Below are 57,671 nucleotides of genomic sequence, written 5' to 3'. Positions count from 1 at the left end.
TGGGTAATGAGCTATTAACCTCAAGGTATAGTGTTTGGAATCATTCTGTGTTAAAGTTGCAGTTAGCCGAGTTGGTTAAAGAGCTATAACCGGCAGTCTCAATGGTGCGGTATAAATAGCCCGTTGACAAGCATGGTTTTGGAGCTATTGGTAATATCATTGATGGCATTATGTGTTTATAATACATAAGAGACCTCGTTTAGGAGATTAATTTTTTCATTTAATACTCCAACTTAAAATTAGCTCGGTCTAACTATAGGAGGAGATTTATATGACAAATAAAGATAATAAACAAAAATTATCTGTAATTAATCCTGATACAGCAGGTATCGATATTGGGTCGAAAGAGCATTACGTTTGCGTACCAGTTGATAGGGATGCAAAGAATGTGCAAAAATTTGCTGCTTTTACCAGTGATTTAAGAGAAATGGTCGTTTGGTTAAAAAAATGTGGGGTAAAGACGATAGCTATGGAATCAACGGGGGTATATTGGTTACCGGTATTTCAGATTTTAGAGACTAGTGGCTTCGAAGTTATATTAGTGAATGCTAGGCATGTAAAAAATGTACCTGGACGTAAAACAGATGTAGCTGACTGTCAGTGGTTACAACAACTTCATAGCTATGGGTTGTTAAGAGGTTCATTCCGTCCAAAAGATCAAATATGTGAATTAAGAGCTCTTACTAGACAAAGAGACAGGTTAACAAAAAGTGCTACAACCCATGTAAATCGTATGCAGAAAGCACTTAATGAAATGAATATCCAGCTACATCATGTAATTAGTGATATAACAGGGGTAACAGGAATGAATATAATAAAAGCAATTATAGAGGGCGAGAGGGATGCAAACACATTAGCAGCATTTAGAGACTATCGTATAAAAAGTGATGTTAAAACCATTATCAAAGCACTCGAGGGAGATTATCGCAAAGAGCATCTTGTAGTATTAAAGCAAGAATTAGAGATTTATGAATTTTACCTAAAACAAATCAGAGAATGTGACGAAGCTATAGAATCATGCTACAAAGAATTTGATAAACGTGGTGATGGTGATGTAACAAATAAGCAACGCAAGAACAAAAATTCCCCCAAGTTCGATTTACAACAATCATTATATAATGTCGCAGGAGTAGATTTTACCCAAATCCCAGGTCTTAGTGAATTAAGCGTGCAAACGATAGTATCGGAAGTGGGATTAGATATGGACAAATGGAGTACAGAGAAACATTTTACATCTTGGCTTGGTTTAAGTCCTGCTAATAAAATTACTGGTGGTAAAGTATTTGATACTAGAACAAAGAAGGTAAAAAATAAAGCCAGTATGGCATTTAGGATGGCTGCTCTTAACCTAGGTAGAGGTAAATCAGCACTAGCAGGATTTTTATAGACGAATCAAAGGTAGAGCTGGTATACTCAATTAACCTGAAGAGTTGGCAAAATGATTAAAAGTTATAGTCTGAAATTGGTCAGTTATAAGAGTAAGCAAATTACCTTTGTATTTATCAATATTAGCAAAAAATCTATCTATAGCTTCTGAGAATTGAGCAAAATTATGGTAAAATTTATTATTTGTTACAATTCTATGCATAAATTTCCATAATCGTTCAATCGGATTAAGATTAGGGCTATAGGGAGGTGAAAATACTAATTCTATTTTGCTATTTACTAGATACTCCTTTACTTTCTTTGACTTATGATACCCAGCATTATCACAAATCAAATATATCTTCTCTTTATTAGGATTTTCTGCTTCTAATTTTTGTAGAAAATTGATTATATAATCACCGTTTACTTTAGGATTATCTGTGCTAACTAATTGCAAATCAGATAAATTAATTGCTCCTATTAAATGCTTCCTTTTCCAGCCACTAAATGTTGGTAAAGTTTTATTTTGATTCTTTCTGATCCAACCATAACGGGCTTTTGTTTGATACTGAGGATGAACGCTATCCATAAAATATATAGCTTCTTTAGCCTTGAGAGTACCTTTTAACAAACTATATTCTAGCTTAAATAGTTCTTGCTTATCTATATCAAGCTTGCCGGGTACGATCTTTGGCTTCTTATATACAAAGCCTAATCTGATTAATAGTTTTGTTACTCCTGCTATTGTATAGGTAACACCGTATTTTTCTTCTATGTAATTGCTGATATCTTTGGCATAAACATAATTACATATTTCTAAATGCTCTATTAACTCTTTCTCTTCTAGCTCACTTAGCTTACTTGCACTAACACCGGTAGCTGTCTCTAATTTATTAAATTTTTGATAATCTCTTACATGCTTTCTTATAGCTTCTTCACTTAACAGCAATGCTTCTGCTATTTCTCCATAGCTCCAACCTTTATCATACAGCAAAACTGCCTTAATTCGGTCACATACTCTCCTATCTCGTTCATTACCATGACTTGACTTCAGTACCGTTCTTTGTTCAGATGTTAAAATATTTCCCATTATCATATTCTAGCTTCTTTCTTCTCTTCCTTCAACTCTTCATTTACGAGCAGTATACATCTATACAAATGTATGATATGGATTGGTTTATAACAATTCTTATGTCACTTTTGGTTCTAAAATCATCCACTAGGGTGAGCCATTCAAGACTAGTAGTAGTTTTTTCAAATATATCAAACGGGAGTATTCTAGTAAGCTGCTTTATCTCTTGAAATCATAGCAGTATACTCAGGTAGAACTTCAAGAATTGGCGTTCCCGCGACCAAAGATCGAAGCTGCTCCGTTACTCATGTACGCTACGCCGCTCGACTTTGGCTACTGCCTAGCTCTTCTTGAAGTTATACTATCGTCTACCAACTCTTCATTTACGAGCAGTGTATTACTCAAACTTAGTTCTTTTTGTAAATTTTTCCATAAAAACTGATCTGATTGAACTAATTTAATCAATTTATCTAGGGATACTCTATCTTCATTACCATTTCCATGGATTAGTACTATATCACCATCTTTAACTGTCTCATGTTCAGGAAGCTTATGTATCCACGCACTTGCACCTAATTGTATTAGCCCATAAGAAGTTAATATATCTAATATTTCTTGACTGGCTACTAACCCAGGAAATCTAAAAAATGGAGATGGTAATTCGCCCATTTCAATTAGCAAGTGTTCGGTTTGTAATATTTCATTTCCTATATCAGTATTTGGCAGTAATAAAAAATTGTCTGTAAAATCTTTATCAGGGTAGAAAATATGACTAAAACTATGATTAACCCACGTGATTTTTATATTTTGGGTTGGAAGAGTTTGTAACCACATAAAGTCTTCTAGATGTGTTGCTATCCATAAACCACTTACAGCTATTAATAGGTTTATTTCTTGACTTCTTTTAGCAGTTTTTAAAATTGCATCAAATAAATTATGTTCTAACCTTTTTATTGATGGACACATATCTATGGATAAAAAACATCCTTTGACTCCTGGAATATTCTTGAGCCCTTGATTCTCTCTACTATCTTTTATATTATTAAAATAATACAATGATCTATAATATACAGAAGATTCAAGTTCCTTTAATGAGAAATATCTGCCATCTTGATCACTCTTACGGTAAGCACATAAGTTCTGAGCGACTATCTTAACTTCTAGAGTATTAATATTAACTATTACAAAATAGTCCTCATTACTCCTGTTAAATGACCGAATTACAATAAATGACTGATTATTAAATATGCATGGTATATGAGATGTTTTTTTGTAATTAAAGATTAATTTATTTGTTTGTTGCATAAACCTCTTTTTCTTATTACATATTGGAAATTAGGTACAAACTTATAACACTAAAACCTCACTGTTTCATGACTTAGTATAATCCCATGATAGACCATTAGTACCCTACATTTTTTATATAACCACTATTAAAATGGCTACTGATCGTCTATTAGCGAGGAGTCGCGAAAAAGCGGCAACGCGGCAATCTAGGATACGCGAAGCGTTACTCTAAAAAAACAGCTTAGCTGTTTACCTAGATCGCCACGGCATCTAAAGAGCCTTGCTATGACGATTATAGAAAAATGTAGGGTACTATGAGACGCCCCTACACCACATGGAATGTTGAACTAGGATATAATACTTCTATACTCAGCAAAGCATGTGAACTTAGGGTTTACTTGGTTTTTGTTGGAGTATTTTGATCAGTCTGTTGATCTAACTGTTGATTTGACTGCTCTTGTTTCAAAAGCTTACTTTTTTCCTCTATTGAATTAAGAAAGAAATAAGTAAACGTTAGAAACCCAACCAAAAGTGGGATAACAACAAATATAATTGCCTTTAATTTTCTAGCCGATTCTTCACGATCTAAGCGGTTTTCTCTTTCTTCTTCTGTTTCTTCAATCTTTTCTGTTTCAACATTTAATTCGTTAGTAATAATTTCTGAATTTAAATTATCTTTTAACATTTGTATAACCTATTAATTCTATAGTTAAGAAAGATTTTAATAAACCCTAGCATAGTTATTTGAGTCTTACAAGTAATAATATAAAATTAATTTATAAATATCTAAAAAAATTGTTAAATCATTAAAATAATAATAATTAAGTTAATTTAAGTAATTATTTTACAACACAAGGTATTTGTGATAAGATTTTATGAGTTGATAAATCCAGTATGTTCATAATTGTATTTGGTAACAAACCTAAATAAATTATTGCTACACAAAGCGGCATAATTGCAAGTATCTCATAAAGATATAGATCTTTAAAGCTTGCAACCTGATCGTTAGTAATTTGTCCTAACATTACTTCTTTGTAAAGTTTTAGCATGTAAACAGCCCCAAGAATAATACCAACAGCACTTATCATAGCTATCACTACATTAGCTTGATAAATACCTACCAAACTTAAAAATTCTCCTATAAAACCGCTAGTGCCTGGTAAACCTATAGAGCCAAGCATGGCAATCATGAAAAAGGTGGCAAGTATTGGCATTTTATTTGCCACTCCACCATATTTGTCTATTTCCTTAGTATGCAATCTATCGTACAAAGTACCAATTATCAAAAACAAAGCAGATGCCACAGTACCATGACTAATCATTTGATATACGGCTCCCTTAATCCCAGCTTCTGTTAAGCTAAAAATCCCTCCAGTCACATAGCCCATATGAGCTATCGATGAATAAGCTATCATCTTTTTCATGTCTCTTTGAGCCAGTGCTACTAGTGAACCATATATTACAGCAAAAATACTCAGCACTAATACATAAAATGCAAATTCTTTTGATATATTTGGAAACATTGGTAATGATACACGTAAAAAACCATATGTTCCAAGTTTTAACAAGATACCTGCCAAAATGACAGACCCAGCCGTTGGGGCTTGTACGTGTGCATCAGGAAGCCATGTGTGGAATGGTAGCATAGGCACCTTTACTGCAAAGGCTATAAAAATTGCCAACCACAAAACTTTCTGCACCGATAACGCTAATGAAGGTAATAATTCGTTCAGTTCAAGCATATTAAAGCTATGAACTTGACTGTAAATATATATGAGTGACAATAAGAAAAATACCGAACCAAAGAAAGTATACAAGAAGAACTTTACAGCCGCATAAATTCTATTCTCACCTCCCCAAACTCCTATAATTATGTACATAGGGATTAATATTACTTCAAAAAACAAGTAAAATAATAGTAAATTCATTGAGCAGAAAGCCCCAATGCAAAAAGACTCAATTAATAAAAAACAAAATAAGAATTCTTTGATATATTTTTTGACGGTAAATAAGCTAGCTATAATACAGATAAGGGTTAAAAAGCTTGTCAGAACAACAAAGAATATTGAAATTCCGTCAACTCCAATGTGGAATTCAAGACCTATAGATTGAATCCAACTATAGCATTCTACAAATTGATAAAGTTTTGATGTATTATCAAATTGAACTAATAAATAAATAGTAGATATTAGGGTTAGGATAGAGCTTAAAACTGCGACATACATCGCATAAACTTGTTTATTTTGGGCTTGCTTATTTACTGACCTACTTTGGTTGATAAATAGCAGAATATATAATGCACTTACTAAAGGCAAAAAAATACTTATTGATAAGATCGGTAACCCGGACATTTTAAGCTCTAATAATCAAATTAACTCCGATAACTTTAGCGTTTATTAGAATATACAAAACTAATATCTCTTGAACCACGCTCAATTGCTGCTGCTACCTTTAGAGTATTATATTCATCAAGGGCTTTTCCTATTACTTGCATGCCAAGAGGCAAACCTCTAGAAGATAATGCAGCAGGTACAGAGCAACAAGGAAGACCGGCAAGACTAGCTGGAATAGTAAATAAATCGTTTAAATACATTGTCACAGGATTATCTTGTTTCTCACCTAAGTTAAAAGCTTCGGATGGTGTAGATGGCAAAATTATTGCTTCAACTTGTGAAAAAGCTTTCTTGAAATCATCTGAAATCAAGCGTCTTATTTTTTGGGCTTTTAAGTAATAAGCATCCATAAAAGCAGATGAAAGTAAATAAGTACCAATCATAATACGTCTTTTAACTTCAGCACCAAAGCCAGCAGTTCTTGTTTTTTCATACATTTCCTCAATGGATATTCCCTCATTTCCTACCCTGATTCCATATCTTATACCATCATATCTAGATAAATTAGATGAGGTTTCAGCAGGTGCTATAACGTAATATGCAGCTAGAGCATATTTAGAATAGGGTAATGAAATATCAATAATTTCTGCCCCATCGTTTTTTAGAATATCAATAGTATGCTGCCACATCTTAATAATATCCGGTTGTATACCATCTTGTTTCATAATATCAAATGGTACACCTATTTTCATGTTTTTTGCACTACTATTACATGCCGATCTTAGCTCTAGTATTTCAGAGTTTATAGAAGTAGAATCCTTTTCATCAAAACCAATCATGGCTTGTAGCATTAAAGCAGTGTCTTCAACAGTTCTTGTAAGTACTCCAGCTTGGTCAAGCGAACTGGCGAAAGCAATCATACCATATCTAGAACAACGACCATATGTTGGTTTGAATCCGACAATCCCAGTATAACTGGCAGGTTGGCGAACAGAACCTCCTGTATCACTTCCAAGAGCTGCCATAGCTAAAAAGCTACTGACAGCAGCTGACGAGCCTCCAGAAGACCCACCAGGGACTACCGGGGTTGTAGGTGCATCTATCGCTTTCCAAGGACTAATAACGTTACCAAAATAGCTAGTAATATTAGCCGATCCCATGGCAAATTCATCCATATTAGCCTTACCAAGCATTATTGTACCGTGATCTTGAACATTTTTACTTACAGTAGATTCATATGTTGGTACAAAGTTGCTGAGTATTTTTGAGGCGGCAGTAGTTAGTACTCCTTTTGTACAAAAAAGATCTTTTACAGCAATAGGAATTCCTTCTAAGGATCTTGCTATTCCATTATGATAATTTTGATCAGCAATTTTAGATTGCTCTAAAGCAATATCTGTAGTTTCAGTAATATAAGCATTTAACTCTTTATGTTTGTCCATTTCTTTAATATGTGCTTTAGTCAGCTCAACACACGAAAATTCTTTATTCTTTAAGGCTTTAAGGGCTTGTGTGATGGTTAATTTTATAATTTCCGACATATTTTACTCTACTACTTTTGGGACAACAAAACATTTTACTTCTTTGGCAAGTTCTGCCTTATCATTAGGCACATTAGCAAATAATTCATCAGAAATGTCACCATACAATACTTGGTCTTTTCGCATTCTTTGGTGCATATCACAAACAGAAGTAAGTGGTTCAACGTTACTACAGTCTACATCGTTTAAAATGTTGATCATATTCATCATCTCAGTTAATTGATGGGCAAAACTGCTTATCTCTTTTTGGGTAAAATTAAACCTAGCAAGTTTTGCTATTTTTTGTACTTCTTCATTTGTAATCATTATATACCTTAAATATTATAGTCATTATAGCATGAAATATGTTTGCACTAATAGTTTATGGCTATTTTATGAAAAAATATACCTAAGTCATTTAGGTGGCATCTCTTTGAGGAATGACACCTATTTTAGACTTAAATAGTCAGTATTTCTTGTTCTTTTTGTTTAACATGTAAGTCTACTTTATTACTATATTCATCAGTTAATTTTTGGATTTCTTCTGATAGGTTATGTTGTTCATCTTCAGTTATGATACTGTTTTTTTCTAACTTTTTTAAATCTTCATTACCATCCCTTCTTATATTACGCAAGGCAATTTTAGTATTTTCTCCATATTTGTGAGCAAATTTAACAAGTTCTTTGCGGCGTTCTTCAGTAAGTAACGGTATTGTGATTCTTATTAGCTGTCCATCTGATGATGGGTTTAGACCCAAATTTGTATCTATAATAGCTTTTTCTACAAATTTTACTATAGATTTATCCCACACTTGTACAGTAATAGTTCGTGCATCTGGAGTTGAGAGACTTGCTACTTGCGACAATGGTACTTTATCGCCATATGCTTCAACCAATACAGGGTCAAGTAAGTTAACTGAAGCTCGACTAGTTCTGAGTCCCTTGAGTTCGTGATCTAATACTCTTATCGAACTATCCATTTTTGATTGTAATTCTTTACGTATAGTTGCTTTATCCATACTTTATTCACCTTCTTGAATTTTTGTATATTCACCTTTTCCTTGCAGTACTTTTGCAAAATTACCTTTCTCTTTAATAGAAAATACCTTAATTGGCAAGTTGTTTTCTCTAGCCACAGCAATAGCAGCAATATCCATAACTTGTAAATTATCTTTTAAAAGATTAGTATAACTTATAGTAGAATATTTCACTGCATTAAGGTTCTTTGTCGGATCTGCATTATATACACCATTAACCTTAGTACCTTTTAGTAATAAATCACAGCTCATTTCAATTGCTCTTAAAACAGCTGCACTATCAGTAGTGCAAAATGGATTACCAGTACCGCCGGCAAAAATTACTACTCTACCTTTTTCTATATGTTTTTTTGCTTTACGACGTATATAAGGCTCACAAACGCTCATCATAGGGATTGCAGAAAGGACTCTAGTATGAACACCCAAACTTTCCATAATATTTTGTAGAGTAAGTGCGTTTATTACCGTGCCAAGCATGCCAATATAATCACCAGCAGCTCTTTCCATGCCAAATAAGACATCAGTGCCACGATAAATATTGCCACCGCCAACGACCACACATACTTCTATTCCAAGATCAATTGCTTCCTTTATATCTTCAGCAATTCCTAAGATTATAGAGTACTCATGACCAAATTGTTTGTTGCCCATTAAGGCTTCGCCAGAAACTTTTAATAGGACTCGTTTATATTGCAAAGAGGACATAAATTAAACTCTTGGTTTTATAAATTTTCTATGTAAACCCTAAATACACTCTCGATGTACCCCAATTCGGGATAAGAATTAGTTAATTCTTATCCCGAATTCGCATGATGTCATTCCCACGAAGGCAGAAATCTATAGTATCTAATAGCCTTTTAGACCATTTTGATCCCTATTTCAAGAGTAGTTTGCTAAGTTTATTTTAGTTAACATAGTATCTGCCCTTTTTTCAAATGCATCAACCATTTTTTCAGTAGCATCAGTAAAAAATATATTAACTAACTTGTCAACTATTGCAAATTTCATCTTAAAATCAATAAAGAACTCTATTTTACTACCAGTATCTTCTTGAGAAAATTGCCATAAATTTTTTAAATATTTAAATGGTCCGGAGATTGCCTCTACTTCAATGGAATATCTTTGCTTATTCAAATCATTTGAGTATATAATTCTTGATTGATAATTGTCTGAAAAACCTTTTAACTGAATTACTAATTCAGCTATAATTTGATTCTCACTCTCTGAGATGATTCTAGCCGCCCTACACCATGGTAAGAATTCGGGATATGACTTTACATCAAGAACTAAGTGAAATAATTCTTGTACATTATATGGTAGGATTTTGGCTTGATGAAAACTTGGCATAAATTCTTTAAAAATCAGTTACTCTACCTTTATGCTGCCAATCTCCGTGGGTAGTGGGTTCTTGACCTTTAAAACCACCTATTTCCTTTGGCTTTTCTTTTTCATCTTTTATGGTAGTGTCTTTTTTGTTATCCATAATATATACTAGTCCTCTCCTATTACGTCTTTTTATTTGTATCTATATATGTTAACACTTCAGTTGCAGATTTATCCAATTCTTGCATCACTGCAATATATGGGAAAGGACCGTAACTAATTCTAGATACACCTAAATCAACAAGGTTTTTTACTGTCGTTATATCTTGCACCATTATATTGACAGGAATAGGTGAAAATTCACATAATTGTTTTATAAAATTATAATTTGCTAAGCCTGGTGCAAAAAACCCATCAGCTCCAACTTCTGCATAAGCTTTGCTTCGTTCTATAGCTTCTTTTAAGTCTTGTTCATTATGCTCAGATGTATCTTTTTGAAGAAAGATATCCGTTCTAGCATTAATAAACATATTAGGCAATAACTCCTTTATAGCTTCTTTAATTGCTTTAATTCGTTTACATTGTTCTTCTATAGAGTATCTTGCCTTTTCTTTCCCAATAATTTGATCTTCAAAATTTATACCAATTGCCCCTGTTTTAATTACGTGTTCAACATTCTCTATTAAATCACTTAACTTCGATGCAAATCCTGATTCAAAATCAAAACTCACAGGTACTTTGACTTTTTCAATAATATTCTTTAAATTTTGCAAGGCTAATTTAAGTGGGAATTTCTCACCATCTTCATAACCATAAGATTTTGCTACTGCCCAGCTACTTGTAGCTAATGCTTTTGCCCCGGACTTCTCTACAATCTGTGCTGAACCAACATCCCAAATATTATACAATACTAAAGGATTACCCTTTTTATGAAGTGTTTTAAACAAGTTATCTTCTATTTCTGTGAATTTTCTTTTCATACTACATATATCTCCTTCTGTTTGAGTTAGTTTTTTTTCATTGTTGTTTTTTCCTTAATAATATATTGTTACTCAAAACATAATTTTAATTATTAAAATAATATTTTGAAGTACATGAAAAAGTCAAAATGTCTAGGTGTTAACCATTAGAGTTAAAATTATGAAAACTGCTCGTCTTCACAGAATATATACCAATATCAGACTAATTGAAAATTATTCGTTAAATCTTGCAAAAGAGCATAGTCACTACCTTAAAACAGTATTAAGACTAAAGGTTGGCGATCATTTTAGAATTTTTAACGGCACAGATGGTGAGTTTATAGCGCAAATTACTGGTATTACAAAAAACAATTTACATGTTGGACTTACTAATATTTTAAGAAAAGCAACAGTTGAACCTGAACTTACTTTAGGAATATCTATTATTAAAAGTGATAGAATGTTGGATGCCATAGATATGGCTGTACAGCTTGGGGTAACAAAAATTATTCCACTAATCGCTGAAAGATCTCAATTTCGCACTGTTAATACTCAAAGATTGATGAAATGTATTATCGAATCTACAGAGCAGTCTGAGCGTTTAATACCCTGCATTCTTATGCCAGTAGTATCACTTAGTCTTTTCCTAGAACAAACTTTAGATAATTCTATAATATATGCCAATGAAAATGAAGATGAAAATAATACTTTATTAAAAATCATGCCTATATACTCATCAGATATTTCGGCAAATCTTTCAGTTGTTGTTGGTCCAGAAGGTGGTTTTTCACAAAATGAACTCCAAATGCTTTCATTAAGACCTAATACTTTATCAATAAGTCTAGGGTCAAATATCCTCCGAACTGAAACTGCTGTAGCAACATGTCTAGCACAAATTAAATTATTCACAGCTAGTTGCGTTGCAACTAAACCAATCCTCCTAAATTGACTAATAGTAATGGTGATAGCCTGATGTCTTTATCAAACTCAGGTTATTTCAGTTGATATTTAATAGTAACATTTAAAGTTCCTCCACCAACTATTCCCACACAAGTATTAATATTATTTTTACCATTTTGTAAATGTGGCATAAGATTAAGTAGTTCTAGGTTATTAGCTCTACCTCTGTCGGATGCTTTTACAAATTTGCCATTTCTAGAAATGTAAACATCACAGTGAGTACGGTCAGCATTGTAATTTCTACATTCCATAGAGTTAAAGTTATCAGGACCAGTATGAATAAGCTGATTATTAACTTTAATCATTATGTAATCATCATAATATGAGCCAGTACCACCTATGGTGAAAGAGTTTAGCATGTTAGTATTTGGTATATCAAACTCATAATTTACGCAATACAATGTATCGTAAGTATGGGCTGCAGAATGGTATGGTCCACCAAGTATAAAGGTTCCAACCTTAGTTAAAGTATCGTAGTTATTGTTAACAGGAAAATCTTTTTTATCACTTGTATATTTGAAATTAAGACCAGTATTCTCTTTACATCCAACACCATCCGGTAAGGCTTCAAAGGCCACTGTTTTAGTATAGATATTTGATAGACAATAACGTTGTAGTGGTTTATTCGGATCAATTAATACCCAACCAGACCTACAAGTACCTAGTGCCAAATCACCTATTTTTGTGTTAGGATCATCTGTTTCTGTGCTAGACCATGTTGCGTTACCACTGGCATTAGTCGGGGTGGTAATTGCTTGACATTTAGGGGCAAGAACTGAAGTGCAAAAACCTAATTCTTGTGGGGTTTTATCTCGGATTGCAGCAGTTTTGTCAAGAGAAATACCATCCTTATCGACAAGAATACCTTGCTCATTAAACTTAGCAGTATAATACTGCCCATCAATGTTTATTGTAGGACCTAGTGACGGGGAAGGATCGATTCTATTATTACTATCTACAGACACTTTACATACTTCAACATTTGGCTTACGATTATTTTTATAACAATACATAGAGTTATCACATTTATAAATCGTAATACCCTTTGTCTTAAGATCGTCTATAGTCTCCGTAGAGTTACAACCAGTATGAGTATCCTGACAGATTTGCAGACCTAGGTATTGCATACTTTTTGTCTTAAATTTTGAGCAATCAACTGTATCTGATTCAAGTAGTCTTGCTAGTATACAGTTAGTATTATTTACTCCAGGAATACATTTGTCTATATCTTTTAATTGTAAACAACCATGCGTTGCACCTTGAATATATTTACCATTTATATATTCAAGACCCTTTAAATATACAGCATCTGTAGTAGGAATTCCTGTCTTAGCATCATAGGGGATCTTGTCGTCTTTATAATTACCATATATTGTTAAAGGATTCATAGATTTTTTGCCAGAAAATGGCATAGCAGTATATATAGTGGGGGGTGTATTAGAAATATATGCCATGAAGGAAGTAAAATTAAATCCTGCTAAATTTATTATTGCTTCTGTCTCGCCTGCTATTGACTGAGTAACCGATAATGGTGTAATAACAGTACTAGTTGAATCAACAGTATCCCCTTTATCGTCTAACACTCGTATTGACGCAATAAATTGAGGGGTATAATAGCTATTATTATTGCAAGTAACTCCAGGAAGTCCTCCACACGGATAGGTTAGAATTTGGTAACCATCTGTTACTCTGTCTTCACAACCAACCAAGTTATCTCCTTCCGATACACAAATAGATTTTGGATCACGACGAAGATTAGGATTTAAGGTAGTATCCAATATAGTATTCCTAGTAATTGAAGCAACAAAAGTCCTGTCACTGACATTATCTCTGAGCTTAAAGGTTTTTTTGAGCGGTAGTAAACTTGTAGTATCTTGACCTTGTATAGGAGGAAATGCAAGACTAACATCAATAAACTCACCAATATTTATGCCCCATATTTCTTGACAAGTAATCTTACCATTTGCTTCTTTGCTATTACAATCAGGTAAATCATCAACATAGTAACTACTTGGTGCAGAATGATCACCTACTTTTTGTGCGTAAACTATCCTAAAGCCATCTTTGCAACCATCCTCAATAGTACATTCAAAGGGAATTTTTGTGTTAACACAACGTTCTTTATCACTAGCTGAACATTTTTTTATTGCATCGAGTTGAGCGGTAGCAATATGAATTCCTTTGGCTGAAGAAAATGGACCAAGATTATCTATTACTACACATTTATCGGTTTCTTGTGGATTTTCTTTATTTCTACAAAGAGGGACAAGATTGTCTAAACTAACACGTACGACATTATGAATAAAATTATTTCTTAATTTAGACACCACACATGGTGCATTTGAAGATTGAACAAATAAATTACCTTTCTTTTTACTGCATACAAGCTTTGTCGTAGGAGTAATAATGAACTGTTTTAATTTAGGGCAATATGGTGGTGGAAAAGGACCTAATGGTAATTCAACGCAACCAAATTGGTAGTCATCAACAGAACGATTTAGTGCACCAAGTGCTTCTACTATTTGTTTTGCCACCTCATACATCCATTGTTGTTCAAAAATATATCCTATCCATTTAACTATTTCTTTTATAACATCAAGACCTGGTGTATTGTCAGAAGCAATCATGTCTAATAACTTACCTAATAGTACTGATATACTCATACTAGACTTAATGTCTATTAAAAACTTTAGAATTTTTGCAAAAGGGTGTAACTCATCTGTTTTATGAAGAGGTTGTCTTATTGGATTCCAGTCCATCGGATCTAAGTGAACTCCGGTAGCTGAGACGAGGTTTACCAAGCCAGGATCACTATATGCACATAGCTTTGGTCTATTAAACGGTTTTCCATCATCTCCAACGATCGGTTTTCCATCACTCCCAATAATCGGTTTATCATCTTCTGTAAAGCCAACATCATTCAAATGTTTTCCAGGTGTATAACCAGGGTCTGCTGGCGTTCCTTTACTATTCAAGGCTGTTGGTGCAACTGCAGGAACAGCAACCCTAGCACAAATTCTGAGTAAGGGTAGGGCATAAGCCCCAGGCCATATTATGCATTCACCATCCCAATTCAAAGTAGTGGATTGATTCCAGCATGCAACTGCATTACAACTTTGAGTTCTTATACGAATCTTTGGTGAAAAATAAGAGCTTTCTGGTGTACGTTCCGCACAGTGCTGAAGATAAAATCCAATAAATTTCTCAGGAGGGTCAAATTGAACCAAGCAATTATCTGTATCACGTCCATCCCGCCTATTCCATGGTGGGCATATAGGGTTTGGCTTTATTGTTCGTTTTATACTTCCATTCCATGTTTCATTTATCTCACTATACCCGCAATTGCAAGGATCACTTAGACATTGTGCAACTCCATCCCAAAATGAAGAATAACTCTTGCTAGAGTAAATCAACAAAAAAAATGCTAGATAATATTTTTTTAGCACCAAACTCCTCTTACAACTAAATATGATTTAATGCTATATACAAAGGATTAATCCAATTATCAGGATGTCCTGGATATTGTTGTAATATTTCTTGATATATTTTTAATTCCTCGGTTCTACAGGATAGAATCTTGATAATACCAATTAAACTTCCTATACTTAACTCCAAAGCAATAGATTGATTATTTTGATTTATTAAGAACATTCTAGAAGCAATTGTAAATTTCGATAATTTATTTATTTCTGATTCATTTAATCCTAAAATTTGTTCTAAATACTGTGATTTTATTTCTGATGGTAAAATTATTTTAGTGTCTATTAAATCCAACCAATTCTGTAGTACCTTTGTTTTTGTTGACTGTAGATAACTAAAATTAAAATTACTAACCATTATTCCATTATTACTCAGCAATCTATCAGAAATCATTTGTGATATGTTATCAAAATTTTCCGGTCTATACAAGGAATCTAGATTATCTATGGCTAATATTTTTGGACTCTTCCCTATAATAGTTAAGTGATAATTAAAAGCATATATTAATCCTGCACATAAACTATTATGCTTAGTCAAATTCATTGAAAAATCTTCTAGAAGTTTTCTATCTGTTGGATAAAAACGTTCAGTAAAAGACTTCCCAGAAAAAGGATACAAATTAAATCCGATTATGCCGCCTTCAGATAAAGGGAATTTATCACTATCAAATATACCATCATATAATCCTCCTTTTGTATAATCAGTCAACCTTAGTTTAATTAAGTCTCCACCTTCTATAGAAAAGTCCATTGTTTTTAAAATGGAGGAAAAATTACGTTCTTTATTATCTAAAGTCCAAATTTTATCAGCGAAGTTTTCTAGAAAAGCTAATTCTGCTTTGGTTAGAGGGTAAAAAGAATGATTGCAAATTATCTTAAGAAATTCGATAACGAAATTCCTTGACTCTAGAGTATCATCTAGTAGAAATGGATTTATTAGGTTCTTCTCCTTTTCAAACCACTGCCCTTCAATTGATTCAACAAAAATCTTTGAATTATTATTATTGGAAAGATATAATATTGTTGGCTTGTATTTAGTTGCTTCAGAAATTAAAAAATTTGTTAGTACAGTCTTACCAGTATTAGCTGTGCCAAAAATACAAGTATTTCCTCTATTATTACTTTTAGCATGAAAATTCATAAAGTAAGGAGTTCCTTTTTCTGTTCTAAGCAAAGTCACCGCTTTACCCCATATGTTATTTTGGTTTCCGGTCGGGAAATTATGTAATGAGGCCAAAGCGGCGGTATTTTCTATAATTGTGGGAGCAAGCCTCCTAACATAGGAAAAGTTCCCTGGGAGCTGTGCCCAAAATGTTTGCTCTAAGTTTATATCTTCCCGCACATGGACAATACCAATTTTAGCAAGTTCCTTAGATGCTTGGGCAATTGATTGATCCAATTTCTCCAAATCTGACCCTATAATAGCAATAGAAATTTGTTGTTTACAAAATTGGTTCGGGATTGAAGCATCAAGGTTCATTATCTTATCTATTCCTGTAATTTCAGCAAGTTTAGTATCCTTACTAACTTGTAAAATATATGCCTGTTGTTCAAATGTTTTAGATACTTCTTTTTTATCAACGAAGTAAAATATTTCTGTTGCTATTAATTCCACAGGTAATTGTAGGAATCCATCAAGTGCAGCTGATGATACTTCTTGATATTCCTTTATTGAAATAATGGATGCAAACTTTTTATCATGCCTACTTATTACTTCAATCTTATCGTTACCAACTGCATATTGATTAGAGGCTAAAGCATTAGATAGATTTGCAATCGGTACTAAGCAATATTCTTCGTTGAGATGAATTATTCTACGATATAAAAACATCAAATCAGAGTAAGATTCTTCTCCTTCAAATCTTATTCCTAACTTTACTGCACCAAAATCTTGTAAATCCAAAAGTATTTTGTCAACAGTACTATTTAGCATTTTAAAAACACTATCTAAATAGTTATTTTGGTAATTGACAAGTTTATCGAAAGACAAAGAAGTTATTAAAGAGTTGATATCTTTAACTTTAATTTTAGCAGAATCATAAATTATTGAGATATATAAGGTATTAACAAATTTATCATCCCAGTAATTTTTTTGTTGCCATAAATTGTGAATATTAGCTGGTAACAATTTATTGTAAGGAGTTGGGTCATCTAAGTTTGTCTTACGTCGTACAGTATGTATCCAAAATGCAAAATTTTTATTATGAACATTTTTCTTAATCGCATTACGCACTACTTCTCGTAAATTGAATAACTTAGTGCTAATATTTTCTGCATTGATACCATTTATTTGGATAGTTTGGAGTAGTTCGCCATTCTTAGTTAACAAAGTATTCTCATTATAATGACAAGCAATTGGAATGAAATCCTCTGCAGAATTATTATATAAATCCTTATCAACTTTTCTTGAGTTGCTAGCTATTTTGAACACCAATGATACCTATCAAATACATGTTATTTAGACTCTTTAGTGGTATGAATTCGCTCCAACCCACCCATGTAACTCACCAAAACATCTGGAACTGTTATTGAACCATCTGCATTTTGGTAATTTTCTAGAATTGCGATTATTGTCCTACCAATTGGTAAACCAGAACCATTCAAAGTATGGGCAAGAGTGGTTTCGTTGCTACCAAATTCTTTATATCTAGCTTTCATCCTTCTAGCCTGAAAATCTCCACAATTAGAACAACTTGAAATCTCACGGTATAGATTTTGACCAGGCAACCATACTTCCAAATCATAGGTCTTTTTGGCAGTAAATCCCATATCTCCAGTACAAAGCAACATAACTCTATATGGTAGATCAAGTTTTTTTAGAATGGTTTCAGCTGCATTAGTTATATATTCATGTTCACGCTGAGATTCTTCTGCAGTAGTTATTGTAACCAACTCAACTTTACCAAACTGGTGCATACGTATCATACCTCTAGTATCTCTACCACTACTTCCAGATTCTGATCTGTAACAGGGTGTGTAAGCAACATAACGTATAGGCAATTCTTCCCTAGCTATTATGGTATCGGCCACCATATTAACAAGAGGTACTTCACCTGTTGGAATTAACCTGTAATTATTCACCGTTTCAAACGACTCTTCTGCAAATTTTGGCAATTGACCACTATTATACATAGCAGCTGGTCGCACCAAAGATGGAGGAGATAGTTCAGTAAAATCAAATTCTTGAGTATGTGTATCAATCATAAAATTAATCAATGCACGTTCTAACTTTGCTAAATCTCCCTTTAGAGTCACAAACCTACTACCGGACATTTTAGCAGTACGTACAAAATCCATCATCCCTAAACTTTCACCAAGTTCAAAATGCTGCTTAGGTAAAGGAAGAGATAGTTTTGTTGTAATGTCTCCTACTGTTTTAAGCAGTTTATTCATACTGCCATCAGTGCCATATGGTACGTCGGGATCAGGAAGGTTTGGCAATACCTCCAACATATCGTTTAACTGGTGATTACTATTTAATTTTAAATTCAGTTCTTCCAGTTTCTCATTTATGTGATCCACATCACGCTTTATTTCTTCAAATTCTTTACTAAATTTGTTAGGCATGTTGCCTAGATCCCTAGATTTCTTCCTTCTTGCATGCTGAAATTGCTGAATAAGATTAGTTAGCTGGCGTTTGCTTTCATCTAGTTTAGTAATTTTATCGGACATTGGGGGAATTCCCCTTTTGATAAGTAGATCATCAAATTCCTGCTTATTCTCCCTAATCCACTTTATATCTAACATTTAACTTCCTCGATTTTCTACAAATTTACACATAATAATTGAAGTTTCATATAATAAAAGCATTGGTATTGCAAGGGCAAATTGGCTAAGTACATCCGGTGGAGTTAAAATACCAGCAATAATAAAAATAATTACTATAGACGATCTTCTTTTGTCCACTAAGTCTTTTGCTGTTAATATTTTTAATAAATTTAATATTAACATAATAATTGGTAATTGGAAAGCTATACCAAACGCAATAATTAACTGAATTACTAAGTTTAAATATTCACTAATTCTAGCTTCTAGAATTAGTGGAATAATAGCATTATTATCTTCAAAGCTTAGAAAAAATTGCCATGCACGCGGCATAACAAAATAAAATACAAAGATGCTCCCACACCAAAACAAAACAGGCGACATAAAAAGAATAAAAGCAGCATATTTCTTCTCACCTGAATATAACCCAGGTCTTATAAATAAAAAACATTCTATAGCGATAATTGGCATAATCATGACAAAAGAAACAAAAGCTGCAAGTTTTATATAAGTAAAGAATGCTTCAGTAAGACCAGTATAGATCACTTTCCTTATATCAGCATGATCTAATTCTGCAAGTGGCTCTAATAAAATGTTATATATATCGTTACTGAAACAATAACAAATAATAAAACCAATAATGAATGCAGCAAATACTCGTAAGAACCTAGCCTTTAGCTCTAAAAAATGCTCTTTAAAAGTATATGACTTCATAAATTAACCAATATGTACAAGTTTAAGTGGTAACCTCAGTTTGATGTAAGACATCGGTTTAATAGCCTAGGATGTCATATATGGACGTTCCTGCTTTCGTGAGGAGGTATTATAACGTGGATAGTCAAAATAGGTTGTTATGAACCTAAAAATTGAATAGAATGATAAAAAACTCATCAAAAGTATACTATATACTCTAGAATAGAAAACTAGAAATTGCATCGTCATTTATCCAAGATTCTAGTGGTATATTCAGATAATCCTACGAGCAGTATACCATCTATAAAAAAGGTTTGTAACTAGAATGATTATAACAAAGCTTTAAGAAAAATGGGAGAAATAATCCTTAGTTTTGATGAAAATTATACTAGGAGTCCTAGAAGTTTTGCTATTGTCTTTTCTTCAAAGCAAAATTATATAATCCCTATAATAGGTAATAAAAGTTTATTAGGGAAGCTTCTTCACCCAACAGTTCTTCTAATACACTCTCTGTTGGCTCTGTTGGCTGATCAAAGCTAGTCTGTATTTGATTTTCTTTTTGTTCTTGTGTTGTAACTATCTCAAAAGCCTCATTTAAATACTCAATACCCTCTTTGGGAACATATATCCCATTCATACCATTTTTCTTTGCGATATCTACATTATTTGGGTCATCGTCTATTAAAACAACCTTCTTATTCTCAGAAACACCAAAATGCCTCTTGGCTTCCTCTATATGCTCCTGTTTGCCTTCATAGTCATTTCTACGAGGATGCGACACTACATAAATTTCTTTCGATAGAGTCGATCCTAAAAGTTGCTCAAGAGCGTATTTGATCCAATCAGGATATGAGCCAAAAGATACAATAGCTATATGACATCCTATAGTTAATGCTTTTTGGAACAATTCTACTAATAGCTCTTTATTTTTCCAATTTTTTGTTTCATCTGCTAGAAATCGATCTACACAATCCTGATAATTGAGAGTAGCATTAAGAGCATTGTCTAGCGAGCCTTTTACTATTGTTTTATCCCAATCAAAACATAATAACATCTTATCAGATTGAGTTTCTTTTTCCAAAAAATCCTTTTGCTGTTTAACTTTTAGTTGATCAGAATTTGGAGTATTCAGTATCTGTTTATCTTTTGGTGTGCTAAAATCTAAAGGGGGTAAGCTTAATCTTGCCTGTTTTAATTTTGACATCTGTTGTTCTCTTAATATTTATTTTTTATTCTTCTTGAACCCAAAAACTCAGAACTTAATAAATTAATTTTAGAATTTTTGCAACAAATTATTAAGATTATTTAAGTAAAATGAAATAGATTAATCACTGTGATTAGCATATTGCATTGCTTATTAAAATATAATAAACTAGTTAAATTAACTAGTTTATTAAAGAGGATTCATGAGAATAGTTGGTATGTTTAAAACAAAAACTCACTTAACGGAGCTAATAAAAGAAGTAGAAGCAGGTGAAGAATTATGCATAACAAACAGAGGAAAAGAGGTAGCTTTTGTTATACCTGTAGCTAAATATTATTCCCAACGATTTGATGATCTATTTAAAAAACTTGCTGAACTTAAAAAACGTAGTCCTCTTGGCTCTACAGATGATGTTATTAAAATGAAAAATCTTGGTAGAAAATGAATTTAGTAGTAGATTGTTCATTCATCATGTCATCGATTTTACCGGATGAACAGCAGCTTAAGGTCGATAACATTTACCATCAGATTTCTAACAAAGTATATAATATATTTGCCCCTGCTGTCTTTTTTTTAGAATGTAACAACGTGCTTATATCATCCTTAAAAAAACAGCGTATTATTAAAAGTAATTATGAAGAGTATTTACACCTCTTAAATACCCTTCCAATTAATATTGATAAATTTTGTTCTAGCCCTGAATCTCTACATATAATAGCAAGGATTGCAGCTAAATATGGTCTAACGTCTTACGATGCTTCTTACCTTGAATTATCCCTACGCCTTGAAGCAAGCATTGCTACTCTAGATAATAATTTGGCTAATAGCTGTAAGATAGCAAATATAGAGTCTATAATTTAAAATACTAAAATACTTCAAATATGTACTTATAGTGAATTCAGTTGAATTATGTCAAAGAAATCTCCACTCGACCTTTTAGGTTGTATTAAGTACTAGTATATTGTTACACTAATAGTTTAATTATTTTAGCCTACTATATCATTTTTTCTTGCTATTAATTAACCAAATCATCACTATTTATAGTACTATTAAAATTATAAGGTGAATGAATGATAGGGAACTATAAAGAACAAAAAGGTTTAACAAGGAAACAAAAAGAAGCCATCGGATTGCTTTCAGCCGGGACATTCCTAGAGTATTTTGACCTGATGTTATATGTTCATATGGCAGTATTTCTTAATGAGCTATTTTTCCCAAAGTATGATCCATATACTACAGCAATTTACTCTGCTACAGCTTTCTGTTCTGGCTTTGTTTTTCGACCGGTTGGTGCATTAATTGTTGGTTGGATAGGTGATAATGTAGGGCGTAAGAATACCGTTATCATCACGACTTTTATAATGGCTTTATCATGTCTTATAATAGCTAATCTACCTACCTATGCCCAAATAGGTATTACAGCTCCTTGGTTGCTCACCATATGCCGTATACTACAAGGAATGTCCTCTATGGGAGAGACAGTAGGAGCAGTACTTTATTTAACTGAATCTATAAATCCACCAGCCCAATATCCAGCTGTTTCGTCAGTTTCGGTTTTTGCTACTTTAGGAGGAGTCGCTGCTTTAGGCATAGCATCGTTAGTGACCTCCTATGGATTTAATTGGCGTATAGCATTTTGGATGGGAGCGAGTGTAGCACTGGTTGGTACAGTAGCTAGAAAGAGTCTTAGAGAAACGCCGGAATTTGCTAATACCAAACGTCAACTAAAAAAAACTCTTCAGCAGACTTCAAATGTTGCCGCTATAGTTCTCAAAAAACTGGAAAACAACCCGATATGGCAGGAAAAAGCTAATAAAGTAACAGTAATAGCCTTATTCTTAATAGAATGTATGTGTCCCGTATGTTTTTATTTTGCTTATATTTATTGCGGAAATATTTTAAAAACTTCTTGTGGTTATAGTGCTGAACAGGTCATTCATCAAAATTTTATTATTTCAATATGTTCCTTCCTAAGTACTTTGGTATTAGCATATTTAAGTTATAAAATATATCCGTTAAAAATTGTAAGAACTTTGTTATTAATATTTGGTGTATTTGTTTTAGCTTGCCCTTATTTATTAAATAATATTAATAGCTCATTTGATGTATTTTTAATGCAATTATTCGTTATGTTATTTGTACCTAATGGTCCCAGCTTAGGACAGCCAATTTATTATAAACATTTCCCTGTCTTTAAACGGTTTAGATGTGCTAGTCTTACCTTTGCCATATCTCGTGCCTTAATGTTTTTAGTTAGCTCTTTTTTGATTGCTTACTTAACTGAGTATTGGCATCATTGGGGGATAATGATTATATTGCTTCCAGTCTACATAGGTTTTGCATTTGGGATATTTCATTTTGAAAAGTTGGAGAAAGAGACTGGGAATTATCCACAAAAGCCTTATGTAGAGATATAGATAAATGTTGACAACATAATGTAATAATTCGTTTTGTTACTGTTGGTATTTTGAAATACATAGCTAAAGTTAAAAAATGTATTACAGTTTCTTCTACTATCTTTTTAGCTTTTTCCAGTGATTTAGCTCCTAGCGTTTCTAAATTATGAATTCGATCCAAGAATTCTAGCAAGCGAGGAGCAACGTTGTTGCTAATTCAACTGAATTCACTATAACACAAGAACTCTATTCCAATTTGATATATTTTGCTCTATAATGCACATCTAAAAATATATTAAAGGTTTTTGATGTTTGCTATTCGCAATATTGCCATTATCGCCCACGTTGATCATGGTAAAACTACTCTAGTTGATAATATGCTTAAACAAAGTGGGACTTTCCGAGAAAACCAAGCGGTAGCAGAACGTGCTATGGATTCAAATGACCTTGAACGCGAACGTGGTATAACTATTTTAGCTAAATGTACCTCCCTTATGTGGAAAAATATCCGTATCAATATAGTTGATACTCCTGGTCACGCTGATTTTGGTGGTGAGGTAGAACGCATTCTTACTATGGTAGATGGAGTTGTATTACTAGTTGATTCTTCTGAAGGTACAATGCCTCAGACAAAATTTGTGTTGTCAAAAGCTCTAAAACTTGGTTTGAAACCAATTGTTGTTATCAATAAAATCGACCGTCCTGATAGAAGAGTAAGTGAAGTAGTTGATGAAGTATTTGAATTATTTATGGCATTAGAAGCAACTAATGAACAACTAGACTTCCCAATTATCTACGCTTCGGGACGTAGCGGTTGGGCATCGCGTCATCTAGAAGATGAGCAAAAAGACCTTTCTCCTCTTTTTGATTTGATAGTATCTCATGTACCTGCTCCTGTTTCTGATAGCAGTCTTCCCTTTTCTATGCTTGTTACTACTAGAGAGTATAACTCATATTTTGGTCGTGTATTTACCGGTCTAGTGCAGAGCGGTACGGTTAAGATCAACCAAAATGTTAAAGTACTTAATCGCGATAATATGGTAATTGAAAATGCTAGAATAAGTAAAATACTATCATTCCGAGGATTGGAACGTGTAGCTGTCGATGTAGCATATGCAGGAGATATCATTGCTATTGCTGGAATCCAAAACGCTACGGTAGCTGATACTATCTGTGACCCTGAAATAATGCTAGCACTCCCTTCCTTACCTATAGATCCCCCAACATTATCTATGACCTTTGGAGTAAATGATTCTCCTCTTGCTGGACGGGAAGGATCAAAGCTTACATCACGAGTTTTAGGTGATAGATTGATGAGAGAGATCGAAAGTAATGTGGCAATACATGTCAGTCAAACTGAAGAAAAAGATGCTTTTCAAGTTGCAGGTCGTGGTGAGTTACAATTAGGAATATTAATTGAAACTATGCGACGTGAAGGTTTTGAACTATCAATCAGCAGACCACGTGTATTATTCAAAGAGGATGAACAGGGAAAAAGATTAGAACCAATTGAAGAAATCCAAGTTGATGTTGATGATGATTTTGTTGGAGTTGTTGTTAAATCCTTGGCAATACGTAAAGCAGAAATGACTGATATGCGTCCATCTGGTGGCGGTAAAACTAGAGTCACATTCTTAGGACCATCACGCGGTCTTATTGGTTACCACGGTCAGTTTCTAACCGAAACTCGAGGTACAGGTGTTATGAACCGTGTTTTTCATAGTTATGGTCCATATAAAGGGATTATTGAAGGAAGACGTAATGGAGTATTAATTTCTAATGGGGATGGTGAATCTGTTGCTTATGCTCTATGGAATCTTGAAGAGCGTGGAAAAATGTTTATAAACCCTAATGAACTAGTATACCAGGGAATGATTATAGGCGAACATAATCGGGATAATGACCTAGAGGTAAATCCTCTGAAAGCCAAACAATTATCAAATGTCAGAGCTTCTGGCAAAGATGAAGCTATGCGTCTTATCCCACCAGTCATTATGACATTAGAACAATCTATCAGCTATATCCAAAATGATGAAAGAGTAGAAGTTACTCCTAAATCAATCCGGCTTCGTAAGGCAGTATTAAACCCTAATGACCGAAAGAGATCAGAACGACGTAATGAGGACTAATTGCTATAGTCAAATCTTTGCTAAAATAGCATGCTCTTTCGTCACTACTGGGAAAAATTGCTTGTTAAAAGGAAATAGTTCTACTTTTTTATTGCTGACAAACTCGATTTCAATGATATCACCTGCTTTAAAATTAAAAACATTTGTAATCTTTCCTATAGCCACCAAATTGGTATCTAGTACCAGTAAGCCTCTTAAGTCTTCAATATAAAATTCATCTTCACTTAATGAAGGGAAATCACGCCTATGACAAAAAAGCTTACATCCCTTTAACTCTTCAGCTAATGTCCTATTATTAATTTTGTTAAATCTACATATTATATCACCTTTAGAATTTTGACTAATGAGTTTAAGGATAATTTTTTTTCCTAATTCATCCACCAAATTCATTTTAATGATATTAGTATTTGGCATAGTAAAAGATTTGACGTAAACATTACCCTGCACTCCGTGTGCTGATGATACTACACCAACAAAAATGAAATCTTTTTTAATAGACACCACCTAATTCATTAAGAGAAACCATTTTTTCTTTTTTGGATAGTTTCCAGCTGCTTTCTCTAATTTTTCAAAATGAAATATGCCAAAGCTATATCCTATCATGACTGGAATTATAATAATCAGCAATCCATAATTACCTAAATATTTTGTTAAATAAATAAACCCAAAAGATGTGATAATATACATAATAGTACTAGATATAGCAGATAAAAAACTAACATATGTGAAGCGTTTAAAAACAGGGAAATATGTAAATAAAATTGAATGGGCTGGTGTTAAACCAGGTATAATCAATATAATAAATGCTTGGAACAGAAAAATATCAAAAGGGGTTCTAGCATGACTCAATAAGTATAGGCAAACTAGAATAAGAACCCAGAAAATTACCATTCTAATTTTTAAAATCATTAGGGGGTACACGTAATAACCTAAATATATCAATGATAAATTCCCTAACATTTCTACTATTGAAACAAAGAAATTTTGATAGATAACTTGTTCAGCCGTATAACCAAAATTATTTCTAAGAATCTCTCCGCAATGAATAAATGTTAAATAAAAACATACTGGCCAAGCACAGAATATTAAAAACAAAGATAAAGCTGTTACTTTATTAACTTTTTCTGTCCAAATAGGATTCTTTTCCAATATACTAGAATTCTCATTAATATCTGCAAAAATCATTTTCATTCGTCGTTTTGCGTCAGCAAATTCTGGTGTTTCTCGTAGAGTTGTTCTAGCTAATGAACCGACTAACGCAACCAATGCACCAAACCAAAAAGCATAACGCCAATTGAAGTTGTAAGAGGTAGAAATAAATGCAACGCCCAAAGCAAAGGTTGCCCCTAATACAGCAAAAAAACTTATTAATGCTACAGACATATATTGTTGAGGACGTTTTATAGTTTCAGTCAAATATAATTCTGCCCCTATCCTTTCTCCCATGGAACTCATACCTTGCATAATACGACATATTGATACAACCACAGCAGCAGTAATACCTATTTCAGCATAAGCTGGCAAACTAGCAATAATAATACAAGAAAATGCCATCATAAAAGTGGTAATAATAACAGTTACTTTACGTCCTATAGTATCACCAATCCATCCAAAAATTAACGCCCCAATAGGTCTTAATAAATATGTGGTACAAAAAGTAAAGGCTGAAAGTAATTGTGCTGCATGGGGATCATATTTCGGGAAAAAAAGCTCATTAAGAATTACAGCCATATGTATATAGAGCATCAGATCAAAATACTCTAGAAATGTACCGATTGAAAGTAATCCGACAGCCTCTTTTTGTTCTCTAGTTAGACAAGTTTGAGATACCCCATCTGCTTGTATTAATCTATTCATATTGACCTATATCTTCCTTATTTAGCCTTAGTTTTGGATTAAAATTTTTAATTTTAATCCAAAACTGGCTAGAATAATTTAAGTTCTTTAGAAAAATGCATTCTTGAAGTGCTTCTACGAATACATTTTAATCTATTATCGTTCAGATATTAGTACACATTTGCAGCACTTTAATTACTAAACCCTTAATACCTTTATGTATTTGTGCTAAAGGAGCATCTAACATAAAAGCAGGAGTAGTAACTAATCGATTATCTTCGTCCACGACTATATCTTGAGCATTACAAGTTTCTCCTGTTGCTCCTAGCTTATGTATCAGATCATTTGATTCTCCAAGGGTAACCTTAATTTTTGTATGATTTCTTAAGACTATAGCAAGTAAAGCAGGAGCAATACATATAGCTCCAATTGGTTTTGATAAATTATAGAAGCCTACTATTATTTCCTGTAAGTCTTTTGGTACTGTAGCATTTTCATTTTTAAGTCCTATATCAGACAAATTTAGTGCAGCACCAAACCCACCCGGTAATATTAAAGCATCAAAGTCTTCAGCACGTATTTGATTTAATGGTTGAATTTTACCACGAGCAATGCGTGCTGATTCAACTAATATATTACGCTCCTCTAACATTTTTTCTTGAGTTAGATGGTTGATCACATGATGTTGATTTTTATTAGGAGCAAAAATTTTTACATTTACATTATGCTTATCAAGTTCCAATAGTGTAAAAACTGTTTCAAAGATTTCAGCCCCATCTAAATATCCACAACCTGAAATAATTACAGCAACATTTTTCATAATATTTCTATAGTTTTTTTCTGTTTCTTACTTTAAGATTTGTAGCAACTTTAGTTGATTTTGTTTTCTTACCATATGTTCTTGATGGTACTGTTGTCTTGACTATCAATTTATCAACCATAGTCTTATTATTTCTAGGTTGGTCAAAATGGGTATCTAATAGTTTTACCATTTGCATATTTCTAGACTCAGCAGATTTACCACCAGTAACAATAGCAACCAAAGATTTATTTTGTCTAGTTGCTGCAGTAATCAAGTTATAGCCGGCTGGAGTGGTATAACCAGTTTTCAACCCTTCAACTCCTTCATAAGTTTCATTTACTTTATTATGTCCTCGTACAATATTGCCTCTAAAAACAAAGTTGTTTCTAGAGAAGAAAGCATAATATTTAGGGAAATCTCGCTTAATAGCTATAGATAGTTTAGCAAGATCTCGGGCCGTAGTTTTCTGACAAGGATGATGCCATCCAGAAGCGTTTTTAAAATAAGTATCTTTCATACCAAGCTGTTTAGCACGAATATTCATCAAACGAGCAAAATTTTCTTCAGTACCTTTAATATTTTCAGCTACTACCATAGCTACATCGTTTGCTGATCTAATAATTAGCCCGAAAATAGCTTCTTTTACAGTAATAGTTTCTTTTTCTTTAAGTCCTAATTTGCAGGGCAACATTTTCTCTGCATTTTTTGAAACATATAATCTTTGATTCATTGATAACCTGCTAGATTCTAACGCTTCAAATAACAAATACAAGGTCATTAATTTTGTCAATGAAGCTGGGTATATTCTAGTAGTAGAATTTTTATCGTGCAGTATCCTACCAGTATTGTAATCTACGACAAGACTTGTTTGAGTTGGCAAAGACACAAGTTTTTTTGCAGCATAAACAGGATTTAGGTTTGTACTGAATGTTATTACGCAAGTAAAAAATAGCAATAATCGTATTAACATAATTTTACGTTTTAGAAATCTTTTTATTAAGATAGAACAATATTATAACTCCTGGCAAGGCTAGAATTATTGTTAAGATAAAAAAATTATCCCAACCCAACATTTTTACTAGGCTACCACCATAAATGGTGACTGTGTTATTAAATAAAGTACTACTACTGCTGAGTAAAGCATATTGCGATGCAGAATATTGTTTATTACACAATATGCTAATATATCCAACAAGTGCAGTCATACCCATAGCAGAAGCAAAATTTTCTATAGTAATGGCAATAAACAGAGATTCAGAATTTACTGGTTGATGATTTAACCAAATAAATGCGAAATGCGTGATACTCTGTATAATTCCCGTTATAATCAGTCCTTTAAAATTTCCAAGTCGGTATACAACTATTCCACCAGCAAAAGACCCAGCAACTGTAGCTAGTACACCATAAAATTTAGTAATCAGTGCTATCTGTCCCTTTGTATAACCAAGTTCCATATAAAATGGCATAGATACTACAGCAAGCATAGCATCACCTAATTTAAAGAATATTACTGCTAGTAAAATAGTAACGGCATATTTCCTAACAAAGAAGTCCTTAAAAGGGTTAATTACTATTTTTGTTAGTGATAATAAAGATAAAATATCAACATTTTCTCGTAATAATGTAGGTTCATTGACAATAATTATAAAAATTGTTGCTACAATAAAAATTATACTCATAGCCACAAATGTAGCTGACCAATCACTTGTGGCTTCAGCAAAATATAAAGCCCCAGCTCCAGTAATCAGCATGCCAAGTCTATAGCCTAATACTGCCGTAGCACTTGCTATAGCTTGGGTTTCCTGATCAAATTTATCTATCCTAAGTGCATCAACACTAATATCAAATGTTGCTGACAAGAAACCAAGGCAAATAGTAAGAAAATATAGTAAAGTTAATGATTCATTAGGTAAAATTGTACTCATAGTGAATAGTACTAAAGATATTAGTATAGTACAAAGTATCAGCCAACTTTTTCTATGACCAAATTTCTTTAATAATGGTATATTAAAACAATCTACCAAAGGAGACCAAAAAACTTTTAGCGAATAGGATAGTCTTGCAACGGCAAAAGTGGTAATAATTGCAATATCAATATTAGAATCTTTAAGCCAAGCAACTAAGCTAGTGAATAATATAGCTAGTGGCATGCCACTAATTGCCCCAAGAACCAATATTTCGAATAGTCTATAATCTTTTAAAATTCTTAATAATAACATTTATTCTTCTTTAATTTGTAGATTTCCTTCTGTTCTCTAAAGCCTTTCTTAGTTCAGTCTCGTCTGACGTTTTTATGGTATCTAATATAGTGCCTGAGGTTTTTATTGTAAGATTTATAGGTGTATTTTGATTACTAGAATTATTTAGATTAGGATTTAAGTCTGCTATATAGAAAGATAATATTGAAGATAATACCATATCCAAATTATATATATTTACAGCTAATGATGCAGCTCCGCTAGCATATTTTGTATTAAATACTAAGTCTTTCATTGTAACTATTCCATTTTTTAACTGAAGATTACCACGCAAATTATTCAATTCAGTTTGCCCTTGATACATAGATTTTGCTAAATCATCTTTTAAATACTTTAGACTATAGTCTTTATTATTAATTTTTTCTATCAATGAATCAACAGAGAAGTTACTAATCTTGGCATTTTTTACTACAAATTCTGATTGAGTGTTAAGCTCATACAATAATTCTTTTAAACTATTGCCATGAGTATCAAGTGTTCCATTTATGCTCATTCCACCGTAATTGTCTAGTAATCCTCTTGGCAAAACATTAGATAATTGAGCTAAATCAATAGAATTAAGTGCATAAACAAAGTTCAGAGTATATGGATTTAATAAAATATTACCTTCTGCTTTTAATTTACCAGAAAGTAGATTTGCTTCAATGTTATCAATCTTAAATAAAGCATTATTATTTGCTAAAGCAAGTTTAACATTTTGTAATACTAGATCATTCTGAATTATTTTTGATAATGTACAATTTAATTTTAACTCTATTTTTTCTACGTCAAATTCATTCAATAAGTTATTTCGCAGATTAAGTAAAGATTTAGGGGTTAAAAAGTTAACATTAAGAGAACCATCATTTATTGTAATTGTTAGTTGTGGTTTAATGTTACTTGCTAACAAACTAGCACTAAGATTGATGTAATCACTATTGCCTCTTATATCAAGATTACTAATTCCAATATTACCTGGTGAGACATTTGCTAAGATATATGCTTTGCCAAATGAATTATTTCCTATCAGCAGATCATTTATAGTAATATCAAAATTACCTAAATAATCAGCTGTCCTAATGGGAATATATTTAGCTAAGTATGATTCATCTTTCATATTCTCTGACAAACTTTTAGCAAATTTGATCATTGGTGAGATTATCGGGTAATCGTCTCTATTTAAATCAATCGAAGAAAAGTCAATGGTCGCTATAAAATGCGGCATAGAACCAATAAATCTAGCAGTAATATTACCTGTAACTTTAGTGTTGTCAGTTTTTAACATAAGGTTTTGTAAATAGACATCTATTAAAGTTAGTTTTAAATCTGAAGATAAAATAAAAGCGGTAGGTTTTTTACTAGCTGCTTGTTTGTAACCTAAAGTATTCAACACAGAATTAAGGTCATTATGTTGCAAGTAAATTGTACCATCAAATATACTTCGTACTGAATTTTGTGTTACATTGCCTATAAATTGAAAACTGCCTCCAGATTTTATCATACTAGAGAAATCATTAACCACTAATACCCCTTTGTCTAAATTAAGCAAAATTTTGGTATTATTTAATACCTCATCGTTATTTAATATTATTTGATCAACTAAAATATCGGTTATGATTGATTTATTATCAAAAAGAAACCTTAACCCAAAGACTGAATTGCTAAATTGTTTAATATTATTGGATGAGGTAATCAGTGATCTTGCGTCTATCTTAGGAAAATATAATTTTATTGTACTAGTAACATCGTCACTTTTATTCAGATATATTGAGCCTTTACCTACTAGTGAATTAGACTCTATAGCTATATTTTCTAACTTAAGTAATTGTGGAGTAGGCAAAATATCAAATTTGATATTTATCTTTTCATTTTGATTAAATCTTCTAAATAAAGAATCTAAATCTGGCACTAGAATATGTAATATATCAGCTAAATTTTGTATTAAATATTCTGCTTTACCATTTATTAGTTTAGAGTCTATATAGGTTTCTATCAAATGAAAATTATAATCATTATTAGAGATAGTAAGATCGAAATTTATTTGGTTGGCCTTTTTCTCAAAAAACCCAGATAATTTTCCTACATATCCTCCATCCCCTTTGAATGAAGTGCTATTAGCAATAGAGTTATTTTTAAATAAAGAGCAATTCTTTAAAGTAAGAATAGGTTGATTATTTTTATTGAGAATAGTCAGATTTTCAACATCAAAATTTATATCGATTATACCATTGGTTATGAATGAACTAACTAGCCTATCATGGTTTATAATGTCAAAATCTTGTTCATCTGAATATATTGTGGCACTATATATGGTTACAGCACTAATTCTTGGTCTAAAAGTTAATAATGACCATGGGACAAAGTGAATTTCTATATTTTCTAATTCTAACTTCCCTTCCTCTTTTATGTGATCAATAATCAAATAAGGTATGGGAAATTTAATTATTTTAATTTTTTTTAGATTCTGAGGAGAAATTTTTAATTCATTAACAAGACTATTACTGGCAGAAGTATAATCAACAAAGTTTACCTCAACTAATATAGTACATACTAACAACGAAATAGCAATAACAGTAAATATAATTACTTTTCTTATCATAAAATTATTATCTTCCAAGAACCAATATTACTAGGTATATATCAAAAACGTTAAAAATAAAAACTATATAATAAATATCTAACATGATGGGGGTAACAAACAAGGGGTAAGCGGACTAGGTGTACATTTTAACACTTTTGTAATAATTTCTCCCTCAAAACACTCGTTAAAGAGAGAAATTTTTTATACTCGTATTCCGGTAACTTTAGTGAAAAAACGGCATGCGACGGGAATACAGACTTTTTATTGCAATGATAAAAACCCTGAAATCCGAGAGATATATGGTGGGCGATGACAGATTCGAACTGCCGACCGTCCCGGTGTAAACGGGATGCTCTACCAACTGAGCTAACCGCCCCTTCTTTCAATTTAACGCAGATAATGCCCTATCTCCCCAAAAAAATCAAGTTATTTCTGTAAATTATTTAGATTCTATAGCTAACCTAAAGTAAGGTCTATCTATTAGAGTATCTAGATAGACCTTACTTTAGGTTAGCTATAGATGAACTACATGAGGTACAAATACGTACATTCTTCGCAAGTATTTGTGATAGCTCTTCTTCAAAGCAAAAGAGTATATATTAATCTTCAAAATTACTATCTTTAATCTCTTTCCAAGCTTCGAGAATTTCTTTTAACACTTCTTTATTTGTTTCAATTTCGTGGTCATCAAAATCACTTAATGATTTTATTAAGTCCTCAAGATCTTTTAGTGTTAATTCAGATATATCCTCATCGGAATAATTTTTTTCTAAACTTATAGCAATTTCGTCAACATCATGCCAATGCATTATTTTTACCTAATTATTTCCATAGGCATTACTATTACCATCTAACCATTCCTCTACCAATTAAATAATATATTAGTGCAGGCTTAAATATAGTATATTATTAAAGGGGGTGAGATTATTATGCAACTATATCTGTAAAATGCATCAATACTGGTTTAGAGATATAATTGATTTGTATAGATTTGTTTTTTTGTTTAAGATGATAGTCAATTAGATATTGAGGACTTTGGAGTATATATGGCAAAAACAGGTAAAAAAGAAAATAAGGTAAGGTTATTTAATATTAATGGTCATGTAGGTCAAAAGACTCAGCACAATATTATATTGGCTAATTCTTACTTAAACATACCAACTAGGGAGCTTAAATATAACATTCAAAATGGCAAACTAAATAAAGATAATATAATAATTGAAATATTGCACGAAGTTAAACAAGGAGAAACGCCTATACTTAATATTCAATATAATTCCAACATGGGAAAACCTATAGTTGATATAAATGATTTAGCAGCATTAAAAAAATCAGGTATTCAAACTTGTTTTACCTTTAGTAATTATAATGCATATAATCAAACTTTGCCATATTATAACTACTGGCCACCTCTTCTTACACAAGCCAATCACGTGTTTTTTACAAATGATAACGACCGAGATAATGCGGTAACTCATAGGCATGTAGAACAAAAAAGAGCTTCTTACATTCCATATATCCCAGTTACAAATTTAGTAGAGTCGGAAATTCTAAAAAGACCTCCTAATATATTAGTGTCGGGGAAACTGCCTAATAAAGAAAGATTGACTGAAGTTATACTTGCTGCAAAAGAACTAGGTAGAAATACTAGAGTTATAGTAGTCAGCAATCCTGCATCTGTAGATGATGTGGCTAATATTATTACGACCAAATTTGGCATCAATGACCAAGATCAACAATCAGGTATTAAGCTAGAAGTTGAAGAAATCTTAAAAGATAAAATTGGTGGTGCTAAAAAACTAGAGCATTACGTGTCACAATTATCTCAACAATTCAAGAAAGATCTTAATATAACAGAAATAAACCCTGTTGATATATATTTTGACCTATCTGATCCATTAAAGCTTCAGAATATTGCTAAACAAGCTAAATATGTTGTAACCCAAGGAGGCTCGGTTGAAAATTTTACTAATGGTTGTATCCCATTAGCTCAAGGTCATGGGAAAAAGGCTGACATTGTTGCTGAAGTTAAGCAAAGGGAAGCTGTTCTTGGAATCAATAGCTTAACTATTAAGGATATGCAAGAAAATTTAAATGAGTATAAACAAGAAAATGCTAAAAGAATTACCAGTGCTCTTCAGCAAGTGGCAGATGAAAGGGAGGTATCAACTAGACAAAATAATGTAGAACATTCATTGTCTGAAGGTAGCAAATTAACTAAACTAGATTATTTATATAACGAAGATGATATTGGCAACCTATTAAAAGCGTCTGTAGATCAAACAAAGGTTTCTATTGTTAATCATGCTTCTATAGGAGAAGAAAGTTTATTAAAGGACACTCTTTATAAAGCTGTGTATAGTGATTTAATAGTAGATAACAAAGAAGCGGTTATTATACCCCTTAATACTGGACACGAACATTGGGTTAGTTTAGCAATCACTAAAGACCAGGAGGGGGCTATAGTGTTTACCTATAATGATCCTAAGGGAACAGATATATATACAAGAGCGGATTTAGTAGATATGCTTAAAGAAGTTTGTCCTGATGCTAAAATAGTAGATTTACAGACTGAGCAACAACCAAATGATAAAGATTGTGGAGTTTTCGTTGTGGATAATTTAATTAACATGGCAAAAGGTAAGGCAATTCTTAGTGCTGAAGAATCTAAAAACATAGGAACAACATTACGCCAAGCTCATGCAAAAACAATAGACCTTGAGCAAGCCAAGCAAAAAGCTAATACCATTAGAGAATCAATAAATACCTATCCATCTCGTCCTACTGCATCTCCTCCTGCTATTAGGAACAATAGCCGTCCTAGAGCAGTTGGTTCTGTCAGGTAGTATTAAAGTTTTGGGGTCACTATATTAAAAGAATTTTTCATAAAATTCCATAATCTTTTCTTTAACTTGAATTGGATCAGTCATCATATTAACCCCTCCTCTAAATTCAGCTGAGTTTGCTAAACCACTACTATACCAACCTATATGTTTTCTAGCTAACTGAACGCCAGTATCGTTTCCGTAATATTCTAGCATGGCATCATAATGGCTTAGTATAACCTCTAACTGTTCTGCCATGGAAGGGGAGGGGAGTTCTTCTCCTGTTTCAAGATAATGGGCTATTTGAGAAATAAACCATGGTCTACCATATACTCCCCGACCAACCATTATGCCATCAGCACCTGATTTTTGTAAGCATTCCTTGGCTTTAGATAAGGAGGTAATATCTCCATTAGCGATAACTGGAATCTTTACCGCATCCTTAACTTGCCTTATAAACTCCCAATCTGCTTGACCAGAATAAAACTGACATCTTGTTCTACCATGGATGGTAATCATTTGTATACCAGCATCATAGGCTATTTTTGCCAAATTTGGTGCATTCTTAGTTTGATCATCCCAGCCAGTACGCATTTTTAAAGTTACTGGGATTTTTACCGCTTTGACCGTAGTCTCTAAAATTTTTGCCGCTAATTTCTCATCTCGCATTAAAGCCGAACCAGAATAGCCATTTACTACTTTTTTAGCTGGGCAACCAAAGTTTAAATCAATAATCTTGGTTCCCATATCCTCAATCGTTTTAGCTGATTCTGCTATTATATCAGGTTCACATCCAGCAATCTGTACACATGAACCAGTAGCGTCGTCTTGAATGATTGCACATCTTTGCAAAGATTGCCTTGTTTCAATAATCATTGCCCTACTTGCTACCATTTCAGAGACTACCAAACCTGCACCAAATTTTCGTACTAATTTTCTAAATGGTAGGTCAGTGACCCCAGACATTGGAGCTAATATCACCGAATGAGGTAGTTGAATATTGCCTATTTTTATCATAAATATATTTTCATTACTTTAAGTAGCTTTTAATTATAGAATAATTATTATAAATTATAATAAGATACCACAAACTAATGCTATCACTAAGAAAAATTTTTAGTATTATCTGCAGGATATTGTTATATAATATTATTGAGCATTTTCAGCTAAGAAACTATATCATGAAAATCAATGTAGAGATTATTCGAGCTTGTCAAGATTGGAAAAATCAAAAATTTATCAATAAACTATTAGTGAAGAAGGTTGTTGGTGCTATACTGAGTAAATATAAAAATTTCAAGGGAGTTGCAGAGTTTGAGTTAGCAATATTACTGACTAATAATAATGAAATGTTAAATTTGAATAGCCAATTTCGTGGCAAAGCAAAAGCTACAAATGTACTATCATTTCCTGATATAGAATTAGACTTTCGGCATTTACTTGAATTTACTCCTAATGTACATTATATGTATTTGGGGGACATAGCTTTTGGCTATGAAATAATTCAAAGTGAAGCTATAAGTCAAAATAAAGCCTTTGGAGATCATTTTATCCATCTTTTGGTACATAGTATTTTGCACTTACTAGGCTTTGATCACCAAGATAACGAGGAAGCAGATATTATGGAAAATTTAGAAGTAGAGATATTAAAGAGTTTTGCTATTGCTTCCCCATATTAGCTTTTGTTCACTTCTTTGAAAAAAGAAAACCTTGCATCTATTCATTCTAAAAGGGATATGCTGAAAAATTCTTCAAAAATTGTTACACTTAAATCTTTTTTCTCTCGGCTGTTTTCTAAAGAGAAGCTAGAGGATAATTTTTATGATGCAATTAAAAAGCTAAAATCTAACAGTAAAAAAATGACGTTAGAAGAAAAAAAGATTTTTATGAATCTTCTGCAATTTGGTCATAAAACTGTAGAAGATGTAATGATCCCTAGATCTGATATTAAGGCAGTAAAATTAACTGCCAGTATAGATGAGTTAAGCCAAATGCTTAATAGCAAAATACCTAATACTAGAACATTAGTTTATGATGAAACTTTGGATAATATAGTAGGCTTTATTCATATAAAAGATTTATTCAAGATACTTATTACTAAGCAACTTATTACAAATCAAGAGTTGCAGCTAAAAAAAATAATTCGTAAACCTATCATTTCTGCTCCTTCAATGAAATTGATAGATTTACTAGCAAAAATGCGAAGAGATTGTGTACAGATCTCGATAGTTGTGGATGAATATGGTGGAACTGACGGTATTGTAACCATGGAAGATATTATGGAGGAGATAGTTGGCAGAATAGATGATGAGCATGATAAGAAATCGGATAATGATAGTTTCAGAATTATCAATAATAATACTATTTTATCAAATGCTCGAGTGAAAGTTGAGGATCTCGAATCAGCTCTAGGTGTGAAACTAAAACTTCAGAATGATGAATTTGATACAATTGGTGGTTTAGTCTTAGCAAAAGTAGGTAATGTCCCTTTGGTTGGTACTAAAATTGATATTGAGCAGCAGGTTGAACTTGAAGTAATTGATGCAAGCCCAAGATCACTTAAACAAGTTAAGCTGCAGTTAAAAAATGGTACAATATTACCTGATAATACCTTATGATTATTACAACTAATTTGGCCATGAGCTATGGTGCAAAAATATTATTTACTGATGTGAGCTTGCATATTAAGAAAGGTAATAGGTATGGGCTTGTTGGAGCAAATGGTGCTGGTAAATCTACGTTCTTTAAGATTTTGCTTCAAGAGGAAGAGGCTAGTATCGGAGAATTTACCTGTGTCAAAAATGCACGTATAGGATGTTTAAAGCAGGATCAATTTCTTTATGAAAATACTTCAATTATTAATACCGTTATTGCCGGTAGAAGTGAATTATGGCAAGCACTGCAAGAAAAAGAAAAATTATTAGCAATTGATCAATGTGATGAGGAAATCGGTTATCGATTAGGTGAGTTGGAACAAATTATAGCTGACAATGATGGATATATATCAGAAATTTTTGCAGTTGAGTTACTGCTTGGTTTAGGAATACAAGAAAAATATCATTATCAACCTTTATCCGTTTTATCCGGTGGCTATAAACTTAGGGTGTTACTAGCACAAAGTTTATTCAATAATCCTGATATATTGTTACTTGATGAGCCAACAAATCATCTTGATATAGTCTCAATTTATTGGCTAGAAAATTACCTAAAACAGAAATTCAAAGGTGCTTTGGTATTTATTTCACACGATCTTGTTTTTCTTAATAATATTTCTTCACATATTCTTGATATAGATTATGGTACTATCAAGATTTATACTGGTAATTATGATATTTTTGTTCGTGATAAACAGTTGGTTACCGAACAAAAGCTTAAAGAATTCTCTCATTTAGAGAAAAAAATTGCTGTTATGCAGAGTTTCGTTGACCGGTTTAGAGCGTTGTCTAGTAGAGCTAGACAGGCTGCATCCCGAGAGAAACAAATAGAAAAAATGGAATTACCTGACATCCAAAGAAGTTCGCGTGTTAGTCCATATTTTAATTTTAAGCAAAAAAGACCATCTGGAAAATTAGCACTAAAAGTTCAGGGTATTTCTAAAAGCTACGAGGATAAAAAAATATTAAATAATGTGAATTTTACTGTCTCGCGTGGAGAAAAAATTGTTATTATTGGTCCAAATGGTATTGGTAAATCCACTTTGCTTAAGATTCTTATTAATAAAATTTCTGCTGATTTAGGAAGTTATGAATGGGGATATGAAACTCAAATTTCCTATTTTGCTCAGGATCATCATGAATTACTAAATGAAAGTATGAGTGTTATTGATTGGTTATCCAACCAAATACCTACTGAGAATGATAATACTCTGCGTACTATATTAGGTCAATTATTATTCCGTAAAGATGAAGTAACTAAGAATATTTTAAATTTGAGTGGAGGAGAAGGAGCACGTTTATTACTAGCAAAAATTATATTGGAAGAAAGTAATATATTGGTATTAGATGAGCCAACTAATCACTTAGATATTGAATCTAAGGATATGTTAAAAAAAGCTCTAATTAACTACCAAGGAACTCTAATATTAGTAACTCATGATCGAGATTTTGCTAGCAACATAGCCACAAGGGTTATTGCTCTATCCCACCGAACTATCACTGATTTTAAAGGTAAATATCAGGAATATTTGCATAAGTATGGTAATGATTATTTGGATAGTAGTTGGGTGTTGGCAAATAAGAGAGTGAAATAGTATAGTAAACTCAGGTTACTTTAGCAATTGGAGATAATTATGATAGAAAATACTGAACTATTGAAAGAGTTTATGGTTAAATGTTTAGAAGAAAAAAAAGCAGAAGATATAGTAGTAATAGATATAAGACAAAAAACTACATTAGCTGAATATATTATTTTTGCAAGCGGGCGTTCAACTAAAAATGTTGGAGCAATTGCTGAATATTTAGCTTTAGAGTTAAAACATCAAGTTAATATCGATACTAATATTGAAGGACTTGGAACATCTGAATGGGTATTAATAGATGCTGGAAATGTATTAGTTAATATTTTCTATCCAGAAACTAGAGAGTATTTTAAGTTGGAAGAGATGTGGAGCAAAAAATAAATTAAAAATATTAGATTTTTTACTGAAAATTACTTAGTGTATTTAAAAAATAATGTATTAATACTTCTAGGGAAAAGGTGTAAATGGAAGAGCATATTCTTATCAATATTATAATTTTAATAGGAACAGCTGTATTTGTTGTAGCAATACTTAAACGCCTTAATCTAAGCCCAGTTTTGGGTTATTTAATTGCAGGAGCGGTAATTGGAGACCATGGATTCAAGATTGTAACATATGATCAAACAAAATTACTAGGAGAATTAGGAGTAGTTTTTTTACTTTTTGCTATAGGTTTAGAATTATCTTTTGAAAGATTAAAGGTAATGAGGCGGTATGTATTTGGTCTTGGCTCACTACAAGTGTTAACTACAGCTATAGTGATTGCTGCCGCTGTTGTACTAATCAGCGGTAATAGTAGTGCTGCAATTATTATTGGAGGTGGTCTTGCTTTATCCTCAACTGCCCTTGTTATGCAAGTTATTGAGGAAAGCCGTAGCCAATCAACTCAACTAGGTCGTATATCCCTAGCTATCTTGTTGTTACAAGATTTAGCAGTTGTGCCATTGCTAGTTATGGTACCACTATTTGCTAGCAATAGTAAAGATTCGTTAGCGATAGCTCTAGGAACAGCTTTGCTTAAGGCTATCATAGCACTACTTGCAATATTTGTTGCAGGTAGAGTATTACTAAGACCTTTATTTGGGTTAATTTCATCGGACAATGGCGATATAAACGAACTACCAATTTCCATGACTCTATTGGTAGTTCTCTCTGCAGCTTGGGCCACGGAATATTTTGGTTTATCGCTTGCTTTAGGAGCTTTTGTTGCAGGTGTTTTGGTTGCAGAGACAGAATTTCGGTTGCAAGCTGAAGAAAGTATATACCCTTTCAAAAGCTTATTGCTAGGGCTATTTTTTATGAGCGTTGGAATGAATATTGACGCTCAAGAAATATACGCTCAAATATCAATTATACTAACTTGTTCTATTGCCTTGATTGTAGTAAAAACACTAATTATTGCCGCCTCTTGCATTTTATTTGGTTTTAATAAAGGAGTAGCCTTGCATGCAGGTTTATTATTATCACAAGGTGGAGAATTTGCTTTTATCTTATTCGGTCTTGGTAAAGAAACTCAGGTTATTAGAGAGAGTACGGCTAATGTTCTGTTATTAGTGGTGACATGTACTATGGCACTAACTCCATTACTGGCAATTTTAGGAAGAAAACTTGCTGAAAGACTTGATAAACAACTTGGCAAGACTCCAATACAAATTATAGAACTTGGAGCAAGAGATTTAACAAACCATATAATAATTGCCGGTTTTGGTAGTGTTGGTAGAATGGTAGCATTAGTATTGGAAGCTGAAGGAATCAATTATATAGCACTAGATGTTAATGACGAGATTGTAAAAGCAGAAACAGCTAATGGCTTTCCAGTTTTTAAAGGAGATGTATCACAGATTGATACGCTAAAAGCTGTGGGAGCAGAAAGGATTCTAACTCTAGTACTTACAATGAATAATAGTGTTACTATCAAAAAATCTCTTCGAACAATTTCAAGTCATTTTCCAGATCTTGAAGTTATTGTAAGATTAAAGAATCTAGAGAAGGCTAGAGAATTTTATGATGCTGGAGCAACAACAATCATACCAGAGAATTATGAGACGGGGTTACAGCTTGGTGGAACAATTTTAAAATTTATTGGTCTTAGTGAATATGAAATAAATCGTATCAAAGGGCAATTTAGATCAGGTAATTATGTAATAGCTAAACGAGATGATGCTTTGCGTGAATTAGAAGAGAATGATTAAGAATAACCATGGCAATCAAGTTACTAAAGCAACAGTCATATCTTGTGATTATAATCTTGACCATTACACCTTTACTAACGATAGCTGATAATCAGAAATTGCCGATACCTAGATTTGCCTCAATAAAGGCTAATGAGGTAAATGCTAGAGTTGGTCCTTCGATAAAAACACCTATAGAATGGGTATTTGTTAAAAAAGGTGAACCAGTAGAAATTATTGCAGAATATGAACAATGGAGGCAAATTCGTGATATAAAAGGAGAAGGAGGCTGGGTACATTCAAGTGTATTGTCGGGTAAAAGATCGGTGATTGTGGTAAGTCCTGAATTAGTAGCTCTGACTCAAGTAGCTAATGATCAACATAAAATTGTTGCAAGAGTAAGTAATTATGTCCGTTGCCTACTTAATAAATGCAAACAAGATTATTGTCAGGTGTGCTGCAAGAATTATACTGGATGGCTACCTAAAACAGTATTGTGGGGAGTATATAAGGATGAATAATATACACCATAGTACATTTTTCTATAATCGTCATAGCAAGGGTCTTTAGATGCCGTGGCGATCTAGGTAAACAGCGAAGCTGTTTTTTTAGAGTAACGCTTCGCGTATCTTGGATTGCCACGTCGCCGCTTGCAGCGGCTTCTCGCAATGACGGTTAAGGAAAAACTTGATTATCGAGTTTAAATATCGTTGCCACTTGACAGTTTCACCTGCAGTAAATGATGTTGGTTCAGAAATTACCGTAAGATATAATTAAAAAAACTTATTATTGACTTTTGCTAACTGTAGTTTAAAATTAAAAATGAAGTAACTGCAAAGTTACTTTGGGGTGTCGAAACCCTTAACTTTAGATGGTAGTCATCATCCAAAAATGATGTTCCTCGATCTCATGGTCGGGGAGATGCTAGCTATGTTCAAGGCTTAAGGTTTATACCTTAAGCCTAAAGGCTATCGTAACTGTTCTAAAGCGGTTTTTCGAACTCCCCGATCGCCAAGATATGTATAACCTATAAAATTTTCTTTTATCATTTTATCTTTGGCGATCAAAACTCTTAATTATTAAAACATTAGGGAAGGGGTCGCATATGAACAACCAACAAGCCATTATCTTATTATATTCATCACATGCCCGTTTTGAACTCACAAGGCAATCTTTGATCAATTTTTGTAAGGAAAATAATTTTACAATAATAAAAATTATCGACGCACCAAATAAATACGATGACAATATACTTCGCGAATTAATTTATACAGTAAGCAAACAAAATAATTATAATAGCCCTATCAATCTAATCATCGATGACAGTATATTTGGTAATATTTGTTATTTCGTAACTTGGGTGGTAATTACTACTTTATTAGAAGCTAAGCTGATTAATAGGCTTTATATTCAAGAAAATATATTGCATACTACCAATACTGAAAAAGATAAATTTGATAATTTTTTAGCAACTGACATAATAACAGAGCATTATTTATTAAAATTCTGTTTTTCATATTTTAACATTATAATGCATGCTGCTAAAGCAACAATAGATTTCGATGATGAAGAATTACATAAAGGCGGCAATGCATAATATATAGAGGCTTTTAAGTGTTTTTGAGACTTTGTACTTGTGTACATGAAAGTTTATAAATCATTTAGATCAACTAAGGTAACCAAAACCTAGCTCACTACTACTTTCCCAAACAAATTGGGCAGTTCCTTCAGCTTTTTCTGTTTGCTTTAAAATTCCCCGTATGTTGTTTGTTTAAATATCGTTGCCACTTGACAGTTTCACCTGCAGTAAATGATGTTGGTTCAGAAATTACCGTAAGATATAATTAAAAAAACTTATTATTGACTTTTGCTAACTGTAGTTTAAAATTAAAAATGAAGTAACTGCAAAGTTACTTTGGGGTGTCGAAACCTCCATTTAAGAGCGGTAAGCATCAACCGATAAAATGATGCTCTTCCGATTTGCCATGGTCGGGGAGATGCTAGCTATGTTCAAGGCTTGGGGTGTAAACTTCAAGCCTAAAGGCTATCGTAACTGTCTCTTAAAGGTTTTTCGAACTCCCCGATCGCCAAGATATGTATAACCTATAAAATTTTCTTTTATCATTTTATCTTTGGCGATCAAAACTCTTAATTATTAAAACATTAGGGAAGGGGTCGCATATGAACAACCAACAAGCCATTATCTTATTATATTCATCACATGCCCGTTTTGAACTCACAAGGCAATCTTTGATCAATTTTTGTAAGGAAAATAATTTTACAATAATAAAAATTATCGACGCACCAAATAAATACGATGACAGTATACTTCGCGAATTAATTTATACAGTAAGCAAACAAAATAATTATAATAGCCCTATCAATCTAATCATCGATGACAGTATATTTGGTAATATTTGTTATTTCGTAACTTGGGTGGTAATTACTACTTTATTAGAAGCTAAGCTGATTAATAGGCTTTATATTCAAGAAAATATATTGCATACTACCAATACTGAAAAAGATAAATTTGATAATTTTTTAGCAACTGACATAATAACAGAGCATTATTTATTAAAATTCTGTTTTTCATATTTTAACATTATAATGCATGCTGCTAAAGCAACAATAGATTTCGATGATGAAGAATTACATAAAGGCGGCAATGCATAATATATAGAGGCTTTTAAGTGTTTTTGAGACTTTGTACTTGTGTACATGAAAGTTTATAAATCATTTAGATCAACTGCTATAGCTTCTTTCTTTTCTTTTAGTCTTTCTTCAGCAAGTTTAAGTAAATCTCTATCATCTAATATTGCAACCATTTGTTCGTATAGTTCAGCTGGAACATAATAAGCCGTTGGTTTATTATGATTCAATAAAGCAATAGGCTCACCACTAGACTTAGCAAGCAATGCTGTAGGACTTTTCTTAAATTCTGATATACTGGCAGTAAGATTAGTATAAATATGATTCATTGTTATACTATGATTAATATTTTAATTTTCCAATTTTTGACAAAGCTAGTTGTTTTTCTGATTGGCTTGATAAAGTTTAAACTCAGCTTTTTCTCAGTTTCTTCAAATCATTTGAGTATATTATATCGAATTCAGGTTATTTAAGAGGTATATTTTTAAAACCTAAAGAAGTAAGCATATGCATGGTTTCCAGTAGTGGTAATCCCATAATATTTGAGTAAGATCCATATATGCTAGGAACAAAGGCTTCGGCATACCCATGAATTCCGCAGCCGCCTGCTTTGTTGATTCCTTCATCTAGGCTACAGTAAAATTCTATCTCTTGCTGGCTCAATCTTTTAAACTTGACTATGGTTTGCACTAATTTTTGTCGCAGCAGAACTTGTTCGAGAGTCTTTTTTATTATACAGATACCTGTATAAACCCTATGACGCCTTCCAGATAAAATATTAAGGCAATATCTAACATCTTCACTTGTTAGAGCCTTGGGTAGTATTTTTCTACCGTGAACCACAACAGTATCAGCTGCTATAATTATAGCTTCACCACTTATTTTTTTGGCAACAACCTCGGCTTTTTCCTGTGCTAATCTTGTTACCAACTGGTTTGGTAACTCTCGTAAGTACTCTGTTTCATTTATATTAGCGGGAATAATTTGTGTAGGAAATACCTTGATTCTTTTTAGTAATTCAAGTCTTGCAGGTGATTGTGAGGCTAGAACTATAGGTATATTCTGTTGTTTTAAAAAAGTGGATTCTATATTTGACATAAAATATGAAAGACTCTAATGGCGGTGAATAACACGACCTTTTGTTAGATCATAAGGCGTCATTTCCACTGTAATTTTATCTCCGACAAGTATTCTAATACGATTCTTACGCATCCTACCAGAAGTATGGGCGATAATAAAATGACCATTTTCTAACTTCACTCTAAAAGTTGCGTTAGGCAAAAGCTCAAGGACAACACCTTCAAAGTTAATTAGCTCTTCTTTGCTCATTACAACTTAACTAAATTATAATTTTTAATTTCTAAAAAGGCTTGCCGTAGTAGACAATTTCAGAACCACGCTTGATATAAAATTATTAGTTATTCAAACGCTTATACACCAATATTGAAAGAATCTACATTAATATAAAAAATTTGCAAGTAATATCAGGATCACCTCACGAAAAAAGATGTAAAAAATAAAGATTTATAAAAAACTACAATTTTTATCGAAAATATGATAAAGATTTAATCTTAAAAATTTTTCACATTTTAATAGTAAACTAAAGAGATTTTAAATGGATTATATTATTGGTAATACAGGTAAATGGGAATATGTTATAGGCGTAGAGATACATGCCCAAATTTCTTCAAAATCTAAACTTTTCTCTGGTAGTTCTACCGAATTTGCTGCTCCTCCTAATTCACAAGTATCTTTGATTGACGCAGCAATGCCTGGAATGTTACCAGTATTAAATGAATATTGTGTCCATCAGGCAATTAAAACTGGTCTTGGACTTAATTCGAAAATTAATCTTAATTCAAGATTTGATCGTAAAAATTACTTTTACCCTGACCTACCACAAGGGTATCAAATCTCACAATTCTATTATCCAATTGTTCAAGATGGCTATTTGGATATAGTAACTGAACAAAGAACAACCAAAAGAATCAGGATTAATCGTTTGCATTTAGAGCAAGATGCGGGCAAATCTATCCATGATCAATCTCCTTATTATAGCTTCATTGATTTAAACCGATCTGGTGTAGGATTGATGGAGATTGTTACTGAACCAGACCTTAGCTCGCCGGAGGAAACGGCTGAATTTGTTCGTAAACTCAGGGCTTTATTAAGATATATAGGAAGTTGTGATGGTGATATGGAAAAAGGATCAGTACGTTGCGATGCTAATATTTCAGTTAGGCTTCCTGGAAACCCACTCGGGACAAGGTGTGAGATCAAAAACATAAATTCGATTCGTAATATTATGCGAGCAATAGAGTTTGAAGCAAATAGGCAAGTGAATTTAATCGAAAATGGTCAGACAATAATACAGGAGACTAGATTATTTGATGCTGATATTGGTGAAACTAGGACAATGCGTTTAAAAGAAGAATCTCATGACTATAGATATTTTCCTGATCCAGATCTATTACCAATAGTTTTATCTGAGGAGCTGATAGAGCAATTAGCTCGGGAGCTACCGGAACTTCCGGATGCAAAAATTAAAAGATATATTGCAGAATATAGTTTAAACACATATGACGCTGAGGTTCTTGCTGCTGATGAACAGGTAGCATATTATTTCGAAGCAGCAGTGACCTTATGCAATCCTAAGATACTTGCTAATTGGATTATTAGTGAGTTGTTTGGTCAACTTAATAAAAATGCCATTAGCTTAAATGAGTGTAAGATTACCCCAAAAATGCTTGCCCAAATGGTGAAGTTAATAGAAGATGGGGTGATTTCAGGGAAAATTGCCAAAGTAGTTTTTGAAACTATGTTTGAAACTGGCGAGCAACCGGAAAAAATTATTAAAGAAAAGGGCTTAGTGCAAATGTCAGATAGTGGTATACTATCTGCTATAATTGACGAAATATTATCGGAAAATCCTGATTCTGTTGCTGCTTATAAAAGCGGTAAGGATAAGTTATTTGGCTTTTTTGTAGGACAAGTAATGAAAAAAACTGAAGGCAAGGCCAATCCTAACTTAGTGAATGATTTGTTAAAAGACTTTCTGCATAAGTCAAAATAGTTGGTGATTTTGTCGTCGAAACTCGCCTTCGCTCCTCACGTACGTTTATGTACGCTGCGGTACTCGGCTTCGTTTCTTCTAAAAATCTCTCAACTATTTTGACTTATGCTAGGTAAGTCTAAAGGAGAGATTACAATAATTAAAATATTGGGTATTGAATCAAGTTGTGATGATACTGGCGTGGCAATAGTCACCTCAGATAAAGAAATTTTGTCAAATGTTGTTATTTCCCAACATCAAGAACACAAGCTTTTTCAAGGGGTAGTACCGGAAATTGCCGCTAGATCGCATTTGCAAAATTTAGAAAAAGCAGTTAGATATGTTTTAGATGAAACTCGTCTTGAGTTATCTGATATAGATGGAATCGCAGCCACTTCCGGTCCTGGCTTAATAGGAGGAGTAATAGTTGGCTCAATGTTTGCTAGGTCCATTGCTAGTGTCTTAAAGAAGCCTTTTATTGCAGTTAACCACTTAGAAGGACATTTACTTACTGCTAGATTAACCAATAAGGCTGAATATCCTTACTTACTTCTATTAGTTTCCGGCGGACATTGTCAATTTGTTGCCGCTTCCTCCCTTGGCAAATATAAAATTTTAGGACAAACTATAGATGATTCGGTTGGAGAGTGTTTTGATAAAGTAGCTAAAATGTTGGGTTTGCCTTTCCCTGGAGGCGTAGAAATTGAGAGAAGAGCAAAATTTGGCGATCCGTCTAAATATATTTTACCAAAACCCATTATCCATCAAACTGGCTGTAATATGTCGTTTTCAGGTTTAAAGACTGCAGTACGCATATTAATATCCAAATTAGAACCTATAGGTGATCAAGAAATTAATGATATAGCAGCCAGCTTTCAATATGTGGTTGGAGAAATCTTGTCAGTAAAAATGCTTAATAGCTTTAGAATGTATGAAGAATTTATAGGTAAGTCGCTATTGCCACAAAAAACTTGCGTGCTTGCCGGTGGGGTTGCTGCTAATGATTATTTGAGGTCTATACTTAAGTATCAAGCTGCAACTCAAGGATATGCACTTTTACTACCCCCTATACATTTATGCACTGATAATGCTGCTATGATCGCTTATGCTGGGCTAGAACGTCTACAAAACAATCTTACTAACCGACTCGATTTCTGTCCTAGAGCTAAATGGAGCTTAGAGGATTTATAAAAATGGGTAATCTATTAATTATTCTTCGCCATTTGCTGCTTATTAATAGCCATATAAAACACTAATATCATGCTAATTGAAATGATCAGCATGAATAATGGTAGTTGTATCAATGATCCATCATGCATATGCCCTATTAATCCTGTAAAGCTTGCAACAATTACATAATACATAAAACCAAAAAGTGAAGATGCCGTGCCAGCAAATTTACCATAATCTTCCAAAGCTTGGCTTAAGCAGTTTGGAACTATCATTGTCTTACCTGTCATAATAATACCTAGCCATAATAAAGTTTGTAATAAAGAACCTGTCACATTATCTTTATTAATTAGATTAAAATAGCTAGATAAAAAGAATAGTAGAGATCCTAAACACATAACTTTAATAGCTGTAAAGATAATATTATCAGAAGTTCTTTGCAGTTTATGCATCTTTTTGGATATAAGTCCACCTAAAGCTAAGGGAATACATATAAAGAATGTTATCATACCAAAAGATGAAGTTGAAATATTTAGTCCTGAGATAAAATAAAAAGGTGCTTCAGTAAAATAACCAAATAACATACCATTCACTGCTCCAATTAAAAATGCTAAACCGAGCAATCTTGGATCTCTGATCATTTTAGCAAAACATTCTTTGTAAAGTGGAATAACCAAACGTTCAGTTCTAAGATTTAGGTTAGTTTCTGGAAGTCTAACTGATATTAACACCATGATAAATATGGCAATCACTATCAGAACAAGAAATACCGCCGACCAATGATAAAATTTTATAACAAAACTACCTATAACTGGTCCTATAGCAGGAGAAAACGCCGTGGCAATAGCTATCGTTGAGAACATTTTACCACGCTCTGCTGGTTTTACTACATCTCTTGCTATAGCAATGCCTAATACTGAGCCAACACTAGCTCCAAAAGCTTGTATAAATCTTGCAGCAAATAACATATTAATATTATCTGCTAGATAACAAATGAAGCATGATAAAGCATAAATCAAAAATCCTGTAAGTACGCAAGGCTTACGCCCATAACAATCAGATAAATTACCCCATATTAAAACACCAATAGCAAAACCGAACAAATAAATAGTAAGTGTGTATTCAGCTAAATTAGCACTAATTGCTAAATCCTTGGCTAAATCAGGAAGTGAGGGAGTATAAATAGTCTCGCTTAATACCGGTATGGTAACCATTAGTATAATAATATATAGTGGTGCGACTATGATATTCTCAATTTTATCTAGTTTCATTAATAACTTCCATTGGTTGCAGATATTGTCCTTTATATACTCTAGCATGCTCACCATTCATTTCCAAATCCAATTTTCCAAATCATTTAAGTATACCCTATCTATTCCAGTGATCTGACTTTTTTAAAAAATTCCTTCATTAAATTCTCAGAAATTTCTGCTGAAAAACCACTATATATTTCAGGATGGTAAAAACAAGATTTACTGTTAAAGAAACGCCCACCATTCTCAACTCCTCCCTGTTTTGGGTCGTTTGCTGCATAAAATAATCTACCTATCCTAGCAAAAGATATTGCAGCAGCACACATTGTACATGGTTCTAAAGTAACATACATATCACAGTCTGATAGATTCTTACTAGATAGAATTTGACAAGATTGATTTATCGCGACAATTTCAGCATGGAGTAGCGGATTCTTTGTTTGTTCAACAATATTATGAGCCTTTGCAATAACTTTGTTACTTATTCTATTGACTATAACAGCCCCTACCGGAATTTCATTTTCATTTAAAGCAAATTGTGCTTGCTTTAAAGCTTCCTCCATGAAAAAATTGTTAAATGGAGTTGATGTTTTCACGGTAGTTAACTTTTTCTTCATAACCATATGGATCTAGATGAATAATTATTTCTGCCCCTGGAAACTCTAATAGCAATGCACTGGAAATTTGATCACTATGATGATGAGAACTATATAATGACATATCTCCATCCATTTCTATGTGACATTGTATAAACGGTTTACTTGCAGCGTATCTAGTTTTCATTTCATGGATGCCTTTTACTTCTTTAAAGCTACTAATTATTGATATAATTTTTTTTCTATCTTTTTCCGGTAATTCTTCATCAATAAGATTTTTAAAAGCCTTTCTGAATAAAACATAAGAAGTATATATTATATATACTGATATACCTGTACCAAATAATGAATCTATAAACCAAAAACTAGTAGTTAAGTTTATAGAAACGATTACCGCAACATTTGTTAGTAAATCTGTAAAATAATGTAATTTATCTACTTTTATTATTTCCGAACCAGTTTTTTTTATCACGTAACTTTGATAAGCCACCAAAATAAAAGTTAAGATAATACATGAAGACATTACATTAGTGCCAAACTCTATATTATTTGGAACTGATCTATCTATAAGAGATTTTGCTGAAGAAGAAAAAATAAATAAGCCAGAAACACAAAAAAATACTGATTGTGAAAAAATTGCTACATCTTGGATTTTCTCATGTCCAAATCTATGATGATAATCAGGGGGCTGCAGTGCAAAACGAATAGCAATCAAATTAATAAAAGACGATGAAATATCAAGCATAGCATCAATTAAAGATGCTAAAATAGACTGGGAATCAGTTACAAGCCACCCATAAGATTTAATAAGCAAAATGAATGTAGCTACAATAAAAGATGCGTAAGATGCAGATTTAATTAAATTTTGATGCTCTAAAGTAGCCATATAAAATTTCAATTGTTTTATAATATAAAATACATTATTATCCGGCTTAGTATACTCTAATCAAGAGATGTGTCAAATTTAACACCTCTTAATAAGGTTTCTTGTATATCTTTAACTTAAAATTATATGGTTTTTATGAATTTAACATTCAAAATTACGGCAATTATTTTGGCAGCAACAATGTTGCATGGCTGTACCGGTATGAATAAACAAGGTGGTGGAACATTAATTGGTGGTGTAGCTGGTGGACTTTTAGGATCGCAATTTGGTAAAGGGACCGGTCGTCTTGCCGCAACTGGTATAGGTGTTTTAGCTGGTGCACTTATTGGTGGTCAAATTGGTCAGACTATGGATGAATATGACAGGAAATTGCTAGAGCTAAGTTCGCAGAAAGCATTAGAGACTACTCCTAGTGGTCAGAGTGTAGAGTGGCGTAACCCAGATAGTGGTAATTACGGGTATGTAACACCAAGCAAAGCTTTCAAAGACGATAGTGGTCAGTATTGCCGTGAGTATACTCAGGTAGTTGTTGTGGGTGGTAAGCAAGAAAAAGCTTATGGGAAAGCTTGTCGTAGACCAGACGGTCAATGGGAAATTGTGCGATAAGTTTTATCAAAACTTATCATCGGTTGACCTTTATACCCCGTTTAGAATATAACATCAGGCTAGCACTAGCCTGATGTTTCTATTGTAAGCCCTACCAACTTTTAAATTACCCTTAAGTAAATGGGATAACGTAACAAAATTAGAGAGTGAGAATGAAGCAATATAGTGATTTTTCGAAGATTATTCATCGTGAAGGCTACATATTTATCGTAAGCTTTGCAGTTGTGACTTTTTTACTTTCTACTGTTCATAATAGTTTTGGATATGTAGGATTAGTTATAACGATTTGGTGTATATATTTTTTTAGGAATCCGGATCGATTTACCCCTATTAGTGACGATCTAGTAGTCAGTCCAGCAGACGGAACAGTGCAAAAAATAACTGAAGCAATTCCTCCGCTAGAACTTGGTCTTGGTAATCAGGAAATGATTAGAGTTAGTATTTTTTTGAATATTTTTAATGTTCATGTAAATCGTATTCCAGCTAATGGAAAGATTTTATCCCTACATTATAATCCAGGAAAATTTTTCAATGCCTCTCTTGATAAGGCAAGTATATATAACGAACGTCAGTCTGTTTTAATGGAAACAAATAGTGGTCATAAAATTGCTTTTGTTCAAATAGCAGGATTAATAGCAAGAAGAATATTATGTGATTTAGAAGAAGATACTGAGGTTAGAGTTGGTGATAGGTATGGTATCATCCGATTTGGTAGTAGAGCTGACGTCTATTTGCCACTTAAAACTGCACTTTGTGTTACTGAGGGTCAGACTTCAGTTGGTGGAGAAACTATTATTGCTGATTTTAGGATCAAGAAAACATCTGAACTTAAGTTTGAAAAAAGGTAATATTCTTACTGCTTTAATATAAGTATATAGGTATAAATTGCTTAAAATACACAAAGTTAAAATAACAAAACCAATTCCGTTTATAAAATTGCTTCCTAATTTTATCACTTTATTGGGTCTTGTGGTTGGTATTAGTGCCATTAAATTTGGGTTGGATGGTCTATGGGAAAGGGCTGTATATTGCACCTTAGTTGCTGCTATAATAGATGGAATTGATGGTAGGATAGCAAGAATGCTAAATGCTACTAGTCCGTTTGGTGCTGAACTGGATTCATTATGTGATTTTGCTAATTTTGGAATAGTTCCGGCTGGTCTTATATATTTATGGTCTTTTCAGCAATATGAATATAAAGTATTTTCATGGGGTTCTATATTATTGTTTATCGTATGCATGGCATTAAGGCTTGCAAGGTTTAATACTGCTATTCTTCATAAGGTACATAATAAGAAACTAGAATATTTTTCTACTGGCGTACCTGCACCTTGCGGGGCTTTACTTGCTCTAGTACCCATGATTATAGATTTTGAAGTGAGTGGTATTTTAGGTATTAATGTTCGTATCCATACCGTTATGATAGGTTTGTATATTGTGGTAATCGCTTTTTTACTTGCCAGTAGGTTACCGACATTTTCAACAAAAAATATTAAGATAAAACACGAATATTTATCATTAGCGATGATGGTATTTGCTGTTATCATTATAAGTCTTATTATATATCCATGGTATTTGTTACCATCCATTGCTTTTATATATATGTTATCTATACCAGTGTGCTATTTTATTAGTAGGAAATTCTATTAGATTTGTTGCATAATAACTAGGGACAAGTAAGTTAGTCAAGGAGAAGGACTTACTTTTTACAGTCTATGACTATAACTTTTAATCATTTTGCCAATTCTTCAGGTTAATTGAGTATATACAGTTATACAGAGAATGAATTACCACACCCACACTTGTTTTTTGCAAGGGGGTTTCTAATTTCAAAATAGGAACTACCTAATTCTTCGATAAAATCTATTATACAATCAACCATAAGCTGCTGAGATATTTCATCGATAACTACTTTAATATTATCTTTTTCTATAATACAGTCATCTTTTGTTATGTCATTGCTTGAAACTAGAGCATAATTATAAACAAATCCAGAACAGCCTCCACCATCAACAACTACTCTAAGAACCAAACTTGGATTACTTTCTAATTTTATTAGCTCATCTACTCTTTTAAAAGCATTATCAGTAACTTTTATTGACATGTTCTTATATTATAAAGACCATTAGAATAATCCTAAAAACCTAATTTTGCAAGAGTTTCATTTAAAAACCTTGAAAAGCTTGCTAGGTAATTCTATACTGGTGTTAAATAGGCTTGCTATTATCCACATCTTTGGATTCGTGGGACATTATCCTAAACTTGTTTTAGGATGACGTCGGTAACTTCAAATGTCGATAGCTTCTGAAAAATGTGGGTAATAGTACGGTTAAATAGGAGTTAATATATGCTTGCTTCATATGCAGTAGATCCAGCCAAGAGTAGGGGGAGATTGTTTAATGAATATCCTACATCTTATAGAAATGAATTTGAACGAGATCGGGATCGTATAATTCATTCAAAGGCTTTCAGACGTTTACAATATAAAACCCAGGTTTTTATTAATCATGAAGGGGATCATTATCGAAATCGCCTTACTCATTCGATTGAAGTTTCTACGGTTGCACGTTCTATTGCTAAAACCCTTAATTTATCAAGTGATTTAGCTGAAACTGTAGCTCTTGCTCATGATCTTGGGCATACTCCTTTTGGTCATGCAGGGGAGATCGCACTAAATAAATGTATGGAAGATTATGGTGGATTTTCCCATAATGCTCATTCATTAAAGATTCTTACTAAAGTAGAGAAAAGATATGCGGCTTATAATGGATTAAATTTGACATGGGAAGTGCTAGAAGGAATTGTTAAACATAATGGTCCTTTAATAAATAACATACCTAAATATATAGTAGAGTATGATTTACAACATGATCTTGATTTATCTCACTATTCCTCAGCTGAAGCTCAAATTGCTTCATTAGCTGATGATATTAGTTATATTTCTCATGATTTGGAAGATAGTGTTGGTGCTAAGATTATTGATTTTAATCATCTAGCAGAAATTAAATTTATTGATCAATATGCTTTTGAAATTAAGTCCAAGTTTAAGGATATAACAACTTCTCGTCTTATTTATGAAATCGTACGTAAATTGATGAGTGATTTAATTACCGATCTATTGCTACAAACAAATGATAACTTACAAAAACAGAAAATAACTACAACAGCTGATATACGACATCTTGATTATCAGATTGTTGATTTTACTGACGAGACAAAAGAACATATAACGGCAATTAGACAATTCTTGTATAATAAAGTATATAAACATAATAAACTGACTTCTATAACTTTAAAGTGTCAAAATATTATACAAGGGTTATTTAGGGTATATATGGATAATATTGATTTATTACCATTTAGTTGGAAGGAATTAATTATACCAGGGGATGTAAAATCCAAAGCTGATATAGTAGCAGATTATATAGCTGGCATGACTGACCGCTTCGCTATTCAAGAATATCAAGATCTTTATTCCTTCAATTTTAATAATATTTGATTTATGAATATATTTAATAAATTACGTGAAGATATCATTAGTGCAGCTAGACAAATATGCGATAATGAAGATGTGTTAAAATTGGCGGCTATAGAAATTCCTAAAGATAATCTCAATGGTGATCTTTCAAGTAATATAGCTATGATTATCGCTGCAAAACAAAATATTAAACCTAAGGAACTAGCTATTAGATTTAAAGAACTATTAACGCCTCTTCCATATATCGCGTCTATAGAAGTTGCTGGTCCAGGATTTATTAACTTTACTATCAAAGCTGATATGTGGCATAACTCTATCAATGATATATTGCTGGATAAGGAGGATTTTTTTAAGATTAATTTTGGTAATAATCAAAAGGTTAATATTGAATATGTATCTGCAAATCCAACTGGTCCTATGCATATTGGTCATGCTAGAGGTGCTGTTTATGGTGATGCTTTAGCCAAAGTTCTAGATAGTACTGGCTATATTGTTACCAAAGAATATTACCTTAATGATGCCGGCTCTCAAGTAGATGATTTAGCTAGTTCAGTTATTTTACGCTATAAACAAGCATTAACAAAAGAAGAGATCGTAATACCAGAAGGGCTTTATCCTGGAGAATATTTGGTAGATATTGGACAAAAGTTGGTGGAAAAATTTGGTGATAAATTATTAACAATGACCGATAGGCAACGTCATGAACTCGTTAAGGATTTTGCAGTAGAAGAAATGTTAGCTATAATTAAGCAGGATTTAAAGGAGCTAGATATTGAACACGAGGTATTCTTCTCAGAAAAGTCACTGCATGATAGTGGTAAGATTGATGAAGTTGTACAAATGCTTACTAAAATGGGACTAATATATGAGGGGCAGTTGTCCCCTCCTAAAGGTAAAATAGATGAATCTTGGGATTCAAGAACTCAGAAATTGTTTAAATCTACGGCTTTTGGTGATAATCAAGATAGACCAATAGAAAAATCTGACGGTAGTTGGTCATATTTCGCCTCTGATTTAGCTTATGCTAAGAATAAAATAGATCGTGGTTTTGATCATCTAGTTTATATTCTAGGTGCAGATCATTGTGGCTACGTAAAAAGAATTGAGGCAATAGTTAAAGCTCTTGGTGGAGAAAAAGTTAAAGTTGATGTTAAGATTTGCCAGTTAGTAAATTTTGTTGAAAATGGTATCGCTATAAAAATGTCAAAACGTAGCGGTAATTTTACTAGTGTGCGAGATGTAACAAATGAGGTAGGTAAAGATATAATAAGATTTATAATGCTAACCCGTAAAAATGATATTGCTCTTGACTTCGACCTAGTAAAGGTAAAAGAACAATCAAAAGATAATCCTGTATTTTACGTACAATATGCTCATGTTAGGACAATATCTATACTGGAAAAATCTAAAGAATCCATGCCAAAAGCATATGGTAAATTCTTAGAGAATGAGTATGACTTGTCGTTACTTTCCAGCGAAGAGGAAATAGAAATAATTAAACTTCTTGCTTCATGGTCAAAAGTTTTAGAGATTTCGGCAAAATATTTTGAACCCCACAGAGTAGCTTTTTATCTGATTAATTTAGCTTCAAAATTCCATGCTTTATGGAATTTTGGCAAGGAAAATAACGATTATCGGTTTCTAATTGAAGATAATATAGAGTTAACCACCGCTCGCCTTGCTTTAGCAAAATCTATTCAAAAGATTATAAAAGTTGGTTTTGATGTTATAGGGGTAACACCTATGAATAAAATGTAATGAAGTATTGTA

50 protein-coding genes, 1 tRNA gene and 3 pseudogenes are annotated in these 57,671 nt (G+C 32.7%); 22 read left to right on the top strand and 32 right to left on the bottom strand.

The annotated features are described in order from the left end of the window. Window positions 1–271 precede the first annotated feature (271 nt). Window positions 272–1,409 (top strand): annotated as a pseudogene (locus tag ACFEL2_RS08190) (IS110 family transposase); the annotation flags it as partial. A gap of 8 nt (window positions 1,410–1,417) precedes the next feature. On the opposite strand, the gene ACFEL2_RS08185 reads toward ACFEL2_RS08190, so the two are convergent. The 11 genes and pseudogenes from ACFEL2_RS08185 to ACFEL2_RS08135 all read right to left on the bottom strand — a co-directional run bounded on the left by ACFEL2_RS08185 (window position 1,418) and on the right by ACFEL2_RS08135 (window position 10,917). After that, window positions 1,418–2,455: an IS630 family transposase gene (locus ACFEL2_RS08185; protein ID WP_375331958.1), complete on the bottom strand. Its 1,038-nt coding sequence runs from the start codon at window positions 2,453–2,455 to the stop codon at window positions 1,418–1,420. A gap of 315 nt (window positions 2,456–2,770) precedes the next feature. Further along, entirely contained in the window at window positions 2,771–3,742 is a 972-nt protein-coding gene (locus ACFEL2_RS08180; RefSeq protein WP_375331957.1) for a hypothetical protein, read from the bottom strand. A gap of 376 nt (window positions 3,743–4,118) precedes the next feature. Next, window positions 4,119–4,409: a hypothetical protein gene (locus ACFEL2_RS08175; RefSeq protein WP_341747889.1), complete on the bottom strand. Its 291-nt coding sequence runs from the start codon at window positions 4,407–4,409 to the stop codon at window positions 4,119–4,121. A gap of 154 nt (window positions 4,410–4,563) precedes the next feature. Next, the gene (locus ACFEL2_RS08170; protein WP_341751540.1) at window positions 4,564–6,075 is read right to left on the bottom strand and encodes an NADH-quinone oxidoreductase subunit M; all 1,512 of its coding nucleotides are present in this window, start codon (window positions 6,073–6,075) and stop codon (window positions 4,564–4,566) included. Window positions 6,076–6,110: 35 nt separating this feature from the next. After that, window positions 6,111–7,598, bottom strand: a complete 1,488-nt coding sequence (gene gatA, locus ACFEL2_RS08165) for an Asp-tRNA(Asn)/Glu-tRNA(Gln) amidotransferase subunit GatA (protein ID WP_341751541.1) — start codon at window positions 7,596–7,598, stop codon at window positions 6,111–6,113. 3 nt (window positions 7,599–7,601) lie between these two features. Beyond that, a complete protein-coding gene (gatC, locus tag ACFEL2_RS08160; protein ID WP_341751542.1) occupies window positions 7,602–7,904 on the bottom strand; it encodes an Asp-tRNA(Asn)/Glu-tRNA(Gln) amidotransferase subunit GatC in 303 nt (100 codons plus the stop codon). 131 nt (window positions 7,905–8,035) lie between these two features. Then, entirely contained in the window at window positions 8,036–8,596 is a 561-nt protein-coding gene (frr, locus tag ACFEL2_RS08155; protein WP_341747885.1) for a ribosome recycling factor, read from the bottom strand. Between the two features lie 3 nt (window positions 8,597–8,599). Further along, window positions 8,600–9,319 carry a UMP kinase gene (pyrH, locus tag ACFEL2_RS08150; RefSeq protein ID WP_341751544.1) on the bottom strand — a complete coding sequence of 240 codons (720 nt, stop codon included), beginning with the start codon at window positions 9,317–9,319 and terminating at the stop codon, window positions 8,600–8,602. 174 nt (window positions 9,320–9,493) lie between these two features. Beyond that, window positions 9,494–9,961, bottom strand: coding sequence for a type II toxin-antitoxin system RatA family toxin (locus ACFEL2_RS08145; RefSeq protein ID WP_341751545.1), 468 nt, complete (start codon window positions 9,959–9,961; stop codon window positions 9,494–9,496). Between the two features lie 7 nt (window positions 9,962–9,968). Further along, window positions 9,969–10,100 (bottom strand): annotated as a pseudogene (locus ACFEL2_RS08140) (DUF1674 domain-containing protein); the annotation flags it as partial. A 19-nt stretch (window positions 10,101–10,119) separates the two neighbouring features. Next, on the bottom strand, window positions 10,120–10,917 hold the full coding sequence (locus tag ACFEL2_RS08135) for an isocitrate lyase/phosphoenolpyruvate mutase family protein (protein WP_341751546.1): 798 nt from the start codon (window positions 10,915–10,917) through the stop codon (window positions 10,120–10,122). Window positions 10,918–11,077: 160 nt separating this feature from the next. On the opposite strand from ACFEL2_RS08135, the gene ACFEL2_RS08130 reads away from it, so the two are divergent. Beyond that, window positions 11,078–11,845: a 16S rRNA (uracil(1498)-N(3))-methyltransferase gene (locus ACFEL2_RS08130; RefSeq protein WP_341751547.1), complete on the top strand. Its 768-nt coding sequence runs from the start codon at window positions 11,078–11,080 to the stop codon at window positions 11,843–11,845. Window positions 11,846–11,888: 43 nt separating this feature from the next. Here the strand turns inward: ACFEL2_RS08130 and ACFEL2_RS08125 are convergent, their stop codons facing one another. The 5 genes and pseudogenes from ACFEL2_RS08125 to ACFEL2_RS08105 form a co-directional block, all read right to left on the bottom strand. Beyond that, window positions 11,889–15,302, bottom strand: coding sequence for a hypothetical protein (locus ACFEL2_RS08125; protein ID WP_375331956.1), 3,414 nt, complete (start codon window positions 15,300–15,302; stop codon window positions 11,889–11,891). 16 nt (window positions 15,303–15,318) lie between these two features. After that, the gene (locus ACFEL2_RS08120) at window positions 15,319–17,757 is read right to left on the bottom strand and encodes a VirB4 family type IV secretion/conjugal transfer ATPase (RefSeq protein WP_341752335.1); all 2,439 of its coding nucleotides are present in this window, start codon (window positions 17,755–17,757) and stop codon (window positions 15,319–15,321) included. Between the two features lie 32 nt (window positions 17,758–17,789). Further along, entirely contained in the window at window positions 17,790–19,082 is a 1,293-nt protein-coding gene (gene serS, locus ACFEL2_RS08115) for a serine--tRNA ligase (RefSeq protein ID WP_341751549.1), read from the bottom strand. Next, a pseudogene (gene tatC, locus ACFEL2_RS08110) lies at window positions 19,060–19,814 on the bottom strand (twin-arginine translocase subunit TatC). The gene serS and the pseudogene tatC overlap by 23 nt, the downstream one beginning before the upstream one ends. 424 nt (window positions 19,815–20,238) lie before the next feature. Next, window positions 20,239–20,997: an HAD family hydrolase gene (locus tag ACFEL2_RS08105; RefSeq protein ID WP_375331955.1), complete on the bottom strand. Its 759-nt coding sequence runs from the start codon at window positions 20,995–20,997 to the stop codon at window positions 20,239–20,241. Between the two features lie 202 nt (window positions 20,998–21,199). On the opposite strand from ACFEL2_RS08105, the gene ACFEL2_RS08100 reads away from it, so the two are divergent. From ACFEL2_RS08100 to typA, 4 genes are all read left to right on the top strand, one after another. After that, complete coding sequence (locus tag ACFEL2_RS08100) at window positions 21,200–21,442, top strand: type II toxin-antitoxin system Phd/YefM family antitoxin (protein ID WP_342259672.1); 243 nt, start codon at window positions 21,200–21,202, stop codon at window positions 21,440–21,442. Next, window positions 21,439–21,858 carry a type II toxin-antitoxin system VapC family toxin gene (locus tag ACFEL2_RS08095; RefSeq protein ID WP_341751551.1) on the top strand — a complete coding sequence of 140 codons (420 nt, stop codon included), beginning with the start codon at window positions 21,439–21,441 and terminating at the stop codon, window positions 21,856–21,858. The genes ACFEL2_RS08100 and ACFEL2_RS08095 overlap by 4 nt, the downstream gene beginning before the upstream one ends. Window positions 21,859–22,067: 209 nt before the next feature. Continuing rightward, window positions 22,068–23,414, top strand: a complete 1,347-nt coding sequence (locus ACFEL2_RS08090; RefSeq protein WP_375331954.1) for an MFS transporter — start codon at window positions 22,068–22,070, stop codon at window positions 23,412–23,414. Window positions 23,415–23,701: 287 nt separating this feature from the next. Further along, complete coding sequence (gene typA / locus ACFEL2_RS08085) at window positions 23,702–25,522, top strand: translational GTPase TypA (RefSeq protein WP_341751553.1); 1,821 nt, start codon at window positions 23,702–23,704, stop codon at window positions 25,520–25,522. 9 nt (window positions 25,523–25,531) lie between these two features. On the opposite strand, the gene rimM is transcribed toward typA, so the two are convergent. From rimM to iscX, 8 genes are all read right to left on the bottom strand, one after another. After that, the gene (gene rimM / locus ACFEL2_RS08080) at window positions 25,532–26,023 is read right to left on the bottom strand and encodes a ribosome maturation factor RimM (RefSeq protein ID WP_341751554.1); all 492 of its coding nucleotides are present in this window, start codon (window positions 26,021–26,023) and stop codon (window positions 25,532–25,534) included. A gap of 3 nt (window positions 26,024–26,026) precedes the next feature. Then, entirely contained in the window at window positions 26,027–27,379 is a 1,353-nt protein-coding gene (locus ACFEL2_RS08075; RefSeq protein ID WP_375331953.1) for an MFS transporter, read from the bottom strand. A gap of 142 nt (window positions 27,380–27,521) precedes the next feature. Further along, complete coding sequence (gene elbB / locus ACFEL2_RS08070; protein ID WP_341751556.1) at window positions 27,522–28,178, bottom strand: isoprenoid biosynthesis glyoxalase ElbB; 657 nt, start codon at window positions 28,176–28,178, stop codon at window positions 27,522–27,524. 7 nt (window positions 28,179–28,185) lie between these two features. Next, a complete protein-coding gene (locus ACFEL2_RS08065; RefSeq protein ID WP_375331952.1) occupies window positions 28,186–29,130 on the bottom strand; it encodes a D-alanyl-D-alanine carboxypeptidase family protein in 945 nt (314 codons plus the stop codon). A 4-nt stretch (window positions 29,131–29,134) separates the two neighbouring features. Next, window positions 29,135–30,379 (bottom strand): AmpG family muropeptide MFS transporter, encoded by a 1,245-nt coding sequence (locus ACFEL2_RS08060; RefSeq protein WP_375331951.1) that lies wholly within the window; start codon window positions 30,377–30,379, stop codon window positions 29,135–29,137. Between the two features lie 10 nt (window positions 30,380–30,389). Then, window positions 30,390–32,996 (bottom strand): AsmA-like C-terminal region-containing protein, encoded by a 2,607-nt coding sequence (locus ACFEL2_RS08055; protein WP_375331950.1) that lies wholly within the window; start codon window positions 32,994–32,996, stop codon window positions 30,390–30,392. A 282-nt stretch (window positions 32,997–33,278) separates the two neighbouring features. Beyond that, window positions 33,279–33,354 (bottom strand) — tRNA-Val (locus ACFEL2_RS08050). A gap of 223 nt (window positions 33,355–33,577) precedes the next feature. Next, a complete protein-coding gene (gene iscX, locus ACFEL2_RS08045) occupies window positions 33,578–33,787 on the bottom strand; it encodes a Fe-S cluster assembly protein IscX (RefSeq protein ID WP_341747867.1) in 210 nt (69 codons plus the stop codon). 237 nt (window positions 33,788–34,024) lie between these two features. Between iscX and ACFEL2_RS08040 the strand changes: the two genes are divergently transcribed. Continuing rightward, entirely contained in the window at window positions 34,025–35,824 is a 1,800-nt protein-coding gene (locus ACFEL2_RS08040) for a Ulp1 family isopeptidase (protein ID WP_375331949.1), read from the top strand. A gap of 24 nt (window positions 35,825–35,848) precedes the next feature. Here ACFEL2_RS08040 and dusB read toward each other — a convergent pair whose 3' ends face one another. Next, window positions 35,849–36,820 (bottom strand): tRNA dihydrouridine synthase DusB, encoded by a 972-nt coding sequence (gene dusB, locus ACFEL2_RS08035; protein WP_375331948.1) that lies wholly within the window; start codon window positions 36,818–36,820, stop codon window positions 35,849–35,851. Between the two features lie 164 nt (window positions 36,821–36,984). On the opposite strand from dusB, the gene ybeY reads away from it, so the two are divergent. The 8 genes from ybeY (at window position 36,985) to ACFEL2_RS07995 (ending at window position 44,884) form a co-directional block, all read left to right on the top strand. Beyond that, a complete protein-coding gene (gene ybeY, locus ACFEL2_RS08030; RefSeq protein ID WP_341751562.1) occupies window positions 36,985–37,482 on the top strand; it encodes an rRNA maturation RNase YbeY in 498 nt (165 codons plus the stop codon). Between the two features lie 3 nt (window positions 37,483–37,485). After that, a complete protein-coding gene (locus ACFEL2_RS08025) occupies window positions 37,486–38,421 on the top strand; it encodes a hemolysin family protein (RefSeq protein ID WP_341751563.1) in 936 nt (311 codons plus the stop codon). Further along, window positions 38,418–40,052: an ABC-F family ATP-binding cassette domain-containing protein gene (locus ACFEL2_RS08020; RefSeq protein WP_375331947.1), complete on the top strand. Its 1,635-nt coding sequence runs from the start codon at window positions 38,418–38,420 to the stop codon at window positions 40,050–40,052. The genes ACFEL2_RS08025 and ACFEL2_RS08020 overlap by 4 nt, the downstream gene beginning before the upstream one ends. Window positions 40,053–40,091: 39 nt before the next feature. Beyond that, complete coding sequence (gene rsfS, locus ACFEL2_RS08015; protein WP_341751565.1) at window positions 40,092–40,421, top strand: ribosome silencing factor; 330 nt, start codon at window positions 40,092–40,094, stop codon at window positions 40,419–40,421. Window positions 40,422–40,504: 83 nt separating this feature from the next. Beyond that, on the top strand, window positions 40,505–42,232 hold the full coding sequence (locus tag ACFEL2_RS08010; RefSeq protein ID WP_341751566.1) for a cation:proton antiporter: 1,728 nt from the start codon (window positions 40,505–40,507) through the stop codon (window positions 42,230–42,232). An 8-nt stretch (window positions 42,233–42,240) separates the two neighbouring features. Further along, the gene (locus ACFEL2_RS08005; RefSeq protein WP_341751567.1) at window positions 42,241–42,732 is read left to right on the top strand and encodes an SH3 domain-containing protein; all 492 of its coding nucleotides are present in this window, start codon (window positions 42,241–42,243) and stop codon (window positions 42,730–42,732) included. 584 nt (window positions 42,733–43,316) lie between these two features. Then, the gene (locus tag ACFEL2_RS08000) at window positions 43,317–43,808 is read left to right on the top strand and encodes a hypothetical protein (RefSeq protein ID WP_341751569.1); all 492 of its coding nucleotides are present in this window, start codon (window positions 43,317–43,319) and stop codon (window positions 43,806–43,808) included. Window positions 43,809–44,392: 584 nt separating this feature from the next. Beyond that, a complete protein-coding gene (locus ACFEL2_RS07995) occupies window positions 44,393–44,884 on the top strand; it encodes a hypothetical protein (protein ID WP_375331946.1) in 492 nt (163 codons plus the stop codon). Between the two features lie 53 nt (window positions 44,885–44,937). On the opposite strand, the gene ACFEL2_RS07990 is transcribed toward ACFEL2_RS07995, so the two are convergent. From ACFEL2_RS07990 to infA, 3 genes are all read right to left on the bottom strand, one after another. Next, complete coding sequence (locus ACFEL2_RS07990) at window positions 44,938–45,189, bottom strand: type II toxin-antitoxin system Phd/YefM family antitoxin (RefSeq protein WP_341751570.1); 252 nt, start codon at window positions 45,187–45,189, stop codon at window positions 44,938–44,940. Between the two features lie 136 nt (window positions 45,190–45,325). After that, window positions 45,326–45,958, bottom strand: a complete 633-nt coding sequence (locus ACFEL2_RS07985; protein WP_341751571.1) for a Maf family protein — start codon at window positions 45,956–45,958, stop codon at window positions 45,326–45,328. A 15-nt stretch (window positions 45,959–45,973) separates the two neighbouring features. After that, complete coding sequence (gene infA / locus ACFEL2_RS07980) at window positions 45,974–46,189, bottom strand: translation initiation factor IF-1 (protein WP_341748261.1); 216 nt, start codon at window positions 46,187–46,189, stop codon at window positions 45,974–45,976. A 286-nt stretch (window positions 46,190–46,475) separates the two neighbouring features. On the opposite strand from infA, the gene gatB reads away from it, so the two are divergent. Both gatB and tsaD read left to right on the top strand, forming a co-directional pair. After that, window positions 46,476–47,933, top strand: a complete 1,458-nt coding sequence (gene gatB, locus ACFEL2_RS07975) for an Asp-tRNA(Asn)/Glu-tRNA(Gln) amidotransferase subunit GatB (RefSeq protein WP_375331945.1) — start codon at window positions 46,476–46,478, stop codon at window positions 47,931–47,933. Between the two features lie 135 nt (window positions 47,934–48,068). Continuing rightward, window positions 48,069–49,103, top strand: coding sequence for a tRNA (adenosine(37)-N6)-threonylcarbamoyltransferase complex transferase subunit TsaD (gene tsaD / locus ACFEL2_RS07970; RefSeq protein WP_375332406.1), 1,035 nt, complete (start codon window positions 48,069–48,071; stop codon window positions 49,101–49,103). Window positions 49,104–49,117: 14 nt separating this feature from the next. On the opposite strand, the gene ACFEL2_RS07965 is transcribed toward tsaD, so the two are convergent. The 3 genes from ACFEL2_RS07965 to ACFEL2_RS07955 all read right to left on the bottom strand — a co-directional run bounded on the left by ACFEL2_RS07965 (window position 49,118) and on the right by ACFEL2_RS07955 (window position 51,817). After that, window positions 49,118–50,353, bottom strand: a complete 1,236-nt coding sequence (locus tag ACFEL2_RS07965) for a multidrug effflux MFS transporter (RefSeq protein WP_375331944.1) — start codon at window positions 50,351–50,353, stop codon at window positions 49,118–49,120. 101 nt (window positions 50,354–50,454) lie between these two features. Then, window positions 50,455–50,898 carry a nucleoside deaminase gene (locus tag ACFEL2_RS07960; protein ID WP_341752338.1) on the bottom strand — a complete coding sequence of 148 codons (444 nt, stop codon included), beginning with the start codon at window positions 50,896–50,898 and terminating at the stop codon, window positions 50,455–50,457. 10 nt (window positions 50,899–50,908) lie between these two features. After that, entirely contained in the window at window positions 50,909–51,817 is a 909-nt protein-coding gene (locus tag ACFEL2_RS07955) for a cation diffusion facilitator family transporter (protein ID WP_341751574.1), read from the bottom strand. Between the two features lie 135 nt (window positions 51,818–51,952). Here ACFEL2_RS07955 and ACFEL2_RS07950 point away from each other — a divergent pair, with 135 nt between their 5' ends. The 3 genes from ACFEL2_RS07950 (at window position 51,953) to ACFEL2_RS07940 (ending at window position 54,073) form a co-directional block, all read left to right on the top strand. Beyond that, a complete protein-coding gene (locus ACFEL2_RS07950) occupies window positions 51,953–52,423 on the top strand; it encodes an RT0821/Lpp0805 family surface protein (protein ID WP_341751575.1) in 471 nt (156 codons plus the stop codon). A gap of 152 nt (window positions 52,424–52,575) precedes the next feature. After that, window positions 52,576–53,271 carry a phosphatidylserine decarboxylase gene (locus tag ACFEL2_RS07945; RefSeq protein WP_341751576.1) on the top strand — a complete coding sequence of 232 codons (696 nt, stop codon included), beginning with the start codon at window positions 52,576–52,578 and terminating at the stop codon, window positions 53,269–53,271. A 37-nt stretch (window positions 53,272–53,308) separates the two neighbouring features. Beyond that, on the top strand, window positions 53,309–54,073 hold the full coding sequence (locus ACFEL2_RS07940; protein WP_341751577.1) for a CDP-alcohol phosphatidyltransferase family protein: 765 nt from the start codon (window positions 53,309–53,311) through the stop codon (window positions 54,071–54,073). A 121-nt stretch (window positions 54,074–54,194) separates the two neighbouring features. Here the strand turns inward: ACFEL2_RS07940 and ACFEL2_RS07935 are convergent, their stop codons facing one another. Next, window positions 54,195–54,527 (bottom strand): HesB/IscA family protein, encoded by a 333-nt coding sequence (locus tag ACFEL2_RS07935; RefSeq protein ID WP_341751578.1) that lies wholly within the window; start codon window positions 54,525–54,527, stop codon window positions 54,195–54,197. Window positions 54,528–54,770: 243 nt separating this feature from the next. Here ACFEL2_RS07935 and ACFEL2_RS07930 point away from each other — a divergent pair, with 243 nt between their 5' ends. Next, window positions 54,771–55,922 carry a deoxyguanosinetriphosphate triphosphohydrolase gene (locus tag ACFEL2_RS07930; RefSeq protein ID WP_341751579.1) on the top strand — a complete coding sequence of 384 codons (1,152 nt, stop codon included), beginning with the start codon at window positions 54,771–54,773 and terminating at the stop codon, window positions 55,920–55,922. 3 nt (window positions 55,923–55,925) lie between these two features. Next, window positions 55,926–57,659 (top strand): arginine--tRNA ligase, encoded by a 1,734-nt coding sequence (gene argS / locus ACFEL2_RS07925; RefSeq protein WP_341755463.1) that lies wholly within the window; start codon window positions 55,926–55,928, stop codon window positions 57,657–57,659. Window positions 57,660–57,671: the final 12 nt, after the last annotated feature.

This window comes from Candidatus Tisiphia endosymbiont of Temnostethus pusillus (assembly GCF_964264675.1).
Taxonomy (GTDB): Bacteria; Pseudomonadota; Alphaproteobacteria; order Rickettsiales; family Rickettsiaceae; genus Tisiphia.
This window is presented reverse-complemented; position numbering and strand designations above follow the sequence as displayed.

What these genes read in the sequence shown, in the direction of transcription:
- ACFEL2_RS08060 (WP_375331951.1), bottom strand. Translation starts at nt 30,379, where the DNA reads ATGTTATTATTAAGAATTTTAAAAGATTATAGACTATTCGAAATATTG.
- iscX (WP_341747867.1), bottom strand. Translation starts at nt 33,787, where the DNA reads ATGCATTGGCATGATGTTGACGAAATTGCTATAAGTTTAGAAAAAAAT.
- ACFEL2_RS08145 (WP_341751545.1), bottom strand. Translation starts at nt 9,961, where the DNA reads ATGCCAAGTTTTCATCAAGCCAAAATCCTACCATATAATGTACAAGAA.
- ACFEL2_RS08055 (WP_375331950.1), bottom strand. Translation starts at nt 32,996, where the DNA reads ATGATAAGAAAAGTAATTATATTTACTGTTATTGCTATTTCGTTGTTA.
- ybeY (WP_341751562.1), top strand. Translation starts at nt 36,985, where the DNA reads ATGAAAATCAATGTAGAGATTATTCGAGCTTGTCAAGATTGGAAAAAT.
- ACFEL2_RS08105 (WP_375331955.1), bottom strand. Translation starts at nt 20,997, where the DNA reads ATGTCAAAATTAAAACAGGCAAGATTAAGCTTACCCCCTTTAGATTTT.
- ACFEL2_RS08005 (WP_341751567.1), top strand. Translation starts at nt 42,241, where the DNA reads ATGGCAATCAAGTTACTAAAGCAACAGTCATATCTTGTGATTATAATC.
- ACFEL2_RS07930 (WP_341751579.1), top strand. Translation starts at nt 54,771, where the DNA reads ATGCTTGCTTCATATGCAGTAGATCCAGCCAAGAGTAGGGGGAGATTG.
- ACFEL2_RS08020 (WP_375331947.1), top strand. Translation starts at nt 38,418, where the DNA reads ATGATTATTACAACTAATTTGGCCATGAGCTATGGTGCAAAAATATTA.
- pyrH (WP_341751544.1), bottom strand. Translation starts at nt 9,319, where the DNA reads ATGTCCTCTTTGCAATATAAACGAGTCCTATTAAAAGTTTCTGGCGAA.
- ACFEL2_RS07955 (WP_341751574.1), bottom strand. Translation starts at nt 51,817, where the DNA reads ATGGCTACTTTAGAGCATCAAAATTTAATTAAATCTGCATCTTACGCA.
- ACFEL2_RS08185 (WP_375331958.1), bottom strand. Translation starts at nt 2,455, where the DNA reads ATGGGAAATATTTTAACATCTGAACAAAGAACGGTACTGAAGTCAAGT.
- typA (WP_341751553.1), top strand. Translation starts at nt 23,702, where the DNA reads ATGTTTGCTATTCGCAATATTGCCATTATCGCCCACGTTGATCATGGT.
- ACFEL2_RS07960 (WP_341752338.1), bottom strand. Translation starts at nt 50,898, where the DNA reads ATGGAGGAAGCTTTAAAGCAAGCACAATTTGCTTTAAATGAAAATGAA.
- serS (WP_341751549.1), bottom strand. Translation starts at nt 19,082, where the DNA reads ATGTTAGATATAAAGTGGATTAGGGAGAATAAGCAGGAATTTGATGAT.
- ACFEL2_RS08095 (WP_341751551.1), top strand. Translation starts at nt 21,439, where the DNA reads ATGAATTTAGTAGTAGATTGTTCATTCATCATGTCATCGATTTTACCG.
- frr (WP_341747885.1), bottom strand. Translation starts at nt 8,596, where the DNA reads ATGGATAAAGCAACTATACGTAAAGAATTACAATCAAAAATGGATAGT.
- ACFEL2_RS08175 (WP_341747889.1), bottom strand. Translation starts at nt 4,409, where the DNA reads ATGTTAAAAGATAATTTAAATTCAGAAATTATTACTAACGAATTAAAT.
- gatC (WP_341751542.1), bottom strand. Translation starts at nt 7,904, where the DNA reads ATGATTACAAATGAAGAAGTACAAAAAATAGCAAAACTTGCTAGGTTT.
- ACFEL2_RS08180 (WP_375331957.1), bottom strand. Translation starts at nt 3,742, where the DNA reads ATGCAACAAACAAATAAATTAATCTTTAATTACAAAAAAACATCTCAT.
- ACFEL2_RS08000 (WP_341751569.1), top strand. Translation starts at nt 43,317, where the DNA reads ATGAACAACCAACAAGCCATTATCTTATTATATTCATCACATGCCCGT.
- dusB (WP_375331948.1), bottom strand. Translation starts at nt 36,820, where the DNA reads ATGATAAAAATAGGCAATATTCAACTACCTCATTCGGTGATATTAGCT.
- ACFEL2_RS08135 (WP_341751546.1), bottom strand. Translation starts at nt 10,917, where the DNA reads ATGAAAAGAAAATTCACAGAAATAGAAGATAACTTGTTTAAAACACTT.
- argS (WP_341755463.1), top strand. Translation starts at nt 55,926, where the DNA reads ATGAATATATTTAATAAATTACGTGAAGATATCATTAGTGCAGCTAGA.
- ACFEL2_RS08090 (WP_375331954.1), top strand. Translation starts at nt 22,068, where the DNA reads ATGATAGGGAACTATAAAGAACAAAAAGGTTTAACAAGGAAACAAAAA.
- ACFEL2_RS08065 (WP_375331952.1), bottom strand. Translation starts at nt 29,130, where the DNA reads ATGTTAATACGATTATTGCTATTTTTTACTTGCGTAATAACATTCAGT.
- ACFEL2_RS07945 (WP_341751576.1), top strand. Translation starts at nt 52,576, where the DNA reads ATGAAGCAATATAGTGATTTTTCGAAGATTATTCATCGTGAAGGCTAC.
- ACFEL2_RS07935 (WP_341751578.1), bottom strand. Translation starts at nt 54,527, where the DNA reads ATGTCAATAAAAGTTACTGATAATGCTTTTAAAAGAGTAGATGAGCTA.
- ACFEL2_RS08100 (WP_342259672.1), top strand. Translation starts at nt 21,200, where the DNA reads ATGAGAATAGTTGGTATGTTTAAAACAAAAACTCACTTAACGGAGCTA.
- ACFEL2_RS08075 (WP_375331953.1), bottom strand. Translation starts at nt 27,379, where the DNA reads ATGAATAGATTAATACAAGCAGATGGGGTATCTCAAACTTGTCTAACT.
- infA (WP_341748261.1), bottom strand. Translation starts at nt 46,189, where the DNA reads ATGAGCAAAGAAGAGCTAATTAACTTTGAAGGTGTTGTCCTTGAGCTT.
- ACFEL2_RS07950 (WP_341751575.1), top strand. Translation starts at nt 51,953, where the DNA reads ATGAATTTAACATTCAAAATTACGGCAATTATTTTGGCAGCAACAATG.
- ACFEL2_RS07985 (WP_341751571.1), bottom strand. Translation starts at nt 45,958, where the DNA reads ATGTCAAATATAGAATCCACTTTTTTAAAACAACAGAATATACCTATA.
- ACFEL2_RS07995 (WP_375331946.1), top strand. Translation starts at nt 44,393, where the DNA reads ATGAACAACCAACAAGCCATTATCTTATTATATTCATCACATGCCCGT.
- ACFEL2_RS08170 (WP_341751540.1), bottom strand. Translation starts at nt 6,075, where the DNA reads ATGTCCGGGTTACCGATCTTATCAATAAGTATTTTTTTGCCTTTAGTA.
- elbB (WP_341751556.1), bottom strand. Translation starts at nt 28,178, where the DNA reads ATGAAAAATGTTGCTGTAATTATTTCAGGTTGTGGATATTTAGATGGG.
- gatA (WP_341751541.1), bottom strand. Translation starts at nt 7,598, where the DNA reads ATGTCGGAAATTATAAAATTAACCATCACACAAGCCCTTAAAGCCTTA.
- ACFEL2_RS08010 (WP_341751566.1), top strand. Translation starts at nt 40,505, where the DNA reads ATGGAAGAGCATATTCTTATCAATATTATAATTTTAATAGGAACAGCT.
- gatB (WP_375331945.1), top strand. Translation starts at nt 46,476, where the DNA reads ATGGATTATATTATTGGTAATACAGGTAAATGGGAATATGTTATAGGC.
- ACFEL2_RS07965 (WP_375331944.1), bottom strand. Translation starts at nt 50,353, where the DNA reads ATGAAACTAGATAAAATTGAGAATATCATAGTCGCACCACTATATATT.
- ACFEL2_RS08130 (WP_341751547.1), top strand. Translation starts at nt 11,078, where the DNA reads ATGAAAACTGCTCGTCTTCACAGAATATATACCAATATCAGACTAATT.
- ACFEL2_RS08040 (WP_375331949.1), top strand. Translation starts at nt 34,025, where the DNA reads ATGGCAAAAACAGGTAAAAAAGAAAATAAGGTAAGGTTATTTAATATT.
- rsfS (WP_341751565.1), top strand. Translation starts at nt 40,092, where the DNA reads ATGATAGAAAATACTGAACTATTGAAAGAGTTTATGGTTAAATGTTTA.
- ACFEL2_RS07990 (WP_341751570.1), bottom strand. Translation starts at nt 45,189, where the DNA reads ATGAATCATATTTATACTAATCTTACTGCCAGTATATCAGAATTTAAG.